58 protein-coding genes (1 of these 58 only partly in view) are annotated in these 55,398 nt (G+C 61.9%); 36 read left to right on the top strand and 22 right to left on the bottom strand.

The window, feature by feature from the left end:
- Positions 1–119: 119 nt before the first annotated feature.
- Both ACMGE0_RS00005 and ACMGE0_RS00010 read left to right on the top strand, forming a co-directional pair.
- Positions 120–1,013: an SMP-30/gluconolactonase/LRE family protein gene (locus tag ACMGE0_RS00005; protein WP_436813808.1), complete on the top strand. Its 894-nt coding sequence runs from the start codon at positions 120–122 to the stop codon at positions 1,011–1,013.
- A 31-nt stretch (positions 1,014–1,044) separates the two neighbouring features.
- Entirely contained in the window at positions 1,045–2,031 is a 987-nt protein-coding gene (locus ACMGE0_RS00010; protein WP_436813809.1) for a sialic acid TRAP transporter substrate-binding protein SiaP, read from the top strand.
- 19 nt (positions 2,032–2,050) lie between these two features.
- On the opposite strand, the gene ACMGE0_RS00015 is transcribed toward ACMGE0_RS00010, so the two are convergent.
- Positions 2,051–2,683, bottom strand: coding sequence for a GntR family transcriptional regulator (locus tag ACMGE0_RS00015; RefSeq protein ID WP_436813810.1), 633 nt, complete (start codon positions 2,681–2,683; stop codon positions 2,051–2,053).
- 272 nt (positions 2,684–2,955) lie between these two features.
- Here ACMGE0_RS00015 and dctP point away from each other — a divergent pair, with 272 nt between their 5' ends.
- From dctP to ACMGE0_RS00035, 4 genes are all read left to right on the top strand, one after another.
- Entirely contained in the window at positions 2,956–3,945 is a 990-nt protein-coding gene (gene dctP / locus ACMGE0_RS00020) for a TRAP transporter substrate-binding protein DctP (RefSeq protein WP_436813811.1), read from the top strand.
- 97 nt (positions 3,946–4,042) lie between these two features.
- On the top strand, positions 4,043–4,561 hold the full coding sequence (locus ACMGE0_RS00025; RefSeq protein ID WP_436813812.1) for a TRAP transporter small permease: 519 nt from the start codon (positions 4,043–4,045) through the stop codon (positions 4,559–4,561).
- On the top strand, positions 4,558–5,859 hold the full coding sequence (locus ACMGE0_RS00030) for a TRAP transporter large permease (RefSeq protein WP_436813813.1): 1,302 nt from the start codon (positions 4,558–4,560) through the stop codon (positions 5,857–5,859). Before ACMGE0_RS00025 ends, ACMGE0_RS00030 begins: the two co-directional genes overlap by 4 nt.
- An 11-nt stretch (positions 5,860–5,870) precedes the next feature.
- Positions 5,871–6,320: a type II 3-dehydroquinate dehydratase gene (locus tag ACMGE0_RS00035; protein WP_436813814.1), complete on the top strand. Its 450-nt coding sequence runs from the start codon at positions 5,871–5,873 to the stop codon at positions 6,318–6,320.
- A gap of 43 nt (positions 6,321–6,363) precedes the next feature.
- Here the strand turns inward: ACMGE0_RS00035 and ACMGE0_RS00040 are convergent, their stop codons facing one another.
- From ACMGE0_RS00040 to ACMGE0_RS00050, 3 genes are all read right to left on the bottom strand, one after another.
- A complete protein-coding gene (locus ACMGE0_RS00040) occupies positions 6,364–7,458 on the bottom strand; it encodes a transporter substrate-binding domain-containing protein (protein ID WP_436813815.1) in 1,095 nt (364 codons plus the stop codon).
- Positions 7,459–7,796: 338 nt separating this feature from the next.
- Positions 7,797–8,237, bottom strand: a complete 441-nt coding sequence (locus ACMGE0_RS00045; protein WP_436813816.1) for a lysozyme inhibitor LprI family protein — start codon at positions 8,235–8,237, stop codon at positions 7,797–7,799.
- Between the two features lie 104 nt (positions 8,238–8,341).
- Positions 8,342–9,223, bottom strand: a complete 882-nt coding sequence (locus tag ACMGE0_RS00050; RefSeq protein ID WP_436813817.1) for a helix-turn-helix domain-containing protein — start codon at positions 9,221–9,223, stop codon at positions 8,342–8,344.
- A gap of 400 nt (positions 9,224–9,623) precedes the next feature.
- On the opposite strand from ACMGE0_RS00050, the gene ACMGE0_RS00055 reads away from it, so the two are divergent.
- From ACMGE0_RS00055 to ACMGE0_RS00065, 3 genes are all read left to right on the top strand, one after another.
- Complete coding sequence (locus ACMGE0_RS00055) at positions 9,624–9,869, top strand: hypothetical protein (RefSeq protein ID WP_436813818.1); 246 nt, start codon at positions 9,624–9,626, stop codon at positions 9,867–9,869.
- Positions 9,870–9,884: 15 nt separating this feature from the next.
- Positions 9,885–10,238 (top strand): EF-hand domain-containing protein, encoded by a 354-nt coding sequence (locus ACMGE0_RS00060; RefSeq protein ID WP_436813819.1) that lies wholly within the window; start codon positions 9,885–9,887, stop codon positions 10,236–10,238.
- Positions 10,239–10,303: 65 nt separating this feature from the next.
- The gene (locus tag ACMGE0_RS00065; protein WP_436813820.1) at positions 10,304–11,059 is read left to right on the top strand and encodes a polysaccharide deacetylase family protein; all 756 of its coding nucleotides are present in this window, start codon (positions 10,304–10,306) and stop codon (positions 11,057–11,059) included.
- A gap of 44 nt (positions 11,060–11,103) precedes the next feature.
- Here the strand turns inward: ACMGE0_RS00065 and ACMGE0_RS00070 are convergent, their stop codons facing one another.
- The 3 genes from ACMGE0_RS00070 to ACMGE0_RS00080 form a co-directional block, all read right to left on the bottom strand.
- On the bottom strand, positions 11,104–11,889 hold the full coding sequence (locus tag ACMGE0_RS00070) for an ATP-binding cassette domain-containing protein (RefSeq protein WP_436813821.1): 786 nt from the start codon (positions 11,887–11,889) through the stop codon (positions 11,104–11,106).
- A gap of 29 nt (positions 11,890–11,918) precedes the next feature.
- The gene (locus ACMGE0_RS00075) at positions 11,919–12,998 is read right to left on the bottom strand and encodes an ABC transporter permease (protein WP_436813822.1); all 1,080 of its coding nucleotides are present in this window, start codon (positions 12,996–12,998) and stop codon (positions 11,919–11,921) included.
- A 179-nt stretch (positions 12,999–13,177) separates the two neighbouring features.
- Positions 13,178–14,203: a sugar ABC transporter substrate-binding protein gene (locus ACMGE0_RS00080; RefSeq protein ID WP_436813823.1), complete on the bottom strand. Its 1,026-nt coding sequence runs from the start codon at positions 14,201–14,203 to the stop codon at positions 13,178–13,180.
- Positions 14,204–14,510: 307 nt separating this feature from the next.
- Here ACMGE0_RS00080 and ACMGE0_RS00085 point away from each other — a divergent pair, with 307 nt between their 5' ends.
- From ACMGE0_RS00085 to ACMGE0_RS00120, 8 genes are all read left to right on the top strand, one after another.
- Complete coding sequence (locus ACMGE0_RS00085) at positions 14,511–15,752, top strand: ROK family transcriptional regulator (protein ID WP_436813824.1); 1,242 nt, start codon at positions 14,511–14,513, stop codon at positions 15,750–15,752.
- Positions 15,753–15,887: 135 nt separating this feature from the next.
- Positions 15,888–16,697: a GntR family transcriptional regulator gene (locus tag ACMGE0_RS00090; RefSeq protein WP_436813825.1), complete on the top strand. Its 810-nt coding sequence runs from the start codon at positions 15,888–15,890 to the stop codon at positions 16,695–16,697.
- Between the two features lie 229 nt (positions 16,698–16,926).
- Entirely contained in the window at positions 16,927–18,126 is a 1,200-nt protein-coding gene (locus ACMGE0_RS00095) for an ABC transporter substrate-binding protein (RefSeq protein WP_436813826.1), read from the top strand.
- Positions 18,127–18,214: 88 nt separating this feature from the next.
- Positions 18,215–19,084 (top strand): branched-chain amino acid ABC transporter permease, encoded by an 870-nt coding sequence (locus tag ACMGE0_RS00100; protein WP_436813827.1) that lies wholly within the window; start codon positions 18,215–18,217, stop codon positions 19,082–19,084.
- Entirely contained in the window at positions 19,077–20,090 is a 1,014-nt protein-coding gene (locus ACMGE0_RS00105) for a branched-chain amino acid ABC transporter permease (RefSeq protein WP_436813828.1), read from the top strand. Before ACMGE0_RS00100 ends, ACMGE0_RS00105 begins: the two co-directional genes overlap by 8 nt.
- A complete protein-coding gene (locus ACMGE0_RS00110) occupies positions 20,087–20,836 on the top strand; it encodes an ABC transporter ATP-binding protein (RefSeq protein WP_436813829.1) in 750 nt (249 codons plus the stop codon). The genes ACMGE0_RS00105 and ACMGE0_RS00110 overlap by 4 nt, the downstream gene beginning before the upstream one ends.
- Complete coding sequence (locus tag ACMGE0_RS00115; RefSeq protein WP_436813830.1) at positions 20,829–21,542, top strand: ABC transporter ATP-binding protein; 714 nt, start codon at positions 20,829–20,831, stop codon at positions 21,540–21,542. The genes ACMGE0_RS00110 and ACMGE0_RS00115 overlap by 8 nt, the downstream gene beginning before the upstream one ends.
- A 39-nt stretch (positions 21,543–21,581) precedes the next feature.
- Complete coding sequence (locus tag ACMGE0_RS00120) at positions 21,582–22,949, top strand: aminomethyl transferase family protein (protein ID WP_436813831.1); 1,368 nt, start codon at positions 21,582–21,584, stop codon at positions 22,947–22,949.
- A gap of 53 nt (positions 22,950–23,002) precedes the next feature.
- Here the strand turns inward: ACMGE0_RS00120 and ACMGE0_RS00125 are convergent, their stop codons facing one another.
- The 6 genes from ACMGE0_RS00125 to ACMGE0_RS00150 are packed head-to-tail and all read right to left on the bottom strand — an operon-like array spanning position 23,003 to position 27,959.
- Positions 23,003–23,626: a hypothetical protein gene (locus ACMGE0_RS00125; RefSeq protein ID WP_436813832.1), complete on the bottom strand. Its 624-nt coding sequence runs from the start codon at positions 23,624–23,626 to the stop codon at positions 23,003–23,005.
- Positions 23,623–24,492 carry an ABC transporter permease gene (locus tag ACMGE0_RS00130; RefSeq protein ID WP_436813833.1) on the bottom strand — a complete coding sequence of 290 codons (870 nt, stop codon included), beginning with the start codon at positions 24,490–24,492 and terminating at the stop codon, positions 23,623–23,625. The genes ACMGE0_RS00125 and ACMGE0_RS00130 overlap by 4 nt, the downstream gene beginning before the upstream one ends.
- Positions 24,489–25,295 (bottom strand): ATP-binding cassette domain-containing protein, encoded by an 807-nt coding sequence (locus tag ACMGE0_RS00135; RefSeq protein WP_436813834.1) that lies wholly within the window; start codon positions 25,293–25,295, stop codon positions 24,489–24,491. Before ACMGE0_RS00135 ends, ACMGE0_RS00130 begins: the two co-directional genes overlap by 4 nt.
- A 20-nt stretch (positions 25,296–25,315) precedes the next feature.
- Complete coding sequence (locus ACMGE0_RS00140) at positions 25,316–25,783, bottom strand: cupredoxin domain-containing protein (RefSeq protein WP_436813835.1); 468 nt, start codon at positions 25,781–25,783, stop codon at positions 25,316–25,318.
- A 31-nt stretch (positions 25,784–25,814) separates the two neighbouring features.
- Positions 25,815–26,789, bottom strand: a complete 975-nt coding sequence (locus tag ACMGE0_RS00145) for a YVTN family beta-propeller repeat protein (protein ID WP_436813836.1) — start codon at positions 26,787–26,789, stop codon at positions 25,815–25,817.
- A gap of 21 nt (positions 26,790–26,810) precedes the next feature.
- Complete coding sequence (locus ACMGE0_RS00150; protein WP_436814487.1) at positions 26,811–27,959, bottom strand: ABC transporter substrate-binding protein; 1,149 nt, start codon at positions 27,957–27,959, stop codon at positions 26,811–26,813.
- A gap of 233 nt (positions 27,960–28,192) precedes the next feature.
- Between ACMGE0_RS00150 and ACMGE0_RS00155 the strand changes: the two genes are divergently transcribed.
- Genes ACMGE0_RS00155 through ACMGE0_RS00175 form a run of 5 tightly spaced genes read left to right on the top strand, consistent with a single transcriptional unit; the run spans position 28,193 to position 32,495 of the window.
- Entirely contained in the window at positions 28,193–29,362 is a 1,170-nt protein-coding gene (locus ACMGE0_RS00155) for a (5-formylfuran-3-yl)methyl phosphate synthase (RefSeq protein WP_436813837.1), read from the top strand.
- Positions 29,359–29,997 carry an amino acid kinase family protein gene (locus tag ACMGE0_RS00160; RefSeq protein ID WP_436813838.1) on the top strand — a complete coding sequence of 213 codons (639 nt, stop codon included), beginning with the start codon at positions 29,359–29,361 and terminating at the stop codon, positions 29,995–29,997. Before ACMGE0_RS00155 ends, ACMGE0_RS00160 begins: the two co-directional genes overlap by 4 nt.
- On the top strand, positions 29,994–30,545 hold the full coding sequence (locus tag ACMGE0_RS00165; protein ID WP_436813839.1) for a flavoprotein: 552 nt from the start codon (positions 29,994–29,996) through the stop codon (positions 30,543–30,545). Before ACMGE0_RS00160 ends, ACMGE0_RS00165 begins: the two co-directional genes overlap by 4 nt.
- Positions 30,538–31,935, top strand: a complete 1,398-nt coding sequence (locus tag ACMGE0_RS00170; protein ID WP_436813840.1) for a DUF6513 domain-containing protein — start codon at positions 30,538–30,540, stop codon at positions 31,933–31,935. The genes ACMGE0_RS00165 and ACMGE0_RS00170 overlap by 8 nt, the downstream gene beginning before the upstream one ends.
- Positions 31,932–32,495 carry a DUF447 domain-containing protein gene (locus ACMGE0_RS00175; RefSeq protein ID WP_436813841.1) on the top strand — a complete coding sequence of 188 codons (564 nt, stop codon included), beginning with the start codon at positions 31,932–31,934 and terminating at the stop codon, positions 32,493–32,495. The genes ACMGE0_RS00170 and ACMGE0_RS00175 overlap by 4 nt, the downstream gene beginning before the upstream one ends.
- Before the next feature lie 23 nt (positions 32,496–32,518).
- On the opposite strand, the gene ACMGE0_RS00180 is transcribed toward ACMGE0_RS00175, so the two are convergent.
- Complete coding sequence (locus tag ACMGE0_RS00180; protein WP_436813842.1) at positions 32,519–33,571, bottom strand: hydantoinase/oxoprolinase family protein; 1,053 nt, start codon at positions 33,569–33,571, stop codon at positions 32,519–32,521.
- A gap of 43 nt (positions 33,572–33,614) precedes the next feature.
- On the opposite strand from ACMGE0_RS00180, the gene ACMGE0_RS00185 reads away from it, so the two are divergent.
- On the top strand, positions 33,615–34,316 hold the full coding sequence (locus ACMGE0_RS00185) for a HisA/HisF-related TIM barrel protein (RefSeq protein ID WP_436813843.1): 702 nt from the start codon (positions 33,615–33,617) through the stop codon (positions 34,314–34,316).
- 251 nt (positions 34,317–34,567) lie between these two features.
- Here the strand turns inward: ACMGE0_RS00185 and fae are convergent, their stop codons facing one another.
- The 7 genes from fae to ACMGE0_RS00220 all read right to left on the bottom strand — a co-directional run bounded on the left by fae (position 34,568) and on the right by ACMGE0_RS00220 (position 40,978).
- The gene (gene fae / locus ACMGE0_RS00190) at positions 34,568–35,074 is read right to left on the bottom strand and encodes a formaldehyde-activating enzyme (protein WP_085420818.1); all 507 of its coding nucleotides are present in this window, start codon (positions 35,072–35,074) and stop codon (positions 34,568–34,570) included.
- Between the two features lie 163 nt (positions 35,075–35,237).
- Complete coding sequence (locus ACMGE0_RS00195; protein ID WP_436813844.1) at positions 35,238–36,101, bottom strand: triphosphoribosyl-dephospho-CoA synthase; 864 nt, start codon at positions 36,099–36,101, stop codon at positions 35,238–35,240.
- On the bottom strand, positions 36,098–37,030 hold the full coding sequence (locus ACMGE0_RS00200; RefSeq protein ID WP_436813845.1) for an ATP-grasp domain-containing protein: 933 nt from the start codon (positions 37,028–37,030) through the stop codon (positions 36,098–36,100). Before ACMGE0_RS00200 ends, ACMGE0_RS00195 begins: the two co-directional genes overlap by 4 nt.
- The gene (gene mch / locus ACMGE0_RS00205) at positions 37,023–37,982 is read right to left on the bottom strand and encodes a methenyltetrahydromethanopterin cyclohydrolase (RefSeq protein WP_436813846.1); all 960 of its coding nucleotides are present in this window, start codon (positions 37,980–37,982) and stop codon (positions 37,023–37,025) included. Before mch ends, ACMGE0_RS00200 begins: the two co-directional genes overlap by 8 nt.
- Positions 37,979–39,103 (bottom strand): ATP-grasp domain-containing protein, encoded by a 1,125-nt coding sequence (locus tag ACMGE0_RS00210; protein WP_436813847.1) that lies wholly within the window; start codon positions 39,101–39,103, stop codon positions 37,979–37,981. Before ACMGE0_RS00210 ends, mch begins: the two co-directional genes overlap by 4 nt.
- Positions 39,081–39,977: an NAD(P)-dependent methylenetetrahydromethanopterin dehydrogenase gene (locus ACMGE0_RS00215; protein WP_436813848.1), complete on the bottom strand. Its 897-nt coding sequence runs from the start codon at positions 39,975–39,977 to the stop codon at positions 39,081–39,083. The genes ACMGE0_RS00210 and ACMGE0_RS00215 overlap by 23 nt, the downstream gene beginning before the upstream one ends.
- Complete coding sequence (locus tag ACMGE0_RS00220; protein ID WP_436813849.1) at positions 39,974–40,978, bottom strand: beta-ribofuranosylaminobenzene 5'-phosphate synthase family protein; 1,005 nt, start codon at positions 40,976–40,978, stop codon at positions 39,974–39,976. The genes ACMGE0_RS00215 and ACMGE0_RS00220 overlap by 4 nt, the downstream gene beginning before the upstream one ends.
- Before the next feature lie 114 nt (positions 40,979–41,092).
- Between ACMGE0_RS00220 and ACMGE0_RS00225 the strand changes: the two genes are divergently transcribed.
- The 5 genes from ACMGE0_RS00225 (at position 41,093) to ACMGE0_RS00245 (ending at position 45,988) form a co-directional block, all read left to right on the top strand.
- The gene (locus ACMGE0_RS00225; RefSeq protein ID WP_436813850.1) at positions 41,093–41,485 is read left to right on the top strand and encodes a 4a-hydroxytetrahydrobiopterin dehydratase; all 393 of its coding nucleotides are present in this window, start codon (positions 41,093–41,095) and stop codon (positions 41,483–41,485) included.
- An 81-nt stretch (positions 41,486–41,566) separates the two neighbouring features.
- Positions 41,567–42,658 (top strand): tungsten formylmethanofuran dehydrogenase, encoded by a 1,092-nt coding sequence (locus tag ACMGE0_RS00230; protein WP_436813851.1) that lies wholly within the window; start codon positions 41,567–41,569, stop codon positions 42,656–42,658.
- On the top strand, positions 42,652–44,283 hold the full coding sequence (locus ACMGE0_RS00235) for a formylmethanofuran dehydrogenase subunit A (protein ID WP_436813852.1): 1,632 nt from the start codon (positions 42,652–42,654) through the stop codon (positions 44,281–44,283). The genes ACMGE0_RS00230 and ACMGE0_RS00235 overlap by 7 nt, the downstream gene beginning before the upstream one ends.
- Positions 44,271–45,179: a formylmethanofuran--tetrahydromethanopterin N-formyltransferase gene (gene fhcD, locus ACMGE0_RS00240; RefSeq protein WP_436813853.1), complete on the top strand. Its 909-nt coding sequence runs from the start codon at positions 44,271–44,273 to the stop codon at positions 45,177–45,179. The genes ACMGE0_RS00235 and fhcD overlap by 13 nt, the downstream gene beginning before the upstream one ends.
- A complete protein-coding gene (locus ACMGE0_RS00245) occupies positions 45,176–45,988 on the top strand; it encodes a formylmethanofuran dehydrogenase subunit C (protein WP_436813854.1) in 813 nt (270 codons plus the stop codon). The genes fhcD and ACMGE0_RS00245 overlap by 4 nt, the downstream gene beginning before the upstream one ends.
- Positions 45,989–46,009: 21 nt before the next feature.
- Here the strand turns inward: ACMGE0_RS00245 and ACMGE0_RS00250 are convergent, their stop codons facing one another.
- Positions 46,010–46,954 (bottom strand): LysR family transcriptional regulator, encoded by a 945-nt coding sequence (locus tag ACMGE0_RS00250; RefSeq protein WP_436813855.1) that lies wholly within the window; start codon positions 46,952–46,954, stop codon positions 46,010–46,012.
- A gap of 117 nt (positions 46,955–47,071) precedes the next feature.
- Here ACMGE0_RS00250 and ACMGE0_RS00255 point away from each other — a divergent pair, with 117 nt between their 5' ends.
- The 8 genes in view from ACMGE0_RS00255 to rpe are tightly spaced (at most 34 nt apart) and all read left to right on the top strand, a layout consistent with a single transcriptional unit that may run on beyond the window.
- On the top strand, positions 47,072–48,121 hold the full coding sequence (locus ACMGE0_RS00255) for a class 1 fructose-bisphosphatase (protein ID WP_436813856.1): 1,050 nt from the start codon (positions 47,072–47,074) through the stop codon (positions 48,119–48,121).
- A gap of 17 nt (positions 48,122–48,138) precedes the next feature.
- Positions 48,139–49,011, top strand: a complete 873-nt coding sequence (locus ACMGE0_RS00260; RefSeq protein ID WP_436813857.1) for a phosphoribulokinase — start codon at positions 48,139–48,141, stop codon at positions 49,009–49,011.
- A gap of 11 nt (positions 49,012–49,022) precedes the next feature.
- Positions 49,023–51,065, top strand: coding sequence for a transketolase (tkt, locus tag ACMGE0_RS00265; protein ID WP_436813858.1), 2,043 nt, complete (start codon positions 49,023–49,025; stop codon positions 51,063–51,065).
- A gap of 15 nt (positions 51,066–51,080) precedes the next feature.
- Positions 51,081–52,160, top strand: coding sequence for a class II fructose-bisphosphate aldolase (gene fba, locus ACMGE0_RS00270; RefSeq protein ID WP_436813859.1), 1,080 nt, complete (start codon positions 51,081–51,083; stop codon positions 52,158–52,160).
- A gap of 34 nt (positions 52,161–52,194) precedes the next feature.
- On the top strand, positions 52,195–53,655 hold the full coding sequence (locus ACMGE0_RS00275; protein ID WP_436813860.1) for a form I ribulose bisphosphate carboxylase large subunit: 1,461 nt from the start codon (positions 52,195–52,197) through the stop codon (positions 53,653–53,655).
- Between the two features lie 10 nt (positions 53,656–53,665).
- Positions 53,666–54,085, top strand: a complete 420-nt coding sequence (locus ACMGE0_RS00280; RefSeq protein WP_436813861.1) for a ribulose bisphosphate carboxylase small subunit — start codon at positions 53,666–53,668, stop codon at positions 54,083–54,085.
- A gap of 13 nt (positions 54,086–54,098) precedes the next feature.
- Positions 54,099–55,016 carry a CbbX protein gene (cbbX, locus tag ACMGE0_RS00285; protein WP_436813862.1) on the top strand — a complete coding sequence of 306 codons (918 nt, stop codon included), beginning with the start codon at positions 54,099–54,101 and terminating at the stop codon, positions 55,014–55,016.
- Positions 55,013–55,398 carry the 5' portion of a ribulose-phosphate 3-epimerase gene (rpe, locus tag ACMGE0_RS00290; RefSeq protein ID WP_436813863.1) on the top strand. The gene runs 304 nt beyond the window's last position, so only the first 386 of its 690 coding nucleotides appear in the window; its start codon is at positions 55,013–55,015; the stop codon falls past the right edge of the window. The genes cbbX and rpe overlap by 4 nt, the downstream gene beginning before the upstream one ends.

A 55,398-nucleotide genomic window follows, 5' to 3' on the forward strand; every position in this document is an offset into this window, starting at 1 on the left:
TCGAGATCGTCGAGCGCCGCGGCTACAGAGGCTACGGCGCCCCCAACGCCATCTTCCGCATCGCTGCCCTCAAAAAATACATGCGCCCAGAAGGGATGCCGAAAGGATGAGAGACTTTCATGGTTGAGAGGATCATCCCGGCCGGGAAACTCGAATGTGTCGTGCGCCCGGCAGACCGGCTCGGCGAAACGCCGCTCTGGTGCGACCGCACGCAGAAACTCTGGTGGGTGGATATCGAGAAGCCGAAGCTGCAGAGCTTTGACCCGGCATCGGGAAAGCATGACGTATTCGCGGATACGCAGGCGACGTTTCTCGGCAGTCAGGCGCTGACGGTTTCCGGAGGCCATCTTCTCGCCCGCGACCTGTCGCTCTACACGCGGAATGGCGATGGCGTGCCGCACCATTTCGCCGATGTCGAAAAGGATATCGACAACCGCCTCAACGATGGCCGTGTCGATGCCTGGGGGCGCCTCTGGATCGGCACCATGGACAACCGGCTGCATCGCCCGAACGGCGCGCTGTACCGCGTCGATCCGGACGGCACGGTCGAGAAGATCTTCGACGACGTGATCGTCAGCAACGGGATCGCCTTCTCCCCGGACCGCCGCCGGCTTCATTTCACCGATACGCGCCGCTATCGGAGCTGGGTCTTCGATATGGACCCGCAATCCGGCGCCATCTCCAATCGCCGCCTGTTCGCGGATTATTCGAAGACCGGCGACCGGCCGGACGGCGCCTGTTTCGATGCGGAGGGCGGATTGTGGACCGCATTCTTCGGCGGCGGCCGGGTCGTCCGGTATGCCCCCGACGGCCGCATAGACACCGTCATCCGCATGCCGGTCACCAACCCGACCTGCGTCTGCTTCGGCGGCAAGGACTTCGGCACGTTGTTCATCACCACCGCGTCCAAGTTCCTGTCGGAAGACCAGCTTGCGGCTGAGCCGCTGGCGGGGAGCGTGTTCGCCGTCGAAGGAATTGCGAAAGGGCTGGCGGAGAACCGGTTCGGCATTTGAGGAGGCGCCGGGAGCGCTGTAGGAGGAGAAGATGCAGACTTTATCGAGAAGACAGGTATTGGCGGGGTCGGCCGCATTCGCCGCCATGGCCATTGTTCCCGGCGCGGCGCTTGCGGCGACGAAGTTGCGCTTCGCCGATGTGACCACGGCGGATGCGCCGCGTTCACTGGCGCTGACCAATATTTTCGCCAAGGAGATCGGCGCCGACTATCAGTTCGAGGGCTATTTCGGCTCGACGCTCTTCAAGCAGGGCACGGAGCTTGTCGCCGTCCAGCGTGGAAACCTGGAAATGGCGATGCTGCCGCCGTCGGATTTCGCCAAGCAGGCACCGGAATTCGACATCCTGGGAGCCGCCTATGTGGTGCGCGACGCGGACCACCTGAACGAGATTTTCGAAAGCGATATCGGCGAGGAATTCCGCCAGGCCGCCCGCGACAAGCTCAAGGTCGAGATACTTGCGCCAGCCTATTACGGCGCGCGCCATGTCAACCTGAAGGGATCGAAGAAGATCGCGAAGCCGGAAGACCTTGCCGGCGTCAAGCTGCGCATGCCGGGCGGCGAGAGCTGGCAGTTCCTCGGAAAGGCGATCGGCGCCAATCCGATCGCGATGGACTATGCCGAGGTCTATACGGGTCTGCAGACGGGCGCCATCGATGCCCAGGACAATCCATTGCCGAACGACAAGCTGATGAAGTTCTACGAGGTGACCGACCAGATCGTGCTGACCGGCCACAATATCGGCTTCGGTCTGCTGCTGATCGGGTCGAAAACTTTCGACGCGTTGCCGGAAAGCGAGCGGAAACGCATGCGCGACGCCGCCAAAAAAGCGTTCGAGTGGAGCACGGCCGAGTACATCAAGCAGGAAAAGGAACTGATCGGCTTTTTCAAGGAGAAGGGCCTCGACGTCTATGAGCCCGATGTCGCAGCCTTCCGGGACTATGCCCAGAAGCAGTATCTGGCGTCATCGCTTTCCGCTTCGTGGCCGAAAGGAATGCTGGAGCGAATCAACAAGCTATAAAGGGGCTCCGGCGGTCGCATCAGCGGATGCGGCCGCTTTTCAACACGTGCTCGGTGCCGTTGCGGACGTGATGGGCCACCACGGCCCGCGCGCCTTCGACATCCCGCTTCATCGCAAGTTCGAAGAGAAGCCGGTGGTCGTCCACGACCGGCTTGCCGCGGAAGCTTTCGGCCAGAAGGTGATAACGCAAAAAGCGGTCGAATACGGAGGACAGCGTTGCCATGAGGGTGGCGGAATTGCAGGCCGATACGAGCGCCTGATGGAACTCCCAGTCGTAACGAACCCAATCGACCGTGCGGGACGCGTCGCCTTCGAGGAGCTGTCGCTCTATGGCAAAAAGCTTGTGGTGGGCAGCCACGATTCTCGCTTCCCAGTCGAGGTCGCCGGCGGCGAACGACAGGCCGATCGCATGGTTTTCGAGCAGGATCCGAAGGTCGCCGAGCTCGCGCAATTCCGCTTGAGAGGCAGGGCTCACTTCGAAACCGCGCTGCCCCTCGGCTATCACGAGATTTTCCGTCGTCAGGCGGCTCAGGATCTCCCGTAGGGTGGATACGCTGACGCCATAACGTTCCTTGGCCTGCTCGAGTTTGATCCTGGAGCCGGGCGGAAGGGCGCCGGATATGATGTCCTGCCGGATCTGGCGGAAGGCCATTTCGCCGACGGTTTCATTTGCTTCCTTGTTCAGAATTCGCCTCCCGAGGTTTCACGTCGATTATATCATATAATTGCGAAAATCTATGATAAAATGAATTTGACATGATATCCCGAGTATGATCTTGTTTCTTTAGTTTGGCGCCCGGCGCGCGATTGACTTAAACGAACTATTTCGTACAATAGTCTGGCGTTCGGAAATTCAGGAGGAATTGGACGGGCGACGATAATGCGGAATCGCCTCGCGACCCGCCAAAAGGAGGAGGAACCAACATGAAATACGAATTGAGCCGCCGCGGTTTTCTCGGCGCTACGATGGCAACCGTTGCCGCAACCCTGCCGCTGCCCGCGCTGGCGCAGGACAAGCCGGTTCTGAAGTTTTCCGCGGTCTTTTCGGAGCAGGACATCCGCGCTCAAATGACGAAGATGTTCGCCGAGGCGATCAGCGGATCATATAAGCTCGAGCCCTTCTACGGAGGCACGCTGTTCAAGCAGGGTACTGAACTCGTCGCCATTCAGCGCGGCAACCTGCAGATGGGCAATATTGCGCCCCAGGACATTTCCAACCAGATTCCGGAATGGTCGGTCCTGACGTCCGCGTATCTGTTCCGGGACGCTCAGCATGTCACCAAGTTCTTCCAGAGCGAAACCGGTGCCGAATTCAAGAAAATGGCCGACGAGAAACTCGGCATCCACATCCTTGGTCCCACCTATTTCGGCGCTCGCCAGGTCGGACTGAAGCCGAACAAGAAGATCGCCACGCCCGCCGACATGGCCGGCATCAAACTCCGCATGCCGGGCGGCGATGCATGGCAGTTCCTGGGTAGCGCGATCGGCGCAAACCCGATGCCGATGGCTTATGCGGAAGTCTATACCGGCCTGCAGACCGGAGCGATCGACGGCCAGGACAATCCCCTGCCGAACGTCAAGAACATGAAATTCTACGAAGTCATGTCGCAGATCGTGCTGACCTCGCATCTTATCGGCTACGACCTGCTTTGCATTTCCAGCAAAGTCTGGAAGGAGATGAGCGCGGATCAGCAGAAGGCCTTCCAGGAGGCCGCCGAGAAGGCGATGAAATGGAGCGAGGACCAACACCTTGCCCAGGAAAAGACGCTGGTCGACGAGTTCAGGAAGGCCGGCCTCGCCATCTACGAGCCGGATATCGCCGCGTTCCGCACGTTCGCCCAGGAAAAATATCTCGCTTCCGAACTCGCCAAATCCTGGCCAAAGGGCATCCTGGAGAAGGTCGCGGCACTCTGATCCGATCCGCCTCGGCGGGTTCTTCATATAAATGCGGCGAGACAGGCCGGCGCGGTCATACGCCCGGCCTGTTGGCCAACTCTCGGGGGAGTTCCTGATGAAATCGCGATTGATTGCTGCCGGCAACTGGCTGAGGGGCCGCGCCGAGAACATTCTGGCGCTGATGCTGCTTGCTATGTTTGTGGCTTTCCTGCTGCAGATCGTCTTCCGCTACGTGCTGAACCTTTCGATCGGCTGGACCAACGAAATCAGCGTCGTGCTGTGGATCTGGATCGTCCTGTTCGGCGCCGCCTTCGTCGTGCGGGAGGTGGAGGAAATCCGCTTCGACTTCTTCTGGGCCGGCGCCAGCGACAACGTGCGGCGGGTCATGCAGATCATATCCGCCATCGCTCTGGTCGCCCTGTTCGGCATCTCGCTTCCGGCGGTGATCGACTACATTACCTTCATGAAGGTCGAGAGCACCGCCTATCTGAAAATCCGCTTCGACTATCTCTATTCCATCTACATCGTCTTCGCGGTGGCGATGATCATCCGCTATATCTGGCTCGGCGTGCAGGCTGTTCGCGGCAAGGCGCCGGAGGCTTTCGATCCTACCAAGGCGGGCTCCGGCGTATGAATCTCACAAGTCCTTTCTCCATCTCGATCGTCATCATCACGGTACTCGCGTTTCTCGGCCTGCCGATCGGCCTGTCGATGATGACCGGCTCGATCCTCTATCTGCTGCTCGTCGGCGCCGACATGGGCACCGTGGCAGAGCAGTTTTTGAACGGGATGTATTCGAACTACGTCATCCTCTCGGTTCCGCTCTTCATCCTGGCGGCGGAGTTCATGAACGTCGGCTCGATGACGGAGCGCCTGCTTGCGTTCTGCAACGTGCTGGTCGGCCGCTTCCGCGGCGGACTTGCGCAGGTCAACGTCGTGCAGAGCATCGTGTTCGCCGGCATGTCCGGTTCGGCCGTCGCGGATGCCGCCGGCAGCGGCCGCATGATGCAGAACATGATGACCCGGGACGGGCGCTACACGCCGAGCTATGCGGCAGCGCTCACCGCAGTCACCTCGGTCATCGGGCCGATCATTCCTCCTTCCATTCCGATGGTCATCTATGCGCTCGTTTCGGATGCCTCCATCGGCTACCTGTTCCTGGCCGGCATGGTGCCGGGCCTTCTGATGGCGGGATTGCAGATGATGCAGGTGGCGATCACCGCGCGCCGCAAGAACTTTCCCGTGGAGGAAGCGGTTCCGCTGCGTGAGATCCCGCGCATCACCTGGCGCGCCTTTCCGGCGCTGATGATGCCCGTGGTGTTGCTCGGCTGCATCTATTCCGGCATAACGACGCCGACCGAAGCGGCGGCGCTCGCGGCAGCCTACGCCCTCGTCATCTCCGTGGCGGTCTATCGCAGCATCAGCTTAGGGGCGTTCTACGATTCCGTGCTGCTCAGTGCCAAATCCGCGGCTTCGATCGGCATGCTGATCGCAGGCGCGCTCGTCTTCAACTACGTCGTGACGATCGAGAACATCCCGGACACGCTGCGCGTGCTGCTGACCAGTTGGGATCTGTCCAGGACGAGCTTCCTGATCCTCGTCAACGTCCTGCTGCTTTTGCTCGGATGCGTGCTGGAAGGGACGGCAATCCTGCTGATCATCGTGCCCGTGTTCATCCCGACTGCTCAGGCGCTCGGCATCGACATGGTGCACTTCGGCGTCGTCGTCGTCGTCAACATCATGCTGGGCCTGGTGACGCCGCCCTACGGCCTGCTGCTCTTCATCATGACGAACATTTCCGGCGTGCCGGTCCGCGACATTATCAAGGATGCGGCGCCTTTCATCTTCTGGATGGTGGTCTGCCTGATCATCATCACGTTCGTGCCGGACATCGTCCTCTGGCTACCTCGACTGCTTGGGTATCAGGGGTGAGAAGGCGAGCCATGTCCGAATTGAAACCGGTTTACATTCTCAACGGACCGAACCTCAACCGCCTCGGCAAACGCGAGCCGGAAATCTACGGCAGCACCACGCTTGCCGAGATAGAAGCCATGTGCCGCGAAGCGGCAGGCGAGCGTCCGGTGGAATTCCGTCAGACGAACAGCGAAGAGAAGCTGATCGATTGGGTGCACGAGGCGATCGACGAAGGTGCCGGGATCATCATCAATCCCGCCGCCTTCACCTTCACCTCGCTGGCGCTGCTCGACGCTCTCAAGATGTTCAAGGAGCCAATTATCGAGTTCCATATCAGCAACATCCATCGGCGGGAGCCGATCTACCACAAATCCTATGTCTCGATGACGGCGACAGCCGTCATGGCCGGATTGGGTGCCGAGGGCTATCCGGTCGCCGTGCAGGCAATGGAAATGCTCATCAAAGCGAAAAAGCGATAGTTTCGAAGGCTTCGGCGATCGCTTTCGGGCAAGCATATGCCGGCTACTGTTCGTTGCCGAAATACTTTCGCCTAAGCCTTTCTATTTCGCCCACCTCCTGCAGCGCGAGGATTTGAAGCGTTATTTCGTGGCTGAGAGTGTCGCCTTGCCGGAAACCGAAACCGTATTTGTCCGGATGGAAGATCGGTCCGACCACGGAAAGCGGCGTCGCCGGATTGGTGTGGGCGTAATATTCCAGAACGGGTGCATCGCCGATGATCGCGGCGATCGCGCCGGAGGCGAGCCCCGCAACCGCGCTGTCGATATCGGGATAGGGCCTCGTCGCAAGCCGCAATTCGTTGGAATAGCTCTCCGCCACGCTGCCGCCCAGCACGCCGACGTTTCGTCCGGGCAGATCGGCGAGCGAGTTGATCTGGTGCGTCAGTGTCAGCGCGGTCATGACGCTGGTTACGGATGAGGTGACATAGGCGATGACCGCCACGCCGCAGACCATCCAAATCCCACCGGAAATCCGTCCTATCCAGCTAAGCGCATTGGCGCGCGTGACCTTGCCCGAGGTCGCGACCGACATGACCTCGTAGAAACTCTCGGCCAGCCCCTCATGCCAGCTTGCCGGAAAACTCTTGTCGAAACGGCGACAGAACAGCGCAAGCACGATCGTCGCGATCACCACGATGAAGACGAGCCATGCCATGGCGCGAAGATGGCCCGCCCGCTCGAGCCCGCCGAGCACCTGCCAGAAGCCCGTGTCCTCGCCCTCCGCCACCATGATGCGCAGGCCCGCGTCGTACCAGGGCTGCGAAAAGATGATGCGCTCGACGCGCTCCTTGGTGATCGTCAGGTTCGAGACGGCCACGTCCGCCTCGCCTTCGTGAACGGCCGCGATCAAAGCGTCGAAGGTTGGATATTGCCGATAGGAGTAGTTGAGACGGAGCGGCCTGGCGGTCGCCTCCCAGAGCTCGATTGCCATTCCGGAATAACGCTCGCCCTCCTTCGTGACGAAGGGCGGGCTCAGATAGACACCTACGGTGATCGGCGGGGAGGGGGAAGTTTCGTTCTGCGCCTCCGCCGGTCGGGCGAGTGCGGCCATCGCGACCAGTGCGCAAAACAGGAAGGCCACTCGGAAATACACTTTCATTGCCTCGTTCCGGATGTCGGCTCCCTCACGGTTTCCTGCCGGGGGGTATCGCTCCCGGCCTTGTCGAACATGGCGAGGATAACGAAAAGGCCACAGGCGAGTGCGGCGAAGATCGGCAGCCCGGATGGTGAAGCTGCCGATCAAAGGGCCGGCAAGAGCGCCGAGCCCCAGGCGATGGACAGGAGCGCATAGGCGCTGACCGGTTTCAACAGGAGGCAGCCGAATACGGTCAAGCTCGAAACCATCATCCGCAGCATATCAGTTCCCTTGAATTGCTATCCCGACGATGATGCCCCTCTTTCGCGGTCACCGCAAAAACCAGGATCGTTCCGAAGTGGTCAATTCGCCGCGGGGATCGCGCAATCGTCGTCCTGGTCGGCCCCGGCCTCCTTGCTGCAATTCAGATAGCTCTTGAAATCGTCGATGCGCTTCGACGTCAGGTCAGTGGCGCAAATGTTGAAATTCATGGGATTGATACTGCCGCCAGCAGTCCTGATTGTCGAAAGAGTGCATTCCGCATCCCGGAAAGCCACCCACTTCTTCTGAGCGTCGATGAGAGCCTTTTTCGTATCGTCATCGCCTTTCAGGCGCGTCTCCATTTCCTTGTAGAGCTTGTTGAGTTCGTCATCGACCGGCTTGAGATCGTTGACGGAGCATTCGGTCATCGCGCTTTGACTCTGCGCCTTGTTGTAGCAGGCGTCATCGGCATGAACGTCGGTCATCGGGATCATCGCCGCTGCGCCAAGAATCACAGTAAAAAATGTGCCTGAGAATTTCATTTGCCCTCTCCTTTTTCAAACGGTGATGTCAGACGGCGATCATTGCCACGGAGGTTCGGTTGCTCTCTCGAAAGTGGCCCAGGGTCCAACATCTCTTCCCATTTTCATTCGCTCGGATAGGCGCGTAAGCGCCGCAACGCACTCGGCGTCGTGGATTTATGCCGCCGCATCGCTGCCGTCATATGACTGTGGTTCGAAAAACCCGCCATTCTTGCAACCATGGGCAGGGGGGTATCGGTCGAGAGTGCCAATTGCTCCGCGACTTCGAGGCGGGCTGCCAGAACATATTGATGCGGCGCATGGCCGGCCGTTTGACGAAAGGCACGCAAGAAATGGCTTGGTGAGAGACCTGCCACCCCCGCCAGTTCATCGACGGAAAGTTTTTCGGCAAGATTGGTCCGGATGTGGTCCTGCACCTCGCGCCATGCCCTGACGGACAATCCTCCCCTGCTCCCGGACATCGGGCGGTCCGGAAGCGTCGAATAGTTGCGCAGGAGATAGGTGGAAAAGACGGTGATGAGGGAATCGAAATAGAGATCGTTGGGCGGTTCGCCCCGCTGAAACTCCTCCCGGATCATGTTCGCCAGCAGCAGCGCCTTCTCATCGACATGCCCCGCCGCCGGCGGACGGAATTTGAAATCCTCTTTCTGGAATTCCAGGCCGGCCAGCCGAGAGAGCCGTTCCGGTTCGAGCGCGACCAGCAGGTTTTCCTTCGCCGTCCTCCAGCGCGCAAAAAGTTCCGCATCCGCAGGGATGATCTCGGTCGTTCCGACCGGAGCGGAAAATACCGACGTCCGATCCGAATTGAGAGCCACTTCCCGGCCGGGCTGCGGCGTCAGCATCACCAGGACCATGTGCGCCGGCGCCTTGAACTCGATGGAATTGGGGCCCGTTCGCGTCTCCGTCAAGGCGCCGCTCTCGGCTTCGACTTTACGCCCCCATTCATCGGGGATGCTGTCGAGAAGTTCACGCACACGAGCCGACAACTTCGGCCGTCCAAGTCGGAATTGCATCGCGTCCTGCAGACATGATATCCCTCTTCGCTGTTGCCGAGCCCCAACGGATAGTTGAGCAACCGGTGTCGGAATTCAAGTTGGGAGTCTCATTCCAGCCTTCATCTGGACGCTTTTGTGGCGAGATGGCGAAGTTGCCGGGCCATGGTTATCTACTTTTGATACGCTAGAAACGCATTCGTTCACAGGGTCGCAACCTATGCGTTATAGAAAAATAACCATTTATCAAGAAATCACCATTTTCTGACGCCCGCAGGACGTGCATGCGTGAAAGCTGATGAAGTTTGTGCTCTTGTTTCGAAATCGTGATCGGAGCTCTCCTGCTCGGCAAGATCAGCGGCGGGAGGTTTGTCATGGCTGAAAGGAGACAGATATGATCAAGCGGCGAGCGATTGCTGTGACGGCTATCGGTGTGTTGATCGCAGGCTGCCAGTCCAGTTCGGATCCCCAGGTGCAGGCCCGCAATCATGAATTCGGCTGTATCGCCGGCACCGTCGGTGGTGCGATCGTCGGTGGCTTGATCGGCAGTACGATTGGCGGGGGAACCGGTCAAGTTCTCGCAACGGCAGCCGGCATCGGAGGCGGAGGCTTTCTCGGCAACCGTCTGGCTTGCGGCTGAGCAGGAGGGTCTCTTATGCACAAGACAGTTTTTGCGGCCGCATTCTTCTTTATCGCCGGAACAAGCCTGGCCACCGCCCAGCAGGCACCCGCAATACAGGAGGGCCATCTCAACCAGCTTGATGCCGACAAGGATGGCGGCGTCAGCAGGGCCGAATATCAGTCCTTCATGACCGCGGGGTTCGCCAAGCTGGATGCCAATAGAGACGGCTTTCTCGCCCAGGGCGAAGTCTCAACGATGCTGACGCCCGATCAGTTCTCGTCGCTCGACGCCAACAAGGACGGCCGCGTGAGCCGCAACGAGTTCCTGAACCAGGTCATGAAGGATTTCGCGTCCGCTGATCGCGGTGGCGACGGGCAGTTGAAATAAGAACTGACAAGGGCCGCCGAACGGGGCTGCCCTTGCCGTCCTGCGGTTCACAAGGGGTTTTCACAATGTTGTTGCGACTGCTCGCGCTCCTGTTCCTGCTCGGCTCCAGTGCGTGGGCGCAGGAGAGGACGGTCTATCTCACTTTCGACGACGGGCCCCTTACGGGCACGGCAACCATCCTTAAAGTGCTGGCGGCAGAAAACGTTCCGGCTGCGATGTTCATGGTCGGGCTCCATGCCAAGGCGAGCGCGGACCATCTGGCGCTGGTCAGGCAGGCCAAGTCGATGCCGCTCGTGACAGTCGGCAACCACAGCTATACGCATGCCGAAAATCACTACAAGCATTTCTATTCCAATGCGGATCAGGTTCTGGCGGACCTTCAAGAAGCCAATCTCGCACTGGAACTTACGAAGCAGCCGATCCCCGCGCGGTTGCCGGGACGCGACGTGTTCCGCTTGCCCGGCCTGTCGCGCGACGATTTCGGCCTCGGCAGGAAGGAAGATGGCCTCGAAAAGCCGGATTTCGACGAAGTGGCCGCGGCAGGCTTCTATCTTTATGGCTGGGACCACGAATGGCTGCACGACAGCACCGGCAAGCCTGTGCAGCCGGTCGAGCAGCTATTGTCCGAAATCGACGTGGTGTTCGCCAAAGGCGGCGACGCGGAGCGCAACAGGCTCATCCTCCTCATGCACGACGAGATGTTTCAGGGTCACTTCGATGGCGAGGCGAACCTGACGGCTCTGATCTCGGGACTGAAGCAGCGGGGCTATGCGTTCGGCGACATCTCGACATATGCCGAGACGACGGTTGCCGCGGACTGACCCTCGCAAAGCAAACGATGTTCCGGGGTTGCCGGCATCAGATGTCACGCTGCAACCGGCTGGGACGGCGTTTTGGCGCCTGTCATGAAGGCGACGGCGTCAGACATCGTGTATTCCTTGGGATCGATGACGGTCAGCCGTCTTCCAAGCCGGTGGATGTGAATGCGGTCGGCGACTTCGAAGACATGCGGCATGTTGTGGGAGATCAGCACGATCGGGATGCCGCGCGAGCGCACGTCGAGGATGAGTTCGAGCACGCGGCGGCTTTCCTTGACCCCGAGGGCGGCGGTCGGCTCGTCGAGGATGATGACCTTTGAGCCGAAGGCCGCGGCGCGCGCCACCGCGACGCCCTGCCGCTGGCCGCCGGAGAGCGTCTCCACCGCCTGGTTGATGTTCTGGATCGTCATCAGGCCGAGTTCCGACAGCTTTGCGCGGGCGAACTTCTCCATCGCCCCGTGGTCGAGCTTGCGGAGGAACCTGCCCATGAAGCCCTGCTTCCTGATCTCCCGGCCGAGAAACATGTTGTCGGCGATCGACAGCGCCGGCGAAAGCGCGAGGTTCTGGTAGACGGTTTCGATGCCGGCATCCCGCGCTTCGATCGGCGACTTGAAATGCACCGGCCGGCCTTCCAGCGTGATCTCGCCTTCGTCCGGCCGGACGGCGCCCGATATCGCCTTGATCAGCGAGGACTTGCCGGCGCCGTTGTCGCCGATCACGGCGAGGATTTCGCCGGGATAGAGATCGAAATCCGCGTTGTCGAGGGCGGTCACGCGGCCGTAGCGCTTGACGAGGCCTCGGGCGGCAAGAATGGGTTGCGCATTTGGTTGCATATTCGCTTCCTTGTTCGCTTCCTGGGCCATCAGACGGCTGCCTTCCTGATCCATTGATCGATCGCGACGGCGGCGATGATCAGCACGCCGATCAGAAGATAGGTCCATTGCACGTCGGTGCCGAGCAGCCTGAGGCCCAGCGAAAAGACGCCGACGATCAGTGCGCCGAACATCATGCCGAGGATCGAACCGCGGCCGCCGAAGAGCGATATGCCGCCGATCACCACGGCGGTGATGGATTCGATGTTGGCGAACTGGCCCGCCGTCGGCGAGACCGAGCCGATGCGGCCGATCAGCGCCCAGCCCGCCAGCGCGCAGATGAGGCCGGACAGGACGTAGACCGAGATCAGCATGCGCTTCACGTTGACGCCGGAAAGCTCGGCTGCTTCCGGGTCGTCGCCGACGGCGTAAAGATGCCGGCCCCAGGCGGTGTGGTTGAGGACGTACCAGAGCAGCATCACCAGCAGGACCATGGTGATGACGCCGTAGGTGAACACCGCCCCTCCGACGCGGAACGTGTTGCCGAAGAATTGCAGGATCGGCGCCGTCGCCTCGATTTCCTGCGCCCGGATCGTCTCGTTGGCCGAATAGAGGAAGTTCGACGCCAGCACGATCTGCCACATGCCGAGCGTGACGATGAAGGGCGGCAGCTTCATGCGCGCCACCAGCACGCCGTTGATATAGCCGCACAGTGCCCCCACGGCAAAACCGCAGAGAATGGCGATCTCCGGAGGAAAGCCGTAGCGGAAGACGAACTGGCCCATGACGACCGATGAAAGCACCATCATCGCCCCGACCGAGAGGTCGATGCCGGCCGTCATGATGACCAGCGTCTGGGCAGCGCCGACGATGCCGGTGATCGCCACCTGCTGCAGGATCAATGTCAGCGAAAAGGCAGAGAAGAACTTGGTGCCGAGCAGGGCGCCGAAGACGATCAGAGCCGCGACCAGCACGATCAGCGAGACCGCCGAGGGGCTGGTGTGCAGGAAATGCCGGAATCTCTGGACAAGGGTCTTGTCGTTGGTGTCGAAGGAGGCAACCTCCGCCACACTGTCCTTCAATACCTTTTCATAGTCGTGATGCGGCGTAGCCGCCGTTGGCTCGCTCATAGAAATTCCTCCGCATGAAATCCCGCTCCCACGGGGCTCCGCCAACCGGATATCCGATCCGGAAGAGGGAGGGGTCCGGGGCAGGGCTTTCGCAGGCTACACCTTATCCGATGCGCCGCCAAAAATTTCGGCGGCTGGCGGGGACGGCACTTCATCCCCGCCGTCCTTTCAGAGCCTCATCAGCCCCAGCACTTGCCGAGGCCTTCCTTCGTGTCGATCGACTGGATCGCCGAAACGGGCTTGTCGGTCACGAGCGTGACGCCGGTATCGAAGAAGTCCTTGCCGCTGGTCGGCTTCGGCTTTTCGCCGCTATCGGCGAACTTCTTGATCGCTTCGATGCCGAGGGCCGCCATCTGCAGCGGGTATTGCTGCGAGGTGGCGCCGATAATGCCTTCGGCGACATTCTTGACGCCCGGGCAGCCGCCGTCGACCGACACGATCAGCACGTCCTTTTCGCGGCCGACCGCCTTCAGGGCCTGGTAGGCACCGGCGGCGGCAGGCTCGTTGATGGTGTGGACGACGTTGATGGTCGGATCCTTCTGGAGAAGGTTCTCCATCGCGGTGCGGCCGCCTTCCTCGTTGCCGTTGGTGACGTCGTGGCCGACGATGCGCGGATCGTCCTCGTCGCCGATCTTGTTCGGATCCTTTACGTCGATGCCGAAGCCCATCATGAAGCCCTGGTCGCGAAGCACGTCGACGGAGGGCTGGGAGGGCGTGAGATCGAGGAAGGCGACCTTGGCGTCCTCAGCCTCGTCGCCGAGCGTCTCCTTGGCCCATTGGCCGATCAGCTTGCCGGCGAGCAGGTTGTCGGTGGCGAAGGTCATATCCGCGGCGTCGATCGGCTCGAGCGGGGTGTCGAGCGCGATGACCAGGATGCCTGCGTCGCGCGCCTTCTTGATGTTCGGCACGATGCCCTTGGTATCGGAGGCCGTGATGAGAATGCCCTTGGCGCCGTCGGCGATGCAGGTCTCGATTGCGGCGACCTGGCTTTCGCTGTCGCCGTCGATCTTGCCGGCATAGGATTTCAGCGTCACGCCGAGTTCCTTGGCCTTGGCGGTCGCGCCTTCCTTCATCTTGACGAAGAAGGGGTTCGTATCGGTCTTGGTGATCAGGCAGGCCGATGTATCCGCGGCCTCGGCCGGTACGGAAAAAGCAACGCCGAGGGCAAGCGCGCCGAATGCGGCGGAAAGTACGGTTTTCTTCATGGTCTCCTCCCGAGAGTGAAATCTGTCCGTCACGCGGACAACAGGTGGAACACGGGTGCCATCGAATTCGACAGATGGCCTTCCTCCAAGGCTGCCCCATCCCTTGCATGCCCATTAAGAACGAGTTCAAATTGGCTGTCAATAATTAATTCCGATTGAATTATTTATCATCCGTGGCATATTCTGCCGCCTTGAAGTGGAATTCCATGCCGGCCGTGCGGCTTGCGCTTCGCGCCAAGATGTCCGAAAAGCATCGCGCTCTGCGAAGCGGTATCGCGCCGGGGGAGGAATTCTGGGAGGGAGGCCGATGTCGGTATCGGATGGCATGGCGCCGGGTCATGCGCCGCTGGGCAATTTCACCGGCGGCTCGAACCAGGTGCGGGTGAGGGCGTATAATGAGCGCTTCGTGCTTTCCCTGGTGCGGCTCAACGGCTCCATGTCGAAGGCGGACATCACCCGCCGGAGCGGGCTTTCGGCCCAGACCGTTTCCGTCATCATGCGCGCGCTCGAAAAGGACGGGCTGCTTCTGCGCGGCGAACCGGTGCGGGGGCGGGTCGGCCAGCCTTCGGTGCCGATGCGGCTCAATCCCGATGCGGTCTATTCCTTCGGCGTGAAGATCGGCCGGCGCAGCGCTGACCTGGTGCTGATGGATTTCGTCGGCCGCATCCGGCTGCAGTATCACGAGATCTACGCCTACCCGGTGCCGGACAAGATCATCGACATCATCACCTCCGGCATCGACCGGCTGGAGGAGCAACTGGACGGGGTGCAGCGGAGCCGGATCGCCGGGATCGGCATTGCCGCGCCGTTCGAACTCTGGAACTGGGCGGACGAGGTCGGCGCGCCGCAGGGGGCGATGGATGCCTGGCGCGGCGTGGACCTGCAGGCGGAGATCGCAAGCCGCGTCCGCCACGCCGTTTACCTGCAGAACGACGCGACGAGCGCCTGTGGCGCGGAACTGGTGTTCGGGGTCGGACCGGCCTATCCGGATTTCGTCTATTTCTTCATCGGCTCGTTCGTCGGCGGCGGCATCGTACTCAATTCGGCGATCTTTTCCGGCCGCACGGGAACCGCCGGCGCGGTGGGGCCGCTTCCCGTGCGCGGCAAGGACGGCGAGACGCGCCAACTGCTCGACATAGCTTCGATCTTCGTCCTAGAAAACCTTTTAAGGGAGCGGGACATCGATCCGCAGCCGCTCTGGTACTCCGCCGATGACTGGATCGATTTCGGCGAGCCGCTCGATCTCTGGATTCTCGAAACCGCCAACGCCCTGGCGCAGGCGATCGTCGCGGCGGCATCGATCATCGACTTCGGGGCGGCGGTGATCGACGGCGGTTTTCCGGCCTGGGTGCGCAAGCGCATCGTCGCCTCGACCATCGAGGCCGTGGCGCGGCTCGATCTCCAGGGCGTGATCATCCCCGATATCATCGAAGGCAAGGTCGGCTCGCATGCGCGGGCGATCGGCGGGGCCAGCCTGCCGATCTTCGCGAAATATCTCACCGATCAGAGCGTGCTTTTCAAAGAGGTGCGCGACGATCCTTCCTCATGACCGGCGAACGTCTCAGTCGCTGCGGGTCTGCGGTTCGTGTTGCTACCGAATACCTTGTCATCTTACATACGCTATCGGAGAGGCGTCGCCTCAGGTCGTGTTTGATCGCATACGAAATGCCGTGGAGCAGACGATATGGTGCCTTTCGAGAGGGTCCCGGCCGGTGATGAGAGGCAGGAAAGCCGTCAGAAGCACGTCATCGATACCCTGCGGGCCTGGGTCGTCGATGGAAAGATCGGTCCCGACGAGAAGCTCTCCGAGGCCAGCCTCGCGGAGGCTCTGGGGGTTTCCCGCACGCCGATCCGCACGGCTCTTGCCATCCTGGTCGAGGAAGGCGTTCTCGAGCGGACCGGACCTCGCGGCTATCGCGTCAGGACCTACAAGGTTGCAGAGGTAAAGGAAGCGATCGAGCTCCGGTCGATCATCGAGGCTTACGCCGCCAAAAGGATCGCCGCCGCCGGTCCCTCGCCGAAACTGATTGCCGACCTCAAGGCCTGTCTTCGGGATGGGGACGAGATTTTCAGCTCCAATGCAGATCCGCAGGAGCGGGAAGCCCGCTATGCGCGGATGAATGCGCGATTCCACGGCCTGATCCTGGAAGCGGCCGGCGTCAGCATCGTCCCGCAGATCATCTCGTTGCTGGACCGCGTCCCATTCGGCGCTCCGGGCGCCATCCGGTTCGACGACATCGCCAAGAGCGACCGTATCCAGCACCTGCACCAGGCGCACTGGCAGCATCACCATATGGTCCTGGCGCTGATCGCCAAGGATGTGTCCCGTGTCGGCCGGCTGTTCCAGGAACACGGGGAAGGCGTCAAGATCAGCCTCGGTCTCAGCCCGGGCCCTTTCAATCTCGGGCCATCCCGTCTGCTTCCCATCGTGGATCCGGGGACGGGCGCGTCCAACATCGACGAATTCCTTCGGGACAAGGATAAGCAATCATAAGGTTTGCATCCAAACTATGCGTTAATGCAATTATTTTGCATTAAATTGGCCAAGTTTCTCCATATAATTTCGTTATTGTATCCCAACTCGAAATGTCGTAGCCTGCTGGTGCAGGTGACGGTGAGAGGTGCTTGCGGGAGGAATACGAATCTCGATCTGCGAATATCCGCGGCTGCGCGAGCAGCCGCAACGAAGAGCTATGTCTTGAACATTGAGGGGAGGAGACCTCATGGAATTTCCAGGCAGATTCAAACATTTCGTCGGTATGGTGTGTTTCGCCGCGGGCATGGTCCTGTCGGCCGAGGCCATGGCGGACACGATCAAGGTCGGCATCCTCGGCTCGTTTTCCGGCCCTTACGCCTCCTGGGGCGTGCAGTTCCGCAACGCGCTCGATCTCTATCAGGAACAGCATCAAAGCAAGGCGGCCGGCCATGACGTCGAGCTGATCTATCGCGACGTCGGCGGCAACGAGCCGGCCCGCGCCAAGCAGCTTGCCCAGGAACTCGTCGTCCGCGATGGCGTCCAGTATATCATCGGGCTCGAATTCACGCCGACCATCCTGGCGGTCGCCGATATCGCCACGGAAGCGGAAGTCCCGATCATCAATCTCAATTCCGGTACGTCGTCCGTGACGCGCGCTTCGGAATTCCTGACCCGTACCGGCTTCACCCAGTGGCAGGTGGCGGCACCGGCGGGCGAATATGCCTTTGATCAGGGCAAGAAGACCGCCGTCATCGTCTCGGCCGATTATGCTCCGGGCAAGGACGCGCTCGATTCCTTCCGCTACGGCTTCGAGAAGAAGGGCGGAAAGATCCTCGAGGAGATCAAGGTGCCGCTCGGCACGACGGATTTCTCGACCTATCTGCTCCGCATCCAGGAAGCCAAGCCGGATGTGGCGCTCGTCTTCATGCCGGTCGGGCCGATGTCCGTCGGTTTCCTCAAGGCCTATGTGGATCGCGGTCTCCTGAAGGCGGGGATCGATGTCTATGTCGGGGCCGAGGTGCAGGAAACCGATCTTCCGGCGCTGGGTGATGCCGCCGTCGGCATCCATTCGGTCTTCACTTACAGTCCCTATCAGGACAACCCGGAAAACAAAGCCTTCGTCGAGGCGCTGACGAAGAAATACGGCGCGAAGGGCCTGCCCAATCTCGCGACCGTCGCCGCCTATGACGGCCTTGCGCTCGTCTATCACATGATCGAGGCGACCAAGGGCGAGAAGGATGGGACGGCTGCGATGGACAGCATCAAGGGCCTGACGATCCAGAGCCCGCGCGGTCCGGTCACCATCGACGCCAATACCCGCGACATCATCCAGAACGTCTATCTGAGGGTGGTCGAAAAGCGCGCCGACGGCGTGCTCTACAACAGGACGCTCGCCACCCAGGAGGCGGTGAAGGATCCGTGGAAGGAACTCAATCCGGAAAAATAGGCCGGCCGGAAAATAGACCGGATTGGACACTTGAGCCGGCCCCGATCCGGGCCGAACGATCGTTGAATTCGAACGAGCGGGTAGATCGATGCCGTCGCTATCGACCTTGTTATCCTTGTTCATAGATGGCGCGTCCTACGGAATGATCCTGTTCCTCATCGCGTCGGGCCTCACCGTCACGCTCGGGATCATGCGCATCGTCAACCTGTCACATTGCGGTTTCGCGATGATCGGCGGTTATGCGGCGCTGGCCTTGACCTCGTGGATGGGCCTGACTCTGCTGGTCGCCGTGCCGATCGCCATCCTCTTCACCATGGCGGTCGGCTACCTGCTCGAACAGACGATCTACCGGGTCGTCTACCGGACGCATGAGTTCGGCCAGATTCTGATGACGCTCGGCCTCACCTATCTGATGGTGGCGACGATCAACCTGATCTTCGGCTCGCTGATGCAGAACATTCCGGTGCCGGAGGCTCTGAACGGCGTCTGGCTGGCCGGCGGACTGAGCATTTCGAAATACCGCATCTTTCTGGTCGCGGTCAGCGCCGGCGTCGCAGTGCTTCTCTGGGCGACTTTCGAGTGGACGATGTTCGGTGCCAAGCTGCGCGCCGCTATCGACAATCCGCGTATGGCTCGGGCCTCGGGGATCGATGTCGGCCGGCTGCTTTCGGTCGCCTTCGCGGCCGGTTGCGGGCTGGCGGCGCTCGGCGGCGTGCTCGGCGCCCAGATGCTGCCGCTCGAACCTTTCTACGCACTCAAATATCTCGTCCTGGTCCTGATGGTCGTGACGGTCGGCGGTCTCGGAAGCCTGAAGGGATCGCTGGTCGCTGCGCTGGCGCTCGGGCTGATCGACACGTTCGGGCGCTATTTTGTGCCGGAGTTCGGCGGCTTCGTGATCTACGTCACGGTCTTTGCGTTCCTGCTGGTCCGGCCGAGGGGGTTTTTCCAAAATGCGTGAGCCCGACAATACCATCCGAGCCTCATTTCCGGAGATGCGTTCGGCGCTCAGGACCCACCGTTTCGGCTGGTTCGAAATCGTCATGCTCGTCGTTTTCGTCGCCGTCTATTACCTGCTGCCGGGCTATCTGCCGCTCGCGACGCAGGTGGCGATCATGATCATCTTCGCGATCTCGCTCGACCTTGCCCTTGGCTATGGCGGCATCGAGACGCTCGGCCATGCGGTCTTCTACGGCATCGGCGGCTATGCGGCCGGACTTTATGCGCTGCATGTCTGGCAGGAGCCGATCTCCGGATTGCTGGTGGCGGCAATCGCGGCCGGCATTTTCGGCATCGTCAGCGGCGTCGTGGTGCTGAGGGCGAAGGGACTGACGCTCGTGATGCTGACGCTCGCCTGCGCCACCATGGTGCACGAGTTCGCCAACAGCATGCGCGCGGTCACCGGCGGCGACGACGGCCTCAGCGGCTACCGGATCGATCCGGTCTTCGGCCTGTTCCGCTTCGATCTCTTCGGCCGGACAGCCTATGTCTATAGCGTCAGCATCTTCATCATCGTCTTCCTGATCGCGCGGATCGTCGCCAACTCGAATTTCGGCCTCACCGCCCGTGGCATCCGCGCCAACGCGCAGCGTATGCAATTGCTCGGCGTGCCGGTGCTGAACCGCCTTGTTCTCCTCTATGCGATTTCCGGCGCGCTTGCGGGTATCGCGGGAGCGCTCTCGGCCCAGGTGACCAAGCTCGTCGGGCTCAACACGCTTGCCTTCACGCTCTCGGGCAATGTCCTGATCGTGCTGATCCTCGGCGGCATCGGCCGGCTTTACGGCGCGGTGATCGGTTCGATCGTGTTTGTCGTGCTGTCCGACCGCGCCGCCGCCATCGACCCGTTCAACTGGCTCTTCATCCTCGGCGGCCTGATCGTTCTCACCGTCTGGCTGGCACCGGACGGCATCGCCGGGCGCTTCTCGGCACTGACCCAGCAACTTCGTGGCCGGGAGCGCAAGTCATGAGCCTCGCGCTGGAGATCCGCAACCTGAAAAAGGCCTTCGGCGGGCTGGAGGTGACGAGGGACGTATCGCTCACTCTGGCCGCCGGCGCGCGCCATGCGCTGATCGGTCCGAATGGCGCCGGCAAATCGACGCTGGTCAACCTGATCACCGGCGTCCTGAAACCGAGCGGCGGGGAGATCATGCTCGAAGGCCGTGAGATCGGCAACCTTTCCCAGGCGGAGCGGGTGAAGCGAGGGCTTGCCCGCACCTTTCAGATCAATTCCCTCTTTTCGACGATGACGGTTGCAGAGAACGTGGCGCTGGCCATGACCGCCCATGACGGGGCGGATGCGCGGGTCCTCGGCAATATCAGCAAGGATTCCGGGTTGGCTGCGCGGATCGAGGAGCATCTCTTGCGCCTCAATCTCGCCGATACCGCCGACCGGCTGGTCTCAAACCTGTCCTATGGCCGGCAGCGTATCGTCGAGGTGGCGCTGGCGCTCGCACTTCGGCCGAACGTGCTGCTGCTTGACGAGCCAGCGGCCGGGCTTGCAGCCAAGGACGTCGAGATGTTGCTAGACCTCCTGAAGGGGCTGCCGGACACGGTCTCGGTGCTCATCATCGAGCACGACATGGACTTGGTGTTCCGCTTCGCGGAGACGATCACCGTTCTGGTCGACGGGCGGGTGCTGCTCACCGGAACGCCGGAGGCGGTGCGCAAGGACCAGCGTGTGCGCGATGTCTATCTGGGGCGGCGCCATGGATAAGGTTCTTTCCGTCGAGACCGTCGGTTCGGGTTACGCCACCGTCCGCGTACTGCACGACGTGTCGTTTTCGCTGCCTCGGAAGAGCACCCTTGCGCTGCTCGGCCGCAATGGCGTCGGCAAGACAACCCTGATCGAGACGATCATGGGCCTGACCGCGCGGACCGGCGGCCGCATCGTCTTCAAGGGGAAGGATGTCAGCGCGATGCAGCCGCATCATCGCAATCAGATGGGGATGGCCCTGGTGCCGCAGCAGCGCGAGATCTTCCGTTCGCTCACCGTCGAGGAAAATCTCAAGGTCGCGGCGCGGCCCGGCGAGTGGACCATTGCACGCATCTACGATCTCTTCCCGCGGCTCTACGAACGGCGCAGCAATGGCGGCGGTCAGCTTTCCGGCGGCGAACAGCAGATGCTGGCGATGGGCCGGGCGCTTGCCGGCAACCCGTCCCTGCTCCTGCTCGACGAGCCGTTCGAGGGACTGGCTCCGGTCATCGTCGATCTCCTTGTCGATGCGATCAACCGCATCCGCACCGAAGGCGCGATTGCCTCCATCGTTGTCGAGCACCATGTCGACCTGGCGCTCGAAATGGCCGAGGCGGCGATCGTGCTCGATCGCGGCCGCGTCTCCTGGAGCGGATCGAGCCGCGAGCTCAAGGCCGCGCCGGACTTGATGGAGGCGCTGATCGGGCTCGGCGCCGAGAGTGCGTGATTTTTCTCTGCAATCGAAACCAGAAGTGGATGGAGCAAGATGAAAACTCTTGAGGACAGAATTAAAGCGGCAGGCAATCCCGTCACCATGCTGCAGAACGCGCAGACGGGGCGGTATCAGTTCCCGGTTCCTCCGGAATTCACCAACTGGATAGAGGAGCAGCAGGCCTGGCGGCAGAGCGCGGCGCTGATGGACCAGTCCTTCCACATGACCGATCTTTATGTCCGCGGTCCCGATGCTTTGAAACTCGTCTCGGATCTTGCGGTCAACAGTTTCGCCAATTTCGGCCGCAACAAGGCCAAGCAGATCGTCTGCTGCAACCACGACGGCTATGTCATCGGCGACGCGATCATCTTCGGTCTGGAAGACGACGAGTTCAATATCGTCGGGCGTCCGGTCCTGCCGAACTGGATCCAGTACCATGCGGAGACTGGCGGCTATAACGTCACGGTCGAGCGCGACGAGCGCAAGCTCGACAATCCGGACAAGCCGCGCAAGACTTACCGTTACGAAGTGCAGGGACCGAATGCGCTGCAGCTGCTCGAAAAGGTCAATGACGGCGGGCCGCTGACGACGAAATTCTTCAACATGGGCGAGATCACCATTGCCGGCTGCAAGGCGCGCACGCTTTCCCACGGCATGGGCGGCGCGCAGGGCCTGGAGCTCTGGGGACCGTTCGAGGACGGCGCCAAGGTGAAGGCCGCATTGCTCGAAGCCGGGAAGGAATTCGGGCTGAAGCAGGTCGGTGCGCGTGCCTATTCCTCGGCGGCTGCCGAATCCGGCTGGGTGCCGTCGCCGCTGCCGGCGATCTATACGGGCGAGAAGATGAAGCCTTACCGCGAATGGCTCGCCGTCAACAGTTTCGAAGGCGTCTCCTCGCTCGGCGGCAGCTTCTCCAGTGAACGGATCGAGGATTATTACCTGACCCCTTGGGATCTTGATTACGGCCGTGTCGTCAAGTTCGACCACGACTTCATCGGCCGCGATGCGCTGGAGAAGATGGCGAACGGGCCCCACCGCCGCAAGGTGACGCTGGTCTGGGAGAGGGACGACATCCTGAAAGTGTTCGGCGGCATGATGGAAGACGGCGATCCACCGAAATACATGGAAATGCCGTCGGCCTACTATGCGACGCACCCCTATGACCGCGTCCAAGTGGACGGCAAGGATATCGGCATTTCGATCAGCCCGGTCTTCTCCTCCAACGAAAGGGCCTGGATTTCGCTTGCCATTCTTCCGGAGGAGTTCGCCACGCCCGAGACAGTTGTGGATGTGATATGGGGTGAGCCGAACGGAGGCACGAGCAAGCCGAATGTCGAACGCCACCGGCAGGTTTTCGTCGGCGCGACGGTGCATCCCTGGCCTATCCACGAGGCATCGCGGAAGTTCTATCGCTCGCAGAGCTGAGGGTTAGATCGCGTCGTGGCGGCGACGGGCATTCGCCGCCACAGGTCTCAATGTCACTCTTTTTGCATGACCTCGCCGATGATCTTGGAGAGGCTGTAGAGCCGCTGCTCGATGAGCGTCGGGACCTCGCAGACATAAGTGAGCGACTGGACCCGCTCTTCGAAGATGCGCGTCTCCCATGTCAGCTGTTCGTTATGCCTGGCAAGCTGTGTCTGATCGGTATCGGCCGCGGTGCGCATCTTGTCGACTTCCGCCGCCCTCTTTCTGAGATCGGCGGCAAGCTGCCTCTGCCTTTCGGCATAGCGTGCAATGCCGGAGATGATCTGGCCGCGCTCTATGTTGATCTTGTCGAACACGCCCATGAAAAGCTGCTCCAGCTTTTCATGCACCTGATCCTTCGGCAGGGTCACGGCATAGTCCGAAATCTGCTTGCGGGCATTCTCGATCGGATTGCTGCGTTTGACGAGTTCGGCGGCGAGATCGGACACCCGCGGGTCCTTGTCCCATTGTTTGGCCGTTTCGGGAAGTTCCTCGCCGGTCCACACCTGGCCGATCGAAAGCTCGGGCACCTTGCGCTGAATGCAAGGCCATTCGGGATCGGTATTGGCCGCGGCCTCAGCCATCGATGCGGCGGACAGCGTTGCGAGCATTGCGATCGCGGAAAGATATCGGCTCATTGGCTTCCTCCCATATCCTGCTTGCGGACGGTCAGACCACGGGCGGGATTATAGGCCAGAATGGCCCCGCCGAGCAGGGCGAGCGTGACGGCCAGCACGACGATCAGCGACGTCCATTCGATACGTCCGTAAAAGGCGAAGCGGATGAGCTCGACCGCATAGGTGAAGGGGTTCAGGACGCAGATCTTGTAGAGCAGTGGACTCGCCTCCTGAACCCGCCAGAGCGGGTAGAGCGCCGAGGAGGCGAAATACATGGGAAAGATCACGAAATTCATGATGCCTGCGAAATTCTCCAGTTGCTTGACGAGGGATGACAGCAGCATGCCGAGTGCTCCGAGCATCAACCCGGAGAAGAAGAGGGCGGGCAGGATCAAGAGATAGCCCTCGACCGGCGCCTTGACATCCCAGAACCAGGCGATCGCCAGGAAGGCATAGACCTGAAGGAGTGAAACGGCGACGCCGGCCAGAAGTTTGGAGACCAGCAGGAACCAGCGGGGGAAGGGGCTGACGAGCAGAATGCGCATGTTGCCCATCTCCCGGTCATAGACCATCGACAGGGAGGACTGCATGCCGCTGAAGAGAAGGATCATGCCGCACAATCCCGGCGTGATGTAGACCTCGTAGAGGACGTAGGTCTCGTAGGGCGGGATGATCGAGACGCCGAGCACCTGCCGGAACCCGGCCGCGAATATGAAGAGCCAGAGCAGGGGGCGGACGAGCGAAGAGATGAAGCGCTCCTTCTGCGAGAGGTATCGCAGCCATTCGCGCTGGAGAATGCCTCTGAGACAGACGAGATACTGGATCGGGGTGAAACTTCTCCATTTCTCCGGCGATGAACCGGCGAATGTTCCGGCCGCGTCGGTCATGGCCTTCCTCCCCGGACATTCATGTCTGTGATGCCGGTCAGTTTCGAGAACGCCTGATTGATCGTCTCCGCGCCGGTCTCGGAAAGAATGGCCGAGACCTGGCCGTCGGCGACGAGCCTTCCCTTGTCGAGAACGAGGACCTGATCCGCCTGGCCGACCTCGTCGATCAGATGGGTCGCCCAGAGCACGCTGATCCCGTTCTGTTGAACGAGCGCGCGGATGTCTTTCAGGATGGTCGCGCGCGACTTGATGTCGAGGCCCACCGTCGCTTCGTCGAGCAGAAGCAGGGAAGGCCGATGCAGCAGGGCGCGAATGATCTCGACGCGCCGCACCTGTCCGCCCGAAAGGCCGCGCACCTTTTCCTCGATGCGGTCGGTCATGTCGATGGATTGAAGAAGCTCGTCGATACGCTGCCGTGCGACGCGCGTTCCGATGCCGTGGAGCGAAGCATGATAGAGGAGATTCTGCCGGACGCTCAAATCGAGGTCGAGGGTGCGGGCCTGGAATACGATGCCGAGACGCCTGAGCGCCGGGCCCGAGTTCCGGTTTATATCCTGGCCGAAGACGCGGATGTTTCCCGTGCGAGGCGAAAAGAGATGGCTGACGAGCGAGAAGAGCGTCGTCTTGCCGGCGCCGTTCAGCCCCAGGAGGACAGTAAACCGCGATGGTTCTATGGAAAACGAGACATTGTCGAGCGCCTTGCGCTGCCCATAGCTGTAGCTGACGGACGCGAGTTCGAGAGCGGCGACCGCCGCTCTCTCCTCGTTCCTGGGTTTCTCCGTGAAACGGGATTGCAGCTTCATCGAATTGCCTTCCGGGATGGCTACTTGATGATGATCTTGCCCGTCATTCCCTTGTCAGCCAGGTCTGGAACCGACCATGTATATTCGCCCGGCCGCACCGTCGTGAACTGGATGTTGATCGTTCCTTCGGCATCGAATTCCAGCCATGCCGGTGCGCCGTTCATATGAACTTCGAGGTCGTTGATGACGATCTGGTTCATCCAGACATTGCGGAACAGATCGGTCATGAACTTGTATTCGAGCCCGGCCGCGGACGTGATTTTCCACCGGTAGCCCTGTCCCGAGATGAGTTCGAAATCCTTCTGGTTCACGGCGAAGTTGTCGTCCTTTGAACCGAGGATCAGTTCCGGCACGTTCTGGCTCGCCCGCGTGACCTTGGGCGCATCATCGTCGTCATCGTCCTTGTCGGCGGCCTGGGCGAAGGCCTGGTTCTGCATGGAAAGAGCGCTGACGAGTGCAGCAAAAGCAATGACTGTGAATTTCGACATGTTTTCCTCCCGTTGAAAATCGAAATGCGGATCAGTTGGGTGCGACCGTCACGCCCCAGGGCAATGCGCCGACCGTGACGGACTTGATGGGCTCATCGCTCTCCGTGTCGATGAAGGTGATGTCGTTCGAAAGGCCGTTGGTGCTGATCAGGTTGCTACCATCCGGCGTGAACGCCAATTGCCAGACACGCTGGCCCACGAGGATGTATTTTTCGACCTCGTAGGTTTCCGTGTTGACGACGGCTACCCGGTTGGCCGGGCCGAGGGCGACATAGGCCTTCTTGCCATCCGCGGTGATCCGCACGCCCACGGGCTGTATCGCTTCCGAGCGCAGGCCCTGGATTTCGAACGTGACCTTCTTGACGACTTCTCTCGAAGTGTTGTCGATGACCGAGACCGTGCCGCCGATCTCCGAGGATACCCAGACCTGCGAGCCGTCCGGCTTGAACTCGGCGAAGCGCGGGCGGGAATCAACGAGCACGTTGGCCACGATCTCATGGGTCGACGTGTCGATGAAATGCGCCATGTTGGTGGTTTCGGACGTGTTCACCATCGTCTTGCCGTCAGGACTGATGCCCATGCCCTCGGGCTCCACGCCGACCGGGATTTCTGTGATCACGTTTTTCTTCTCGACATCGATGACGGTGACGAGATTGTCGTCCTCATTGGCGACGTAAAGCGTCTTGCCGTCAGGGGAGAGGACGAAAAGCTCAGGATCGGGACCGGACGGAAGCGTGCCGATGATCTGATGCGTCGCCGTGTCGATGATCTCGACGGTATCGTCGTCGCTGGCGCAGACGTAAAGATGTTTCCCGTCGTGGGAAATCGTGATGCCGCGTGGTCTCTGTCCCACGTCGATTGTTTTCGTCACCTCCATCGTCTTCGAATCGACGACCGTGACGGTATTGTCCTTCTCGTTCGAGACATAGACGGCGTTTGCCCATGACGGCGCCGCATCGATGACGGCGGCGACGACTCCCGCGAGCAGGTAAGCATGTCTGCGCATTCTCTCCTCCCAATCCCGTTTTTAGTTCAGTTTGCAGGCTGTTTCAGGCTGATCCACTCCCAATGTATCGAGTTCGGAAAACTGATGAAGAAACCCCTCTTGCGGCGACGTGGAGATCACTCCGCGTCCGTCGCCGAGGAAGACCGGCTGGCGGAGCTGCCAGTTCCACCGGCGGAAGCTCACCTTCTGTCCCTTGAAGGCGGCCAGCGAAAAATTCTCGTCCTTTATGAAGGCTTCGATCTTTGCGGTGTCGTTGCTGTTCGTCCGTGTCGCCGCTTCGCCGAGGATGCGGACCGCCGTCCATGCCTGCATGTCCTTGCTGAGCATGCGGCGCCCGGACGCCTTCTCGAAACGGCCCTGGATCTGCGAGCCGCCCCATTGCTCGCTGGCCGGATGCCAGGAGGAAGGGATGAGGCCCGCCGTTCCGGCGACCGGCCGCGGATCCCAGGTCCGGAAGGGGACATAGCTGCCGAAGACCTCGCTCTCGTCGGCGACGACGACGACATCATGTTCCGGCAGGTTCTGCGTGAAGACCGGCATCTGCCGCTGGACCTGAACGACGCCGCTGTCGGTTCTGCGAGCCGTGCCGGTATCCTCGTAGAGCCGTTCCTCGACGATTTTGGCACCGAAGCGCTTGGCCGCCCGCCGGATCGCATCGGCAAAGAGCCGGTCCGGTTCGTGAGAACCATAGAGGAGGACCCAATTGCGCCACCGCTTCCAGACCAGATATTGCGCCAGGCCGTCGGCCAGCATGGTGCGGGTCGGCGCGGTGTGAAAGACGTTGGAGCGGCATTCCTGCTCGCGCAGGACATCGTCCGTCGAGCCCACGTTGAAGAGAAGCACGCCGTTCTCCCTGGCGAGGTCGGCGATGGAGAGCAACTGTTTTGCCGAGATATCGGTCAGCACATATTTCTCGCCGCGCGCCAGCATGTCCCTGAACACCGGGACGACATCCTCCTCCCGTTTCGTCCGGACCACGTCCAGGCTGAAGGACTGGCCGAGAAACCTTCCGGTTGTATTGTTGTCGTTGATGGCGACGTTGGCCCCGGCGACGCCCTCATCCTCCGGCGGTATGTCCAGGACCGAGAGCGCCAGCTGCGGCTCGTAGGCCCTGAGATAGCCTATGCGGATTTCCGTTACGGGCTTGGCGGCGGGATTCTGCTGCGCCATGGGGTGCGGCGCATTGACGAGCAGGAAAAAACAAGCGACAAAAAATACAAGAGTATCCGGCACCGTACTCTTCATGGTCATACCACGCTCCGCGCCGGCCTTCGGTGAAGGCGGCTGCGCTGTACAGATAAGGTGCCCACTATGTTTGTACCCAAATCCCCGATAAACTCAATACTTGTACTCAGCTTTTCTCGCCCCGGCTGGAAAAGATGCTGTGCATGGGGAGTGATCCTATGACGTTGATGCTGGCCAGTGTCCAAAATCGCCGAGAGGCGGAGATCGTTCTGCAGGCGGGGGCGGACATCATCGACCTCAAGGATCCGGCGCGCGGCGCGCTCGGATCGGCAGACATCCGGCAAATCACGGACGTGGTCGCCTTCGTCTCCGGCAGACGGCCCGTCAGTGCCGCCTGTGGAGAATTTTCCGGTGACCCGGCGGCCCTCAGGACAAGGGTCGAGGAGGTGGCCGCCACGGCGGTGGATTTCATCAAGATCGGATTTCTTCCGCCGTATCGCATCGCGGCGGGTGTGGAGGCGCTGGCGGACATTGCCGGCCGGAAAAGACTGATAGCCGTCCTTTTTGCCGATCATCGATATGAGGAGAACGCCATGACATCGTTCGCGAAAGCCGGCTTCTACGGCATCATGCTGGATACCAACGACAAATCGAAGGGACGATTGCTGGACCATATGCCGCCTGACGAGGCCTCGGACTTTGTGGACGAAGGACGGCGGCACGGATTGATGACGGGTCTTGCGGGATCGCTGGAAGCGCCGGACATTCCGCGATTGTTGCCGGGAAAGCCGGATTTCCTCGGTTTCCGGGGTGCTCTCTGCAAGGATCTTGCCAGAAACGGTGATATCGATGCCGAGGCGGCGGGAAAGATCCGCGCTCTCATTCCCGGGGAACGGCCTGTCGAAAAGCCCTCCGGCGCCAGCCTCGAACTCCTGGCGGCACGCGGATATTTCCCCGGCCCGGCTGACGGCGATCTCGGCACGGATCAGATCTTCGTGCGGGATTTCGTCCTGCCTGTCGATATCGGCGCCTATAGTTTCGAACACGGCAAGCCGCAGAAGGTGCGGTTCGATGTGACGGCGGACGTGCTTCGCGTTACGCGCGATCCGAAGGACATGCATGAAATCGTGTCCTACGACCTCATCATGGACGGCATCCGCTCCATCGTCAGCCATGGGCATGTCGATTTGGTCGAAACGCTCGCCGAGCAGACGGCCGCCTTCATCCTTGAAAATCCGAGAGTGGCCCGGGTGGTCGTCCGGGTCGAGAAACTGGAGCTCGGGCCGGGTGGCGTCGGGGTGCAGATCGAGCGGAAAAGGGAAAGCGCCCGGTCGTCCAACCCGCTTCGGGTCGTGGCCTCAGCCGACGGAGGAAGGAAAGCGGGATGACGCCGCTGGTCGTCAAGCTTGGAGGAAGTACGGCCGGCCGCATCGAGATGGAGCAATGGATTGCCGTGCTGGCCTCGGCCACCCTGCCGCTGGTGATCGTCCCGGGCGGCGGGCCGTTCGCGGACCAGGTGCGCTCCTCGCAAAAGGAGATGCATTTCTCGGATGCCGCAGCGCATGAGATGGCCATTCTCGCCATGGAGCAATTCGGCATCGTGATCGCGGAACGGCATCCGCGCCTTCAGCCGGCCCGTTCGCTCGATGATCTCGAAACGATCCTGGCGGAAGGCGGAGTGCCGGTATGGCTTCCGTCGCAGATGACCCGCAATGCCGACATCGCGCCATCCTGGGACATCACATCCGATTCGCTTGCCGCCTGGCTGTGCGGGCAGATCGGCAGCCGGCATCTCCTGTTGTGCAAGCAGGTCGATCCGGAAGACTTTTCGGAGGGTCTGCAAGCGCTGGTTGACAAGGGCGTGGTGGATGCCATGCTGCCGGAACTGCTTGGGGAGGAGACAAGCTTGTACATTTCCGGACCATCGTCGCTGCGTTCGCAGCTGGCGGAGCTGCCCATGAGCCGCATACCGGGGTCTCGCATGAGAATGCGCGCGGCGGCCGGAGGAGGGGAGCGCCGATGACGCGGCTCCATACGCCGCGCTGGGCCTGGGTCCTGACCGGATCGGGCCACTTCTTCGTCGAATGTTTCGAGCTGATCCGCTCACTCGACCATTGCGATGTCTTCGTGACGAAGGCCGCGGACGAGGTTCTCAGGATGTACGGATTGAAGCTCGACTTTTCGGATACGACGCGCGTGCTCCACGACAAGACGGCAAGCGCGGTTCCGGTCGGCGAATTCTATCACGGCGTCTACCATAGCGTGGTGATCGCGCCTGCCACGTCGAACACCGTCGCCAAATGCGTGGCGGGCATTTCCGACACGATCGCCACGAACGTCTATGCGCAGGCCGGCAAATGCCGTCTTCCGTCGATCGTCTTCGCCTGCGATACCGCGCCGGAACTGGAGACGATGGCGCCGCACGGCATGGTGAAAGTCTATCCCCGGCCGATCGATCTGGAGAACACCGAACGTCTCAAGACCTTCGAATACACCGAAGTCGTCGAATCCTTTGCCGATTTGAAACTGGCGGTGGCGCGCCGGAAAGAAGTGGTCGAGAGCGGTGGCTGAACATCTCGTCTTCCTGACCGGGCACCTGGCAAAGACCAGGCTCGAAAACGTTCTCGCCGGGTTGGGAGCGACGCCATTCACTTACGAGATCATCGATATCGGCGTGAAGGTCGCCGCCCTGATGACGGAAGAGATCGTCAGCCGGCGCCTGCCCCGGCCGTTGAAGGCGGACCGGGTGGTGCTGCCCGGACGCTTCAGGGGGCATCTGGAAAGGTTGAGCGACACGTTCGGCATGCCTTTCGTCCGCGGGCCGGACGAGGTTGCGGATCTGCCTGCCTATCTCGGCCGCGCAGGAAAGCCGCCCGATCTCTCGCGACACGACATGCGTATCTTCGCCGAGATCGTCGACGCATCGATCCTTTCGCTGGAAGCCTTGCTGCAACGAGCCAAAGCCCTTGCGGACGCCGGTGCGGATGTGATCGATCTCGGCTGTCTTCCCGACACGCCCTTCGCCCATCTGGCGGAGGCGATCGGGCGGCTCAAGGCCGAAGGGTTGTCGGTCAGCGTCGACTCGGCCAACCCCGATGAGCTGGAACTCGCCTCCCGCTCCGGCGTCGATTATCTCCTGAGCCTCAACGAGAAGACCATCGATATCGCCGCCCGTTATGAGGTCACGCCGGTCCTGGTTCCGGCCGTGCCCGGCGATCTCGACTCTCTCGGACGTGCCATCGATGCGGCGCAGAAAGCCGGGATATCCTTCATTGCCGATCCGGTTCTCGACCCCATTCATTTCGGTTTTGCCGCTTCTCTGGAACGCTTCGTCGAGGCCCGCCGCCGCTGGCCGGCTGTGGAAATGATGATGGGCACCGGCAACCTGACCGAATTGACCGATGCGGACTCGTCAGGGGTCACGGCCGTTCTTGCGGGCCTCTGTTCGGAGCTCGCAATCGCCAACGTGCTGGTCGTCAACGTCAGCCCGCATACGGTGCGCACGGTGGAGGAGCATGACAGGGCGCGGCGGATCATGTTTGCCGCGAAGAACGATCATGCGTTGCCGCGCGGCTACGACGCGGGCCTCCTGCAGATCCACGACCGCTCGCCCTTCACCAGCAGCATTGCGGATATCGATGCGTTGGCCAACACCGTGCGCGACGCCAATTTTCGCATCATGACCGCACCGGACGGCATCCATGTCTTCAGCAATCAGGGGCATTGGACGGCCAAGGATGCCTTCGATCTCTTTCCCTCCCTCAATGTGGCGCAGGACGGGGCGCATGCCTTTTACCTCGGTGCGGAATTGATGAAGGCGGAGATCGCCTGGAAGCTGGGCAAGCGTTATTCGCAGGACGAGCCGCTTGCCTGGGGCGTGGCAAGTCCGCGGACAGGCGAGGATCGCACCCGCCTCGCCGAGGCCGGGCATACGCTCAAGGCGAAGAAGGAAGGCCCATGACCTTCATTCGGGAAACGATCGTGACGACGGTGAGCGCCGAAGGCCGCGTGCATATCGCGCCGCTCGGGATCATCGCGCAGGATGACGGATGGATCATCGCGCCGTTCCGGCCCTCCACCACGCTCGAAAACCTCACCGCCGTCCCGTTTGCCGTCGCCAACTATACGGACGACATGCGGATCTTCGCGGGCTGTCTCACCGGGCGGCGGGATTGGCCGGTTGTTGCGGTAGAGGGCTGCCCCGTACCGCGTCTGGCGGCGGCGCTCAGCCATTCGGTTCTGCAGGTCGTGTCGGTCAAGCAGGACGAACTGCGCCCGCGCTTCTTCTGCAAGGTCGTCGCCGAAGCCATGCATGCACCCTTCACCGGGATGAACCGGGCCAAGGCGGCCGTCCTCGAACTTGCGATCCTGGTGAGCAGGCTGCACATGCTGCCGAAGGAAAAGATCGATTCCGAGATCGCCTACCTGACGATCGCGATCGAGAAGACCGCAGGCCCGGACGAGCGGCAGGCCTGGGATTGGCTGATGGAACGGGTGAACGCGCACCGCGCCGCGCATTGAGGCGGCCGATCGAGAAACCGTCGTTAAGACATTCCGCGCGCGAACCAGAGCAGGGCGACGGCAGCGGCGGGTGCGGCCTTGCCGGCCTGGTTCCGCGCCTCCTCCGAGGCTGCCGCGATGAGGGTGCCGAAATCGACGTAAGGCCGCTCCAGGCGTTTGGCGAGCTGCATGATTTGCGGGCGGCCGATCCCCGCGCCAACGACCGGTGCGGTGGGGTCGAGCCTGGCATTGGCGGCCACCATGAACGCGCCGTCGTAGATCATCCGCAACTGGTGCTCGCTGAACCAGCGGGCGATGTCGATCCATTCGCCTTCGTCGAGATCGGCGCTGTCGCGTCCCACCATGCGGGCGATGCGCCCGACGGATCCGGCAAGCGACTTGGCCCTGCGGTCGGCGGCGGGATAATGGTCGTCGGCCTCGTCCAGCGTTCCGAGAATGCGGCCGAGATCGGCGGTGTTGGCGAAATACTCGTTCATCAGCGGCGTCATCGTGCCGCGCACCGGAACCCGTTCGGCGATGCCGATCAGCGCCGAGCGCGTGAAGCCGGTATAGACGAGCTCGCCGGTCAGCAGGCGCTCCGCATCGGAATAGCCGGTGTTGCGGAGCTTTCCGTCACCGAACGCGATGATGTCGGTCGTCGTCGAGCCCATGTCGACGAATAGGCCTTCGCTCGTGGTCTTGGCACTCAATTCAGCTGTCGCATGCCAGTTGGCCGAGGCGATATCGGAACCGAGATCATAGGCGCGAGGGAGATCGACGAAGCCTGCACGACCGGCGTAGATATGGATATCGTCGCGGCCGAACTCCGTTCCGATGAAATCCAGGATGCCGCGGATACCGGCTTCCCGTGACGGAAAGCCGTCCGACAGTTCACCCGTCATCGTGAAGACATGGATGCTGTTGCTCTGAAAAAGCGGCCGCAACTGGTTCAGCGCATCGCGCACCTGATCGAGCCCGAGCCACATCGACGCCTTGAAGGTGCTGGCATGCGTAATCCGGCCGTTCTCGGCCTGCGCCATCTTCAGGTGCGCGCCGCCGATGTCCCAGCCTATAACGTTCTTTTCTTCTCCCGCCATTCCGGCTTTCATGTGAGTCATCGTTCTTGCAGAGGTTCGACCATTGCTTATCATTCCCGTTCTCGACGTCAAAGACGGCCATGTGGTGCGCGCGCAGATGGGCATGCGCGAAACCTACAAGCCCATCGAAACGCCGCTCAGCCCGACCTCGGCGATCGAAAGCGTCGCCGAGGGGTTGCGTTCAGTTCATCCGTTCCCGGTCTTCTACGTGGCCGATCTCGATGCGATCGAGAATGGTTCGAGCGCTTTCGCGACCGCCGATCCTCTGTCTCATCTGCGACCGAAGCCCGACGTCTGGCTCGATGCGGGCTTTCGAAGCGCAAGGGATGTCGAAGAGGCGCTTGCCCATGCACGGACCTTCGCGGTTCTCGGTTCGGAAAGTCAGGCGAATACGGATGTTCTTCGCGCGTTCGGCACGCATCCGAGACTGATCCTCTCCCTCGATTTTCGTGGCGATACATTCCTGGGGCCGCCGGCTATCCTTTCAGAGCCTGGCTTCTGGCCGGAGCGGGTGATCGTGATGACCCTCGACAAGGTGGGGGCTCGCCGCGGGCCTGATTTCGATCGCCTTCAGGCCATCAAGGATGTCGCGGGAAACCGCAAGATCATCGCCGCGGGCGGGGTCCGCAATGTGGACGACTTGGAACGGTTGCACGACATGGGCATCGCGGGCGCCCTTGTTGCGACGTCGTTACATAGTGGCGAGCTCGGCGGTGCCGAGATCTCAGCCTTGATGGGCAAATGAGAACATCCCGGAGAAGAGGCCTACCCCTTCTCCCGGTTTTATCAACCTTGCATGACGTTGATTTTGGAGCGGGGAGAGGACCAATTGTCCAAACCCCAGCTCCATTTTCTCGATCCGAAGCCGAAGCGTTGCCACCTTCAACGGTTCGCGCGTGAAGATGGCGCGCTGCTGAAGCCTAAGAGCCTCGACAACCGGCGCAACAGGCCACCTGTTTCCACGGGGGGCTCGCTCTGTGCGGGGTTGCTTCTTGTCTAAGCGCTGAAAGGATGCTTGACGGAGTCCCGCTGAGCGGTTGCTTCCGCCGCGGTCGGCTTGCCCGTCACCGCACGCTCGATCGCTTCCTTCGTTGCCCTGTAGTTATAATCCTGGATCTTGGCGTCGTCCTCGGCCTCCCAGTGGATGAAGACGCCGACGCAGATGAAGACGTCATCGGCCTCCTCGACGGGGATGATGCCTTCGGCAACGCTGTCCTGCACTGCCTTTGCCACCGCATGCTGCGCCGGGCCGAACATCTGCACGGCCTGTTTTGCACCCTTGATGGTGACCTTGTTGAACAATATCGTATTGGGCTTGCACGCCAGGTTCGGTGCGATGACCGCCAGCAGCGACGTAAACCCGTCCTTATTGTTCGTAAGTGCGTTGCAGAATGCCGTTTCCACGGCGCTTCCGCGCGGTCCGATCAGAAGATCGATATGAGCGACTTCATTTCCCTCACCAACGAGAGACTCACCAACCATTACCTTGCTAATCTTTGCCACGGCCAATTCCTCCCATGTACCCTGTGGTCAAAAATGCGTTTGTCCAAAGAAGCCGTACCACACGAGACATGAGGCTCGATGGACAGCTATCCTTGTTCGCAGCACCCTTTGATCGGGTCGGTTGGCCAGATAGCAGCGAGTAAGATTTGTTCGCCGATCAAATTCAAGCATTTAAGTCGGAATTATGCAAGCCGAAGTTCATGTTGCAGACAAAAAGCGTCGCAACCGTGAGGTCGGCGGAGGTTCCGGGGTTGATATCCTTGTCTTTAAGCCGCTTGTCGAAGTCCAGCAGCGCCTTTTCCCGCCTCGACAAGTCCGTCTCCTTCGTCACGATCCGGCGTATCGTCTCCGCCTCTTTTCTGATTTCTTCGGCGAGATCGATGCCGTGCTTGCGTCCGACATGGCTGTCGGGAAATGACGACAGGAAGTGAAGATAGACGAAGATCGTCGGCCACATTTCCTTTTCGCCCTTTTCGCTCGCTTCTGCCCAGGCGGACAGGCCGCCGGCGAATATGTCGGCAAAGCCGGTCACATACTGTCTCGCGATCATGTCGCGGTCGGCGGCCATGCCCATGGCGTCGAGGAGCGATACCGTCGGCTCTTCCCGGACATCCTGCTCTTCGGCGCTGCCGAGGCCTCCCGGATTGCCGAGCCGGATGGCGGCGAAGACGTCGCGGGCGTCTTCCGCATCCATTTCATCCAATGTCCGGCGCAGGTCGTCGCGGAAATGCGCCGAAGCGCTTTCCGCCGCTTTGGCGAGCGGGGCGCAAAGCAGGAGGATGCCGAGATTGGTGTTCGTTCCGACCCTTTCACGCGTCGCCGATACTGCGGTAAGCACGCGCCGGCCGACCGATGCAAAGGGTTCGGAAACCAGCGGCGCGCTGACCTCGGCGCTTTCGAGGAACTGACCGGCAGTCATCCGGTGCCCGTCCGCGAAGCGATGGACGTTGCCGGGCTTCAGCGCCTCGATCTCGGCCCGGCAGGCATCGAGATATGCGGTCATGATCTGCTGCCGCGTCAGCGTCATGCGGCGGGTCTTTCCTTAGCAGCGGGATCGAGAAGCTCGACCATCGCCTGGGCGATGCAATCGGCGATGCGGACGGGAACGACGGATTGCAAACCGGCCCAGGCGGGCATGCTGTTGACCTCCAGCACGAGGAGATTGCCTTCGCATCCCTGAACGATATCGATACCCGCGAAGTCGGTGCCGATCGTTGCGGCGGCGGCGAGCGCAAGGTCCTCGAGCTTCTGGTGCAATAGTCCGACAACGGGTTCCGCCCTTGCTCCCCGCGCGATATTGGTAATCCAGCCGTCGGCGCAGCGTCCCATCATGCCGAGAACTTCGCCGTTGCTGACGAATATGCGGTAGTCCCGATAGGGCGGTCCGTTGCGCACGACGAGACGCTGCAGGTAATAGACATTGTCGACGTCGTCGGGGTCGGGCAGGTCGGCAGTCGAACGGACGAGCCGGATTCCGCGTCCCTGCGAGCCGAACAGGGGTTTCAGCACGAGCGGACCCTGCGGCACCTCGCGCTCGACGATCGCCTTGGCGTTGTCGGGGCCTTCGACGGCGAAGGTCTCCGGCGTCGGAATTCCGGCTGTCGCAAGCAGAAACGTGGTGGTCGATTTGTCGACGCACCGCTCGATCGCCTTGGCGGAATTCCAGACCGGCACGCCGAGATGGGCGAGGGCGTGCAAAATGCCGAGACGGCGCGTGATTGCTTCGAACGTGCCGCCGGAAATGGAACGGACGATCACGCCGGCCGGAAGAGCCCCGTCCAGCGTCGGGATGGCGATGCCCGAAGGATATCGCGTATCGAATGCTATATCGCTGAGCGGGCAGAAGATCGTTTCCGAACCGAGCTCCTTGAAGGAGCGCCGCAATTGTTTCACCTGGCCGTCCGGCTTGTCGGAAACAATGAGAACCCTGTCGGACATCACCACCTGTTCAGCCAAGAGATTGCTCCAGCATCTCACCGTTCCATTCGCCGGCGCGGAAGGTGTCGCCCGTCTCGACGGCCGTGACGATCACCTCGGCCGGGCTGAAGAGATGCGGATCGATCGCATAGAAGTCGCCGTTGAACTTCTTGAAGATTTCCGCAAACGGCTGCCCGTAGTCGCGTGACCTGTTGCTCGGCAACTGATCGGCGAGTTCGCGGGCCGCCGCCGCGCTGCCGCGGACGAACAATTGCACCAGTCCGCCATAGATGATGGCATCGTTCGTGCGCCCCATGGCCTGCAGGAAATCGGGATGGGGTGCCGGAACCGGGGCGCATCCCGCTCCGTCGACGATGGCATCCAAAGGGAAGTGCAGACTGTGCGCTTTGTGAAGGGCGACCTCCAGGGAGCGGCCGATGATTTGCACGGAGCCGGCAAGGCTTTGCGTCGGCGCGTAGATGAAGGTCAGAGCGCCAGCCGGCAGTCCTGTCGCCACCGCCACCTTCTCGACGACGGCGGGCGGCGGCGGTTTGTCCGCTTCCAGCACGAGGATCGACGTCGAAGCGTCGGTTTCGCTATAGGCAATCTCTTCGAACAGCGGCTCCACCCGCGCCAGCACGCGTGCGGGACCGGAGCCCATGGCGAAATATTTCTCATGCGAAAGCCGCCAGCCCGCATATTGACTGCCGAGGCAGGCAATGACCGGTTGCGAGGAATGGACGGTGACGCTCAGCGGCCATTTTTCGTTATTGCGGTCGAGCGTCAAGGAGACGGTCCCGAGACCGCCCATGCAGATTTCCGTCATCCGCAGCCCGACTTCGAGCCCGCCGAGACTGGCTGCGCCGGCATCGATCAGATGTTCTCCCAGAGGGCCGCGCGTGTAGGTGATGCCGAACCGCTCGCCATCGGCAACGATCTGATCGACGATGCGCTGGGCGTTTCTGTTGAGAGAGGCTTTTCCGTTCATCATTGGAAACTCTCCTTCCAATGCTCCGCCATTTCATTGACGCGACGTTTCACGGCCCGCTCGGCGGCGGCGGCGGATCGTGCCTCGGCCAGGACGGTGCAGACGGGATCGTCGGCGCTCAGCGCCGATCCGGGATTCTGGTGATCGGCCGTCATGCTCGGCCAAGCGACGTCCGGAAAACGGGACATGGCGTAGGGCGCGTAGGCGATCGCCGAAGCCCTCGTGCCGCGATAAGTCGGGACCGTGATCTCGTCACCCCGCACGGCGTTCAGATGTGCGGCGAGCAGTGGTGCATCCTCAGTGTCGAAGATATCGAGCGTGGCTCCCGGTCGCGGATTGATTTCGATGAGGTGCAGCCCCTCCGGCCCGTCGATGAAATCGGCGCTGCAGAGACCGACAAGGCCGGTGCGTTTCGTCAATCTGTCGAGCCAGCAGGCGATCTCGGCCTTTTTTTCCCGATCGAAGCGCATGAGCCGCACTGCACCGCCATAGCGAAACGGCGAGGATTGCGAGGGCGAGGACCACTGCCGGCTGAAACCGACGATGCGCGCACTCCCCGCCTGTGCCAGGAACAGGGCCGAGATGCTGCAGCCCTCGACGAACTTCTGGTAATAATAGCCGTCTTCGAGGGGCGCTCCGGCCGGCCGGACATGGGATCCTCCGGCGCCGCCACCAAGCTTGGTCAGCCAACCTTCCTGCTGGAGCGGCGGCGAGAACCGGATCGCCGGATGCCTGATGCCGAGATCCCAGCAGAGCCGGGAGAGACCAGCCGGATCCTTGACGGCGCGGATCGTCGCGGCACTGTTTCCGGCAATCCGGAATGTCTTGGCAAGCGTATCGATGACGTCGGGACGGCGCTCGAAGCCCGAGCCGTAGATCAGTGCGATCGGTTCCTCGTCCTGTGCGAGGCCCGCCAACGCGCCGGCGATTTTCTCGCCGTCGATACCGTCGCGTATGCTGCCGGGAAGCCGCGCGGTGCGGTCGGCCAGGGCAACCGTATCGGAATCGCCGAAGAGATCGGCCACCAGCGGCCTGTAGCCGGCGCGGCGCGCTGCTGCCGCAAGTGACCGGCCGGAAATGGCCGCGATCAGAAGGGCGGGGCTATTTTTCGATGCTGCGGGCAAGGGCGAAAGCATCCTGAAAATCGTAGACGACCGGCTTTTCGGTGCCCATCATCTGTTTGAACAGACCGGACTGCGTCTTGTATTTGAGATTGCCGATAGTGAGAGCGCCGATGCCGGTCGCCGATGTTTCCCCCAGCTTGTCGGCCTTCGCATTGACCGCCAGACCTTCGATCCCTGATGGCGGCACGGCATTGACATCCGCCGCGACGAGCAGGTTCGTCGCGGAGCGGAGTTGCTCAGCCGTGATCACCCTGACCCCGGCCTTGGCGGCCGCCAGGACGACCTCGGCCTCCTGCAGCAATGCCGCCTTCCTCTCGTCGGTGGAGCCGTCGGCCGCCTTCACCGTCACGCCGAAGCGGGCCTTGATGGCTTCGGCGATCTTGCCGACACGGCTCACCCCGTCATGACCCGCCAGAGTGACGTCCGCGCCTTCCTTGGCGGAGATCACGGCCGTGCAATAGCCGACGACGCCGGTCGCTCCGAAGATCGCCACCTTCGTTCCGGCAAGGCCACGTCCATGCAGTTTCTCGAGTGCCTTTTCGACCTTGGCGACCATTGCCGCCGCCGTCGTGAACGAACCGGCGGGATCGGCAAAGACGGAAATCCCGAAAGGGGGCACCATCGCCTTTTTCGCGGCGTCGATCATGTCGAGCGCCAGGACCGTATCGCGTCCGGCGATGAAAACACCGGTGGCGGTGCCGGCATCCGGCGGGCGCGAAAAGATGGCGTCCTGCACGAGGCCGGTCACGTCGGCGAGCGCCACGTCCGTATAGGGAATGACGTGATCGTAGCCCGCATCGAGAGCCATGTTGACGTCGAAAGGGCTCATCTGTCTCAATGGCGTGAGCATATGGAGAATGGTTTTCCGGCTCATTGCCGCGCCTTCCCTGACAGCGTTTTCCTGTATTCCAGCTTGAATTCGACCGGTTCCGCCCTTCGCGTGATCATCGCTCCCTCGTTTCTGGCGGCGACGATGCGGATCGTGGTGCCGGTGCCCTGCAGGGCTGCGGCGGCGACGATGCGCTCGGCCGCCAGCTGCGATTCCGCGAAAGCAAATCCCGTCGGCCCCCAGGAGCTTTGACCGATGCCGACGGCGCCGCATTCTCCGAGCTTCAGAAGCGTCTCTTCCACCGCGCGGCTGGTGAAACGGCCGCCCTGGGCCGGGGAAAAATAATCCCCGAGCTTCTGCTGGATTGCCATCACGGCATTGCCGAACGTCGTGATGTCCTTTTCGATCACGGCGGGCACGATCTCCATCAGGGCATGGCGGCAGATGGAGGCCGAGCTCTCCGCAGGAAATGGCGGAAGCGTGCGGAAGGCCTTGATCTCGGCATCTCCGTGAATTCCCTGTGCATGGCCGTCCAGCACGAGGATGACGCGCCACTCGCTCGGAAACGGGATGCGGGAGACGACGGTCGGGGTGAGGTCGTCCTTGGTCTTGCCGGCGTCAAGGATGAGGCCACCTTCTTCGAAGGCCGCAATGCCGATCCCCGATCGTGCGCCGCGTCCGAGGAAGGTGGCGTCGTCGCGGACGTGGAACGGCAGGTCGTGCAATGTCCGAAGCGCCGCCGAGACGGCAAGCGCGAGCTGAGTTCCCGATCCCAGCCCGGCATGGGCGGGAATGGTCTCGAACACGGTGACCTGATGATGATCGGTGAGATCGAGATGCGGCCGGAGGGCGGCAAGGTGCGAGAATATGCGCGCACTCTCGTCTCCATCAACGCTGGTCTCGGCTGCCCTCGATATCTCCAGCCTGGTCGATATGCCGTCGAGCGGCAGACCGATGCTTCCGAAGCGCGCGCTTTCCTTTCCGGGGATGTCCAAAAACCCAAGGTGCAAGCGTCCAGGAACTTGAATGGAGACGGAGTCCGACATCGGTTCTATTCTGAACTTTTTGATAATCGGGCCCTGAGTTCATGTTATCCTATTTTGTTACCGGCGCAAGCCTGGGCGAGGGAGCTGGAGAAAAAGAAGCGAGGAGCATCCGTGATGAACGAGGAGAAGGAACGCAAACGCGAGCGCGTTTATTCGGAGGAGGAAATCGTCTCGAAGCTTCAGGCGGAGCTTCCGCACTGGCGTTACGAAAACGGCTGGATTCGCCGCAAATACAAGACGCATGGCTGGAAATCCACGCTCATGGTGATCAACGCCGTCGGGCATCTGGCTGAAGCGGCATGGCATCATCCGGACATCAAGGCGTCCTATGCCTGGGTGGAGGTCCTCTTGATGAACCACGCGGCCAAAGGCGTGACTGACAAGGATTTCGAACTCGCCAGAAAGATCGAGGACGTTGTCCAATGGCAGCCCGGCAGGCAGGGCGGCGCGCTTGAAGGCACGCCCAACGCCGATCAGCGATTTGCCTATCTGAAATACGATAGCTGAGCCGCATTTTTCGCCGGGCGGACTTCACATTTGGCGAAGAAAAGATAAATTCAACGCGGCACCAGAAAGTTTCGGAGTGTGATGGTTGCATGGATCGGCAGCCGAACAGTTCCTTTGCCGGCTGCGATCGAGCATGTGGCAAAGCTTCTGGCGAAAAGCCGCTGCCCGGTATTTTCCCTCGATTCGGATGTCCATGGATGCCGCAGCCTGATCGCTTTGGCGGAGCGGGTCGGGGCGACCTATGACCATGTGAACGGCCGCGATCTCGTTCATGAGGTCGCGCTTCATACGGATGTCGGCGGGTTCTTTGCGACGGCAACGGAAGTGCGGCGCCGGGCGGATGCGATCGTCATCGTCGGCGACGTCCCCGCCGCGCATCACGATCTGCTTCTGTCTCTTGCAGCCAGCACGCCGGACCTGTCCCGGGCGGCCCGCCGGCGCTGGTTCCGGATCAATGGCAAGGGAGTTTCGGCGCTTGGGGGCGAATTGCGGCGGCGCGCGAAGGCCGTAGAGATCGGTTCGCCCGATCTGCCCATCGATGCAGTGCTCGGCGTCCTCAGGGCGTCGCTGGCCGCGAGAAAAGCACCCGCTGCGCTCGCCAATACCGATGCCTTGCTGGATGCGGTGACGAAGGCAAGTTTTCCGGTCTTCGTTTTCTCCCACCCCACCGACCCTGCCGGTCTGGCCATGCTGCAAGGCATGCTGATCGACATCAACAAAAGGCAGCGCGCGAGCGCTCTTTTCCTGCCTTCCGACGACGACGCCTGGGGCATGGTGCTGGCATCGACCTGGATGACGGGCTTTCCGCCGCGAACCGGCTTTTCGAGCGGCGCGCCGGTTTACGACCCGTGGCTCTGCGACATAGACCGGATGATCGCGGAAAAGGAAGCGGATCTGCATCTGTGGGTCTCGGAGCGCGACGAGGCGCGGCCGCCGAGACGAAGCGGTTTGCCGACGATCGCGATGGTCAGGAGCGACCGGCCGGTCGCCGGGGCGGCGGTCACCGTTCGTATCGGCAAGGCGGGTCTCGACCATGACGGCGTGGTCTATTCGAGCCGTATCGGAACCTTGAGGTCCGCTGCCGCGAAGGCTCCGTCCGATCTTCCGAGCGTTTCAGCCATCGTCGGCGAGCTCCGGCATGCCCTGCAGAGCGAGGACATGCCCTCATGCTGATCCGTCTTGCAGGGGGAGAGGTGGTGGATCCGGTCAATGGTTCGACCGGCAAGCGCGACGTCTGGATCGAGGACGGCATCATCGTGGAGAAGCCCGTCTCGAAGAGGGGGGACAAGACCTATGACGTTTCCGGCTGCCTCGTCATGGCCGGGGCGATAGACATCCATTCCCATATCGGCGGCGGCAACGTGAATACCGCGCGTCTTCTGCTGCCGGAACAGCATGCCGCGCATCTCAAGCGGCCGCGGCACACGCCGCTTTCGAATGCCGGATGGTCCACGTTCAATACGGGATGCCTCTACGCCAGGATGGGGTTCACGACCGTGGTCGAGCCGGCCATGTCGCCATCGAACGCGCTTCACACCCATATGGAGCTTGCCGATATTCCGATCATCGACAAGGCGACGCTGGCAATCTTGGGCAACGACGATTTCCTCCTGTCGATGATCCGGGACAATGCCTCGCCGGGCATGATCGACGATTACGTGGCGTGGACCGTGTCGAGATCGAGGGCGCTCGGCGTGAAGGTCATCAATGCCGGCGCCGCGGCGGCCTTCAAGGAGAATGTCCGCAACTTCGCCTTCGACGATGTCGTTCCGTCCTATGGTGTCAGTTCCCGCAGGATCGTCGAGACGCTGCAGGCCTCCGTCGGCCGCCTCGGAATTCCCCATCCCCTGCATGTCCATGCCAACAATCTCGGGATTGCGGGAAACGCCGCGACGGCCGCCGAAACCATCCAGGCGTCGGCGGGCCAGCCGCTCCATCTCGCGCATCTGCAATTCTACGGTTACGGAACCGAGGGCAAACGCGGCTTCTCTTCCGAGGCCGCACGGCTCGCCGAGCTGGTCAACGGCAACAAGGATGTGACGATCGATGTCGGGCAGGTGATGTTCGGCCAGACCGTGACGATCTCGTCCGATGTCACCAGGCAATATGCCGGAATGCGGACCGCAAGCCCGAAGAAGTCCATCATTTTCGACGGCGACGGCAATGGCGGCGGCATCGTGCCCTATCGCTATCGCAAGGATTATTACGGTTCGCTGCAATGGGCGGTGGGGCTCGAGCTTTTCCTGCTGATCGACGACCCATGGCGGGTTTTCTTTACCACCGACCATCCGAACGGCGCCCCTTTCACCGCCTATCCGGAGCTGTTCGAGCTCTTGATGCGCCGCGATGCCCGGGATGCGGCAATGGCCGAGCTCGACCGGTCGGCGCTGGAGCTCACCACGCTTGCCTCGATCTCCCGCGAATACACGCTCGAGGAGGTCGCCGTCATGACGCGGGGGGCGCCGGCGAAGCTGCTCGGGCTCAATGACCGCGGCCATCTCGGTCCCGGCGCGATCGCCGATATTGCCATCTACCGGAAGGGGCGGGACGTTCAGAAGATGTTTCGGGACGCGGCGCTGGTCTTCAAGAACGGCGATCTGGTCGTTCAGGACGGCGTCGTCACGCACTATCGCTGGGGAAAGGCGCTGCGCCTCAATCCGCCGCCGGACAAAGGAATGATCAAGCGCATGCAGGCCTATCACGAGGAGCGTTACGGGCTGTCGCTCGACTGGTTCACCTTCCCGGATTCGGCGATTGCCCGCGAAAACCCGTTTGCGGAGGTCGCATGCAGGAGCTGATCCGTAACGGCATCGTGGTCGACGACACCTTCGCGGAAGCATTCGGGATGCGCGCGACGGCGATCATCATCACGGCGCCGACCCTGAAATGGGCGCGTCAGGCGGCGATCACCATGACCGGTTTCGCCACCTCCGTCATCGGCTGCGGGTGCGAAGCGGCGATCGATATCGACATTCCCGCGTCCAAGACGCCGGACGGGCGCCCGGGCTGCCGCGTGATGATCTTCGCGATGAGCACCGACGAGCTGCAGAAGCAGTTGAAGACCAGGCTCGGTCAATGCGTTCTCACCTCTCCCGGCAGCGCCTGCTTCGCAGGCCTCGAAGGCAGCGCCTCCCTCGATCTCGGATCCTCGCTCCGCTATTTCGGCGACGGATGGCAGATATCGAAGAAGTTCGGCGGCAGGCACTATTGGCGCGTGCCGGTCATGGACGGCGAATTCCTCTGCGAGGCGAAGACCGGCCTGACGAAAGAGGCGGTCGGCGGAGGAAACCTCCTGCTGCTCGCCGCCGATGCGGAAAAGGCGCTGGCAGCCGCCGAGCGGGCCGTGGCGGCGATCGGGAAGGTTCCCGGCGCGATCATGCCTTTCCCCGGCGGCATCGTCAGGTCCGGCTCGAAGGTCGGCGGCAAGTATAAGGGCATGATGGCCTCGACCAACGATGCCTATGCGCCGACGCTGCGCGGCGTCGTCAAGAGCGCGCTTGGTCCGGATATCAATGCGGTCCTTGAGATCGTGATCGACGGCGAGAACGACGACGCGGTGGCCGCTGCGATGCGGGCCGGGCTGAAGGCCGTCATCGATTTCGGGCCGAAACGCGGCGCGTTGCGCATCAGTGCGGGAAACTATGGCGGCAAGCTCGGTAAGTTCCATTATCATCTGAAGGATCTCCTGCCATGAAGCCGCTGACCTTCACGCTTCGCTCCGAGCCCGAGGAAAGGCTCGATCTGTCAAGCCTGATCCCCGACAGGCTCGACGGCATGCCGCTCGCGGAAATCGCCGGATTGCGGATCGGCACCAGCCGGCGTCCCGCCACCGTCGGGGATGTCTTCAAGATCACCGGCACGGATGCCTCCAGTATCGTCTTTGCCGGCGGCAGCGGGCGTTTCGACTTTGTCGGAGCGGAGATGAAGACGGGGCGCATCCGCGTCGATGGCGATGCCGGAGCCCGTGCCGGCCGCCGCATGGACGGCGGTATGCTGGTGATCGAAGGCCGAGCCGGATTGCAGGCCGGCTCCGGCATGAAGAACGGGCGCATCGAGATCAACGGCGATGCGGGCGAGGGGGTCGGCGGGCCGATGGCGGGCGAGATCCACGGCATGACCGGCGGTCTCATCATCGTGCGCGGCAAGGCGGGACATCGCCCCGGCGAGAGAATGCGGCGCGGCGTCATCGCGCTTCTGAAAGGGTGCGGCGACCATGCGGGTCTCGGCATGATCGCCGGCACGATCATCGCCACAGGCCGCGTCGGCCGCTATCCCGGCCATCTGATGAAACGCGGCTCGCTCCTGTTCGACCGGAAGCCGGCCGACCTCTCCCCCACATTCGTGGATTGCGGGCGGGTCGATATCGCCTTTCCGGCGCTGTTCGATCGCTACCTGATCGAGGAGAAGATCCTCGACCGGCCGCTGCTCGGTGCGAAACCCCTCCGTTTCGGCGGCGACAATGCCGTGCTGGGCAAGGGCGAAATCATGTTTCCGAAAGGTTGAACCATGATCGGCCGAAAACCTTCAGCCCGGCTGCTGCTGCATCGGATAGAGCTTGTCGAAAAAGGGCAGGCATTGGGCTCCCCGCTGACGCAGGAAAACCTGAAAGGCGTTCATGGCGGGGGAGACCGTCCTGTCCGTCCGCCTCACGGAAAACCATTGCCGGCGGATGGGCATGCCGATGACATCGAGCGTGACGAGCTTTCCGAACTCCAGTTCCATGGCGATGGTATGAGCCGAGATGAAGGCGATGCCGAGTCCCGCCATGACGGCCTGCTTGATCGTCTCGTTCGACGACATCTCGGTGCCGAGATCATCGAGCCGGCCCGGGATCTCTCCAAGGAAAATTTCCAGCGATATGCGCGTACCCGATCCGGGCTCGCGGACGAGGAAATGCTCCCTGGCGATCTCCTCCTTGGTGATATCGCGTTTCCTGGCCAATGGGTGGTCCGGCGGTGCGATCATCACCAGTGGATGGTCCCCGAACAATGCCGAGTGCAGCGGCAGGTCCCTGGGCGGGCGCCCCATCAAGGCGATGTCGACGTCGTGGTTCTTCAGCTTCGCGATGATCTCCGCCCTGTTGCCGATCGCGAGCGAGACGGCGATGTCCGGATGGCTCTTCTTGAAGGTGGCCATCAGGCGCGGCGCGAAATATTTCGCAGTCGAGACGACGCCGAGAGCGAGCGTGCCGGTGCGCACGCCCTTGATGGCATCGATCTCGTCGTCCAGCTGACGCAACCTTTCTTCGACCATCTGAGCCGCATCGATAAACGCAAGGCCCGCTGCGGTGGGGCGTAGCCCGTCATTGGTCCGGTCGAAAAGGATGACGCCGGCATCCTCCTCGATCTGCTTCAACTGGATGGTGATCGCCGGGGGCGTGAGGCCAAGAGCGTTGGCCGCCCGGACGATCGTTCCGTGTCTTGCGATTTCCTGCGCCGCACGCAGATGCCTGAGCGTTAAATTCTTCATCCGACGGAAGTTAGTAATATTTATCTAGAAGGTAAATGGAATAAATTTTACTTAATGCGAATTTCTTGGTTCGATACCCCCATGCCCCGAAGGAGCGAGCGGGCAGGGAGGCAGGCCATGACTTCGCCGACGCTAGACACCTTTTTGAATTTCCATGTCATGAGCGGCGCACCTCTCGCCGAGGCTGTTGCCCTCACTGTTCGGCGGCTGGCCGCGGCGGCGATCATCCTGCGCAGCACCATCAATCAGGGTGCACTCGGCATAGGCCTTTCCGAAGAGCGCTCCGAGATCGGGCCGGGCGGCGACATACCGAAGAAGCTCGACATCCTCGCCGATGCCCTGTTCATCGAAGCCATGCGGCAGGCGCCCGTCTGCCTCTACGCCTCCGAGGAACTCGAACAGGCTGTCCTTCTCGATCCGACGGGTCCGCTCGCGGTTGCCGTCGATCCCCTGGACGGCTCTTCGAACATCGATATCAACGTCTCGATCGGGACCATCTTCTCCATCCTCCCAGCGGCTGGTGATCCGGTCGGCGAGCCTAACGCCTCCTTCTTCCACCCGGGAGACGCTCAGCTCGCCGCCGGCTTTTTCATCTACGGTCCGCAGCTTGCGCTGGTTCTCAGCGTTGGAAGCGGCACCCATGTCTTCGTCTTTTCCTCGCGGCTCGGCGTGTTCGTCCAGGCTTACGGAAACCTGATCATACCGCCGCGGACGCAGGAATTCGCGATCAATGCGGCGAACTACCGCCACTGGGACGAGGCGGTCCGCCTTTACGTCGACGATTGCCTGAAGGGAGCGGAAGGGCCGCGCGAAAAGGAATTCAACATGCGCTGGATCGCGGCCGTTGCCGCCGATGCCTACCGCATCCTGATGCGCGGCGGCATCTATCTCTATCCCGGCGACCGGCGCAAGGGATATGGCGATGGCCGGCTGCGGCTCGTCTACGAAGCCAACCCGATCGCCTTCCTCATCGAACAGGCGGGCGGAGCCGCCACGGATACGGTCAACCGCATTCTGGACCTGACGCCGACGGCGTTGCACCAGCGCGTTCCGCTCGTCTTCGGCTCGGCGCGGGAGGTCGCGCGCGTCGGACGCTACCATGCCGAGCCCAGCAACATCGCCGAGCGGGCGCCGCTTTTCAGCAACCGCGGCCTCTTCAGAGCCTGATCGGGAGGAGCACGGCAATGTCGGCAAGACATCCCATTATTTCGATCACCGGCTCGTCGGGAGCAGGAACCACTTCGGTCAAACGCATTTTCGAGCAGATCTTCCGGCGCGAGAAAATCGAGGCGGCTTTCATCGAGGGGGACGCATTCCACCGCTACGACCGGCAGGCGATGAAGACAAAGGTCGCCGATGAGGAGAGGAGTGGCAATCCGAATTTCACCCATTTTCATGCGGAAGCCAACGAGCTCGAAATCCTCGAATCCGTCTTCGACGAATATGGCCGGTACGGCACGGGCCGCACCCGGACCTATATCCACGACGAACAGGAAGCCTCCTGCCACAATGTTCCGCCCGGAAGCTTCACGGACTGGCGCGATTTTCCACCGAGCGACCTGCTTTTCTACGAGGGGCTGCATGGATGCGCGGTGACGGAGAAGGTCAACCTCGCCCGCCATGCCGATCTGAAGATCGGCGTCGTACCCGTCATCAATCTCGAATGGATTCAGAAGATCCATCGCGATCGGGAAACGCGCGGCTATTCCACGGAAGCGGTGATGGACGTCATCCTGCGCCGCATGCCGGATTATGTCCGCTACATCACACCCCAGTTCACGCTGACCGACATCAACTTCCAGCGGGTGCCGATCGTCGACACGTCCAACCCGTTCATCGCGCGCTGGATCCCGACCCCTGACGAATCGATGCTGGTCATCCGTTTCGCCAGGCCGCGCGGCATCGATTTTCCGTATCTGCTGTCGATGATCCACGACTCGTTCATGTCGCGCGCCAACTCCATCGTGGTGCCGGGAAACAAGCTCGATCTCGCCATGCAGCTGATCCTGACGCCCCTGATCATGCAACTGATCGAACGCAAGAACCGAGCCTCGTGAGGGATGAAGCGATGAACACGCAACTTCAGCCGCAGGACATAATCGAATTCGGCACCGTGACGGAGCACGACATGGCGAATGCCGTCAGGGCGCTTGCCATGGACGGCGTTCAGAAGGCCAATTCCGGCCACCCCGGCATGCCGATGGGCATGGCCGATGTCGCAACGGTCCTGTTCAGCCGCTTCATCAAGATCGATCCGTCCCATCCCGAATGGCCCGATCGCGACCGCTTCGTCCTTTCGGCCGGTCACGGCTCGATGCTGCAATATGCGCTTCACTACCTGATCGGCTACGAGGACATGACGATCGAGGAGCTGCAGCGGTTCCGCCAGCTCGGTGCGAAGACCGCCGGCCATCCCGAATACGGCCACGCGCTCGGCATCGAGACCACGACAGGCCCCCTGGGCCAGGGCATCGCCACGGCCGTCGGCATGGCGCTGGCCGAACGCATCGCCAACGCACGCTACGGCGACGGGCTTGTCGATCACCACACCTATGTCATTGCCGGCGACGGATGCCTGCAGGAAGGCATCAGCCATGAGGCGATCGACCTTGCCGGGCATCTCAAGCTGTCGCGGCTGATCGTGTTCTGGGACAACAATTCCATCTCGATCGACGGTCCCACCAGCCTTTCTACGTCGATGAACCAGCTTGCCCGTTTCGAGGCTGCAGGCTTCGACGTACAGCAGATCAACGGGCATGATTTCGATGCGATCGGCCGCGCGATTTCCCGGGCGCGGGTTTCGAACAAGCCGTCTCTCATTTCCTGCCGGACGGTGATCGGCAAGGGCGCTCCCAATCTCCAGGGGTCGGAGAAGACCCACGGGGCGCCGCTCGGCGAAAGCGAGGTCGCGGCCGCAAGACAGGAGCTAAAGTGGCCTTATGCGCCATTTCAGGTCCCCGAGCCCATCCTGGAGCGCTGGAGCGAGGTCGCCGCACGTGGTGCTCAGGAACGGCGCAGATGGCTCAACCGGGTTGCCGCAGCTCCGGAAGGTGCGGCTTTCCTCAGAACCGTGGAGCGGGAAATCCCGACAGCGCTGTTCGACGCGCTCGCCGAGTTCCGCCGGGAGCATCAGGCCAAGGCGACGAAGGTCGCCACCCGCAAGGCCTCGGAAATGGTGCTCGGCGTCATCAACGCCGGGACGGACCTCACGGTAGGCGGGTCGGCGGACCTCACCCATTCCAACCTGACACTGACAGCGGGAATGGCGCCCATCAAGCCGGGGAGCTATGCCGGCCGCTATATTCATTACGGCATCCGCGAGCACGGTATGTCGGCGGCGATGAACGGTCTCGCCCTGCATGGCGGTTTCATTCCCTATGGCGGCACCTTCCTCGTCTTCTCCGACTATGCCCGCGGCGCCATCCGTCTGTCGGCGCTGATGGGGCAGCAGGTGATCTACGTCATGACGCATGACTCGATCGGCCTTGGCGAGGATGGGCCGACCCATCAGCCGATCGAGCATCTGGCGATGCTGCGCGCGACGCCCAACCTCAACGTCTTCCGGCCCTCAGACATCGTCGAGACGGCGGAATGCTGGGAGGAGGCGCTGAAGGAGCGCGATCGCCCGAGCCTCATCGTGCTGTCGCGCCAGAACCTGCCGATGTGCCGCCCGCGCGACAGCGAAGAAAACCTTTCCGCGCATGGAGCCTATGTCCTGCGCGCGACCTCGGGACCACGCACCCTCTCCCTCCTGGCGACCGGTTCCGAGGTCGAGATTGCCTGTGCCGCCGCCGACACGCTGCTTGCCCAGCATGGCATTGCCGCCGCGGTCGTCTCCATGCCCTGTTGGGAGCTGTTCGAGCGGCAATCGCCCGAATACCGCAAGGCGGTGCTCGGGACGGCGCCCCGGATCGGCATCGAGGCGGCGGCACGCCTCGGCTGGGACCGGTATCTCGGAGAAGAGGGCGTCTTCATCGGCATGAACGGTTTCGGCGCCAGCGCTCCGGCCGCAGCGCTCTACGAGCATTTCGGCATCACCGCCAAGGCTGCCGTGGAAGCGGCGCTTGAACTCGTCGCCCGGGGATCGGGCATAGACCAGACGGATCGGTAGGAAAGGAGGAGGACCATGGCCCGCATCACATTACGCCAGCTGCTCGATCACGCGGCAGCATACGGATATGGCGTTCCGGCCTTCAACATCAACAACATGGAACAGGGCCTCGCGGTCATGGAGGCGGCGGCTACCTGCGATGCGCCCGTCATTCTCCAGGCCTCGAAAGGAGCGCGCTCCTACGCGAAGGATATCATGCTGGCGCGCATGATCGAGGCGCTGACGGAAATCTATCCGGCCATTCCGATCTGCGTCCACCAGGATCACGGCAGCGACGAAGCCACCTGCATGACGGCGATACGCCACGGCTTCACATCCGTGATGATGGACGGTTCGCTTGAGGCGGATGCCAGGACGCCGTCCTCCTATGAGTACAATGTCGCGATTACCGAAAGAGTGGCGCGCATTGCCCATTGGGTGGGCGTATCCGTCGAAGGGGAGCTCGGTGTTCTGGGTTCGCTCGAGAGCGGCACCGGCGCGGCCGAAGACGGTCACGGTGCTGAAGGTGCGCTGTCGCATGACCAGCTTCTGACGGACCCGGATCAGGCGGCCGATTTCGTCGCCCGCACCGGCGTCGACGCGCTGGCGATCGCCTGCGGCACGTCGCATGGCGCCTACAAGTTCACCCGGGCGCCGGACGGCGAGATCCTGGCGATGAACGTCATCGAGGAAATCCACCGCAAGCTGCCGAACACGCATCTCGTCATGCACGGCGCATCTTCGGTGCCGCAGGAAATGCAGGACATCATCAACCGCTTCGGCGGACGGATGCCGCAGACCTACGGCGTTCCCGTGGAAGAAATCGAGCGCGGCATTCGCTGTGGGGTCCGGAAGGTCAATATCGACACCGACTGCCGCATGGCGATGGCGGGGCAGTTCCGAAGGATAGCGACCGAGTATCCGGAGGAATTCGACCCGCGAAAATTCCTGAAACCGGCGATGGATGCCATGCGCAATCTCTGCCGCGACCGCTTCGAACGCTTCGGCACGGCAGGCAAGGCCTCCAAAATCAGGGTCGTTCCCCTGGACGAGATGGCGAAGCGCTATGCCGCCGGCGATCTCGATCCGCAGATATCAACCGCGAAAGCCGCCTGAGCGGCGGTCCAGAAGAAAATGAAAGGACCAGGCCATGGACAGCAGATCCCAAACCGTCAAGGGCGCGGCGCGCTACAGATCGGGCGTGATGGAATACAAGAAGATGGGCTATTGGGAGCCCGACTACGAGCCGAAAGATACCGATATCATCGCGCTCTTCCGGATCACGCCGCAGGACGGCGTCGATCCTGTCGAAGCGGCTGCGGCCGTCGCGGGTGAATCCTCCACGGCCACTTGGACGGTCGTCTGGACCGACCGGCTGACGGCGAGCGAGAAATACCGCGCCAAGGCCTACCGGCTCGATCCCGTGCCGAATGCGGAGGGGCAGTATTTCGCCTATATCGCCTACGATCTCGACCTCTTCGAGCCGGGCTCGATCGCCAACATGAGCGCGTCGATCATCGGCAACGTCTTCGGCTTCAAGCCGCTGAAGGCATTGCGGCTGGAGGATATGCGGTTTCCGGTCGCCTATGTGAAGACTTTCCAGGGCCCGGCGACCGGTATCGTCGTCGAGCGCGAGCGCCTGGACAAGTTCGGCCGTCCGCTGCTCGGCGCGACCGTGAAGCCGAAGCTCGGCCTTTCGGGCCGCAACTACGGCCGCGTCGTCTATGAGGCGCTGAAGGGGGGGCTCGATTTCACCAAGGACGACGAGAACATCAACTCGCAGCCCTTCATGCATTGGCGCGAACGCTTCCTCTACTGCATGGAGGCGGTGAACAAGGCCCAGGCCGAGACCGGCGAAATCAAGGGGACCTACCTGAACGTCACGGCCGGCACGATGGAGGACATGTACGAGCGCGCCGAGTTCGCAAAGGAACTTGGATCGGTCATCGTGATGATCGATCTCGTCATCGGCTATACGGCGATCCAGTCCATGGCGAAATGGGCGCGCCGCAACGACATGGTCCTGCATCTTCATCGCGCCGGGCATTCCACCTATACCCGGCAGAAGACGCACGGCGTGTCCTTCCGCGTCATCGCGAAGTGGATGCGGCTTGCGGGCGTTGACCACATCCATGCCGGCACCGTCGTCGGCAAGCTGGAAGGCGATCCCGCGACGACGCGCGGCTACTACGATGTCTGCCGCGAGGACTTCAATCCGATGCGGCTGGAGAACGGCATATTCTTCGACCAGCATTGGGCCTCGCTCAACCGGATGATGCCGGTCGCTTCCGGCGGCATCCACGCAGGGCAGATGCACCAGCTCCTCGACCTTCTCGGCGAGGATGTCGTGCTGCAGTTCGGGGGCGGCACGATCGGACACCCGATGGGCATCGCCGCCGGTGCCACGGCCAACCGCGTGGCGCTGGAATGCATGATCCTGGCCCGCAACGAGGGGAGGGACATCGTGCGCGAAGGGCCGCAGATCCTGCGCGATGCCGCTCGCCACTGCCAGCCTTTGCAGCAGGCGCTCGAAATCTGGAAGGACGTCACCTTCGACTACACCTCGACCGATACGCCGGACTTCGTTCCGACGGCCACCGCAGCAGAATAGGAGAAGCGACATGCATATCACCCAGGGAGCGTTCTCGTTCCTGCCGCCTTTGACGGACGAGCAGATCGCCCGGCAGGCCCAGTATTGCATCGACAAGGGCTGGGCCATGAGCCTCGAATTCACCGACGATCCCCACCCCCGCAACACCTATTGGGACATGTGGGGCCACCCGATGTTCGACAACCCGGACGCGGCCGCGCTGATGATGGAGCTGAAGGAGTGCCGCAAGGTCTATGGCGACCGCTATATCCGCTTCGTCGCGTTCGACAGCAGCCACGGATGGGAATCCGTCCGTCTCTCCTTCATCGTCAACCGGCCCTCGGCGGAGCCTGGCTTCCGGCTCGACCGTCAGGAGGCGGCGGGCAGAGGCATCCGCTACACCACCCGCTCCTATGCGGCGGACAAGCCGGCAGGAGAGCGTTATGGTTGAGGCGGCGGCTTCCATGAGGCCTGAGATCGATGACGAAGTGCTCTCCGCCATCGATCTCAAAGCGGAATATGTCGAATCCGGCGTCAAGGACGTCCTTGACGAACTGGATAGCTCGCTCATCGGCCTTGCGCCGGTCAAGCAGCGGATCAAGGAGACCGCGGCCCTGCTGCTCGTCGAGCGCGCGCGCAAGCGTCTCGGCCTCGCCCACGAAACGCCGACGCTGCACATGAGCTTCAGCGGCAATCCGGGGACCGGCAAGACCACGGTCGCGCTGCGCATGGCCGATCTGCTCCACCGCCTCGGCTATATCCGCAAGGGGCATCTGGTCTCGGTGACGCGCGACGATCTGGTGGGACAGTATATCGGCCACACCGCGCCGAAGACCAAGGAGATCCTCAAGAAGGCGATGGGCGGAGTCCTTTTCATCGACGAGGCCTACTATCTCTATAGGCAGGAAAACGAGCGCGACTACGGCCAGGAGGCGATCGAGATACTCCTGCAGGTCATGGAGCACCAGCGCGAGGATTTCGTCGTCATCCTGGCGGGTTATGCAGACCGGATGGATCGTTTCTTCGAAAGCAATCCGGGCTTCCGCTCGCGCATCGCCCATCACATCGACTTTCCGGACTATACGGATAACGAGTTGCTCCGGATCGCCGAGGTGATGCTCACCAAGCAGAACTATGGCTTCGACGCGGAAGGGCGGGCCGCCATGGAGCAATATATAGCGCTCCGCCGCCGGCGGTCGCATTTCGCCAATGCCCGTTCCATCCGCAATGCGCTCGACAGGGCGCGGCTGCGCCAGGCGAACCGGCTGTTCGAAACGTCCGACGGACCGGTCGATGCCGGTGCGCTGTCGACGATCGTCGCCGCCGACATCCGGGCCAGCCGCGTTTTCGGCGGGATGGCACAAGAGGAGGCCGCATCATGAGCAGGAAGACGATTATCGCTCCATCCATACTGTCCGCGGATTTTTCGCGGCTGGGCGAGGAAGTGGAAGACGTCGTCAAGGCGGGCGCCGACTGGGTTCATCTCGATGTCATGGACGGCCACTTCGTGCCCAACATCACGTTCGGGCCGCAGATCGTCAAATCCATCCGCGACCGGACGCAAGCCGTCTTCGACTGTCATCTGATGATCGCGCCCGCGGACCCCTATATCGCGGCCTTCGCGGAGGCCGGGTGCGATGTCATCACGGTTCACGCGGAAGCCGGACCGCATCTCGACCGGACGCTTCAGGCGATCCGCAATCTCGGCAAGAAGGCGGGCGTGGCGCTCAATCCGTCGACGCCCGAAAGCGCCATCGAATACGT

This window comes from Neorhizobium descurainiae, assembly GCF_051400715.1.
GTDB lineage: Bacteria > Pseudomonadota > Alphaproteobacteria > Rhizobiales > Rhizobiaceae > Neorhizobium.

Coding starts and splice junctions, on each gene's coding strand:
- ACMGE0_RS00150 (WP_436814487.1), bottom strand. CDS start 27,959: ATGGCGCAGCAGAATCCCGCCGCCAAGCCCGTAACGGAAATCCGCATA.
- ACMGE0_RS00275 (WP_436813860.1), top strand. CDS start 52,195: ATGGACAGCAGATCCCAAACCGTCAAGGGCGCGGCGCGCTACAGATCG.
- tkt (WP_436813858.1), top strand. CDS start 49,023: ATGAACACGCAACTTCAGCCGCAGGACATAATCGAATTCGGCACCGTG.
- ACMGE0_RS00010 (WP_436813809.1), top strand. CDS start 1,045: ATGCAGACTTTATCGAGAAGACAGGTATTGGCGGGGTCGGCCGCATTC.
- ACMGE0_RS00065 (WP_436813820.1), top strand. CDS start 10,304: ATGTTGTTGCGACTGCTCGCGCTCCTGTTCCTGCTCGGCTCCAGTGCG.
- ACMGE0_RS00260 (WP_436813857.1), top strand. CDS start 48,139: ATGTCGGCAAGACATCCCATTATTTCGATCACCGGCTCGTCGGGAGCA.
- ACMGE0_RS00095 (WP_436813826.1), top strand. CDS start 16,927: ATGGAATTTCCAGGCAGATTCAAACATTTCGTCGGTATGGTGTGTTTC.
- ACMGE0_RS00115 (WP_436813830.1), top strand. CDS start 20,829: ATGGATAAGGTTCTTTCCGTCGAGACCGTCGGTTCGGGTTACGCCACC.
- ACMGE0_RS00250 (WP_436813855.1), bottom strand. CDS start 46,954: ATGAAGAATTTAACGCTCAGGCATCTGCGTGCGGCGCAGGAAATCGCA.
- ACMGE0_RS00060 (WP_436813819.1), top strand. CDS start 9,885: ATGCACAAGACAGTTTTTGCGGCCGCATTCTTCTTTATCGCCGGAACA.
- ACMGE0_RS00235 (WP_436813852.1), top strand. CDS start 42,652: ATGCTGATCCGTCTTGCAGGGGGAGAGGTGGTGGATCCGGTCAATGGT.
- ACMGE0_RS00040 (WP_436813815.1), bottom strand. CDS start 7,458: ATGAAAGTGTATTTCCGAGTGGCCTTCCTGTTTTGCGCACTGGTCGCG.
- ACMGE0_RS00055 (WP_436813818.1), top strand. CDS start 9,624: ATGATCAAGCGGCGAGCGATTGCTGTGACGGCTATCGGTGTGTTGATC.
- ACMGE0_RS00130 (WP_436813833.1), bottom strand. CDS start 24,492: ATGACCGACGCGGCCGGAACATTCGCCGGTTCATCGCCGGAGAAATGG.
- ACMGE0_RS00005 (WP_436813808.1), top strand. CDS start 120: ATGGTTGAGAGGATCATCCCGGCCGGGAAACTCGAATGTGTCGTGCGC.
- cbbX (WP_436813862.1), top strand. CDS start 54,099: ATGAGGCCTGAGATCGATGACGAAGTGCTCTCCGCCATCGATCTCAAA.
- ACMGE0_RS00220 (WP_436813849.1), bottom strand. CDS start 40,978: ATGTCGGACTCCGTCTCCATTCAAGTTCCTGGACGCTTGCACCTTGGG.
- ACMGE0_RS00135 (WP_436813834.1), bottom strand. CDS start 25,295: ATGAAGCTGCAATCCCGTTTCACGGAGAAACCCAGGAACGAGGAGAGA.
- ACMGE0_RS00140 (WP_436813835.1), bottom strand. CDS start 25,783: ATGTCGAAATTCACAGTCATTGCTTTTGCTGCACTCGTCAGCGCTCTT.
- ACMGE0_RS00075 (WP_436813822.1), bottom strand. CDS start 12,998: ATGAGCGAGCCAACGGCGGCTACGCCGCATCACGACTATGAAAAGGTA.
- ACMGE0_RS00120 (WP_436813831.1), top strand. CDS start 21,582: ATGAAAACTCTTGAGGACAGAATTAAAGCGGCAGGCAATCCCGTCACC.
- ACMGE0_RS00110 (WP_436813829.1), top strand. CDS start 20,087: ATGAGCCTCGCGCTGGAGATCCGCAACCTGAAAAAGGCCTTCGGCGGG.
- ACMGE0_RS00080 (WP_436813823.1), bottom strand. CDS start 14,203: ATGAAGAAAACCGTACTTTCCGCCGCATTCGGCGCGCTTGCCCTCGGC.
- ACMGE0_RS00225 (WP_436813850.1), top strand. CDS start 41,093: ATGAACGAGGAGAAGGAACGCAAACGCGAGCGCGTTTATTCGGAGGAG.
- dctP (WP_436813811.1), top strand. CDS start 2,956: ATGAAATACGAATTGAGCCGCCGCGGTTTTCTCGGCGCTACGATGGCA.
- ACMGE0_RS00100 (WP_436813827.1), top strand. CDS start 18,215: ATGCCGTCGCTATCGACCTTGTTATCCTTGTTCATAGATGGCGCGTCC.
- ACMGE0_RS00255 (WP_436813856.1), top strand. CDS start 47,072: ATGACTTCGCCGACGCTAGACACCTTTTTGAATTTCCATGTCATGAGC.
- ACMGE0_RS00105 (WP_436813828.1), top strand. CDS start 19,077: ATGCGTGAGCCCGACAATACCATCCGAGCCTCATTTCCGGAGATGCGT.
- ACMGE0_RS00125 (WP_436813832.1), bottom strand. CDS start 23,626: ATGAGCCGATATCTTTCCGCGATCGCAATGCTCGCAACGCTGTCCGCC.
- ACMGE0_RS00165 (WP_436813839.1), top strand. CDS start 29,994: ATGACGCGGCTCCATACGCCGCGCTGGGCCTGGGTCCTGACCGGATCG.
- ACMGE0_RS00015 (WP_436813810.1), bottom strand. CDS start 2,683: ATGGCCTTCCGCCAGATCCGGCAGGACATCATATCCGGCGCCCTTCCG.
- ACMGE0_RS00175 (WP_436813841.1), top strand. CDS start 31,932: ATGACCTTCATTCGGGAAACGATCGTGACGACGGTGAGCGCCGAAGGC.
- fhcD (WP_436813853.1), top strand. CDS start 44,271: ATGCAGGAGCTGATCCGTAACGGCATCGTGGTCGACGACACCTTCGCG.
- ACMGE0_RS00035 (WP_436813814.1), top strand. CDS start 5,871: ATGTCCGAATTGAAACCGGTTTACATTCTCAACGGACCGAACCTCAAC.
- ACMGE0_RS00280 (WP_436813861.1), top strand. CDS start 53,666: ATGCATATCACCCAGGGAGCGTTCTCGTTCCTGCCGCCTTTGACGGAC.
- ACMGE0_RS00160 (WP_436813838.1), top strand. CDS start 29,359: ATGACGCCGCTGGTCGTCAAGCTTGGAGGAAGTACGGCCGGCCGCATC.
- mch (WP_436813846.1), bottom strand. CDS start 37,982: ATGATGAACGGAAAAGCCTCTCTCAACAGAAACGCCCAGCGCATCGTC.
- ACMGE0_RS00030 (WP_436813813.1), top strand. CDS start 4,558: ATGAATCTCACAAGTCCTTTCTCCATCTCGATCGTCATCATCACGGTA.
- ACMGE0_RS00195 (WP_436813844.1), bottom strand. CDS start 36,101: ATGACGCTGACGCGGCAGCAGATCATGACCGCATATCTCGATGCCTGC.
- ACMGE0_RS00025 (WP_436813812.1), top strand. CDS start 4,043: ATGAAATCGCGATTGATTGCTGCCGGCAACTGGCTGAGGGGCCGCGCC.
- ACMGE0_RS00090 (WP_436813825.1), top strand. CDS start 15,888: ATGGTGCCTTTCGAGAGGGTCCCGGCCGGTGATGAGAGGCAGGAAAGC.
- ACMGE0_RS00215 (WP_436813848.1), bottom strand. CDS start 39,977: ATGAGCCGGAAAACCATTCTCCATATGCTCACGCCATTGAGACAGATG.
- ACMGE0_RS00045 (WP_436813816.1), bottom strand. CDS start 8,237: ATGAAATTCTCAGGCACATTTTTTACTGTGATTCTTGGCGCAGCGGCG.
- fba (WP_436813859.1), top strand. CDS start 51,081: ATGGCCCGCATCACATTACGCCAGCTGCTCGATCACGCGGCAGCATAC.
- ACMGE0_RS00070 (WP_436813821.1), bottom strand. CDS start 11,889: ATGCAACCAAATGCGCAACCCATTCTTGCCGCCCGAGGCCTCGTCAAG.
- ACMGE0_RS00245 (WP_436813854.1), top strand. CDS start 45,176: ATGAAGCCGCTGACCTTCACGCTTCGCTCCGAGCCCGAGGAAAGGCTC.
- ACMGE0_RS00155 (WP_436813837.1), top strand. CDS start 28,193: ATGACGTTGATGCTGGCCAGTGTCCAAAATCGCCGAGAGGCGGAGATC.
- ACMGE0_RS00230 (WP_436813851.1), top strand. CDS start 41,567: ATGGTTGCATGGATCGGCAGCCGAACAGTTCCTTTGCCGGCTGCGATC.
- ACMGE0_RS00085 (WP_436813824.1), top strand. CDS start 14,511: ATGTCGGTATCGGATGGCATGGCGCCGGGTCATGCGCCGCTGGGCAAT.
- ACMGE0_RS00145 (WP_436813836.1), bottom strand. CDS start 26,789: ATGCGCAGACATGCTTACCTGCTCGCGGGAGTCGTCGCCGCCGTCATC.
- ACMGE0_RS00180 (WP_436813842.1), bottom strand. CDS start 33,571: ATGGCGGGAGAAGAAAAGAACGTTATAGGCTGGGACATCGGCGGCGCG.